The organism is Paenibacillus sp. sgz302191 (genome assembly GCF_057749925.1).
This window is the reverse complement of record NZ_JBYLHY010000001.1, coordinates 461,711-519,381: the sequence shown is the minus strand read 5'-3', so window position 1 is coordinate 519,381 and position 57,671 is coordinate 461,711. Positions and strand designations below refer to the sequence as shown.

General features: G+C 51.8%; 50 protein-coding genes (2 of these 50 running past the window's edge). 5 read left to right on the top strand and 45 right to left on the bottom strand.

Translation table 11 applies throughout. The features are described from left to right. Positions 1–788, top strand: partial view of a DUF1800 domain-containing protein gene (locus tag AC3G2T_RS02270; RefSeq protein ID WP_488434377.1) — the 3' portion only. It extends 517 nt beyond the left edge of the window; only the last 788 of its 1,305 coding nucleotides appear in the window; its start codon lies beyond the left edge, outside the window; the stop codon is at positions 786–788. A gap of 20 nt (positions 789–808) precedes the next feature. Beyond that, complete coding sequence (locus AC3G2T_RS02265) at positions 809–2,044, top strand: DUF1501 domain-containing protein (protein WP_488434376.1); 1,236 nt, start codon at positions 809–811, stop codon at positions 2,042–2,044. 78 nt (positions 2,045–2,122) lie between these two features. Here the strand turns inward: AC3G2T_RS02265 and purU are convergent, their stop codons facing one another. Together purU and AC3G2T_RS02255 are read right to left on the bottom strand one after the other, a co-directional pair. Next, complete coding sequence (gene purU, locus AC3G2T_RS02260; protein ID WP_488434375.1) at positions 2,123–3,022, bottom strand: formyltetrahydrofolate deformylase; 900 nt, start codon at positions 3,020–3,022, stop codon at positions 2,123–2,125. Between the two features lie 53 nt (positions 3,023–3,075). Then, entirely contained in the window at positions 3,076–4,203 is a 1,128-nt protein-coding gene (locus AC3G2T_RS02255) for a deoxyribonuclease IV (RefSeq protein WP_474684041.1), read from the bottom strand. A 136-nt stretch (positions 4,204–4,339) separates the two neighbouring features. On the opposite strand from AC3G2T_RS02255, the gene AC3G2T_RS02250 reads away from it, so the two are divergent. After that, positions 4,340–4,750 (top strand): DUF2621 domain-containing protein, encoded by a 411-nt coding sequence (locus AC3G2T_RS02250; RefSeq protein ID WP_488434424.1) that lies wholly within the window; start codon positions 4,340–4,342, stop codon positions 4,748–4,750. A 503-nt stretch (positions 4,751–5,253) separates the two neighbouring features. Here AC3G2T_RS02250 and AC3G2T_RS02245 read toward each other — a convergent pair. Then, the gene (locus tag AC3G2T_RS02245; RefSeq protein ID WP_488434374.1) at positions 5,254–5,421 is read right to left on the bottom strand and encodes a hypothetical protein; all 168 of its coding nucleotides are present in this window, start codon (positions 5,419–5,421) and stop codon (positions 5,254–5,256) included. A gap of 1,473 nt (positions 5,422–6,894) precedes the next feature. On the opposite strand from AC3G2T_RS02245, the gene AC3G2T_RS02240 reads away from it, so the two are divergent. After that, positions 6,895–8,553, top strand: a complete 1,659-nt coding sequence (locus AC3G2T_RS02240) for a right-handed parallel beta-helix repeat-containing protein (protein WP_474684039.1) — start codon at positions 6,895–6,897, stop codon at positions 8,551–8,553. A 174-nt stretch (positions 8,554–8,727) separates the two neighbouring features. On the opposite strand, the gene AC3G2T_RS02235 is transcribed toward AC3G2T_RS02240, so the two are convergent. From AC3G2T_RS02235 to AC3G2T_RS02130, 22 genes are all read right to left on the bottom strand, one after another. Next, the gene (locus AC3G2T_RS02235; protein WP_474684038.1) at positions 8,728–8,943 is read right to left on the bottom strand and encodes a hypothetical protein; all 216 of its coding nucleotides are present in this window, start codon (positions 8,941–8,943) and stop codon (positions 8,728–8,730) included. Positions 8,944–9,031: 88 nt separating this feature from the next. Next, positions 9,032–9,565 carry a VanZ family protein gene (locus AC3G2T_RS02230; protein ID WP_474684037.1) on the bottom strand — a complete coding sequence of 178 codons (534 nt, stop codon included), beginning with the start codon at positions 9,563–9,565 and terminating at the stop codon, positions 9,032–9,034. A 30-nt stretch (positions 9,566–9,595) separates the two neighbouring features. After that, on the bottom strand, positions 9,596–10,357 hold the full coding sequence (locus AC3G2T_RS02225) for an SGNH/GDSL hydrolase family protein (protein ID WP_474684036.1): 762 nt from the start codon (positions 10,355–10,357) through the stop codon (positions 9,596–9,598). A 96-nt stretch (positions 10,358–10,453) separates the two neighbouring features. Further along, positions 10,454–11,830 (bottom strand): sugar phosphate nucleotidyltransferase, encoded by a 1,377-nt coding sequence (locus AC3G2T_RS02220; RefSeq protein ID WP_474684035.1) that lies wholly within the window; start codon positions 11,828–11,830, stop codon positions 10,454–10,456. Beyond that, the gene (locus tag AC3G2T_RS02215; RefSeq protein ID WP_488434373.1) at positions 11,830–12,942 is read right to left on the bottom strand and encodes a glycosyltransferase; all 1,113 of its coding nucleotides are present in this window, start codon (positions 12,940–12,942) and stop codon (positions 11,830–11,832) included. Before AC3G2T_RS02215 ends, AC3G2T_RS02220 begins: the two co-directional genes overlap by 1 nt. Positions 12,943–12,989: 47 nt before the next feature. Continuing rightward, positions 12,990–14,819, bottom strand: a complete 1,830-nt coding sequence (locus AC3G2T_RS02210) for a right-handed parallel beta-helix repeat-containing protein (RefSeq protein ID WP_488434372.1) — start codon at positions 14,817–14,819, stop codon at positions 12,990–12,992. A gap of 24 nt (positions 14,820–14,843) precedes the next feature. Then, positions 14,844–16,073 carry a glycosyltransferase family 4 protein gene (locus tag AC3G2T_RS02205; protein ID WP_488434371.1) on the bottom strand — a complete coding sequence of 410 codons (1,230 nt, stop codon included), beginning with the start codon at positions 16,071–16,073 and terminating at the stop codon, positions 14,844–14,846. A gap of 3 nt (positions 16,074–16,076) precedes the next feature. Continuing rightward, the gene (locus AC3G2T_RS02200) at positions 16,077–16,637 is read right to left on the bottom strand and encodes a WcaF family extracellular polysaccharide biosynthesis acetyltransferase (RefSeq protein WP_488434370.1); all 561 of its coding nucleotides are present in this window, start codon (positions 16,635–16,637) and stop codon (positions 16,077–16,079) included. Then, positions 16,634–17,767 (bottom strand): glycosyltransferase, encoded by a 1,134-nt coding sequence (locus tag AC3G2T_RS02195; protein WP_488434369.1) that lies wholly within the window; start codon positions 17,765–17,767, stop codon positions 16,634–16,636. The genes AC3G2T_RS02200 and AC3G2T_RS02195 overlap by 4 nt, the downstream gene beginning before the upstream one ends. 61 nt (positions 17,768–17,828) lie before the next feature. Beyond that, the gene (locus AC3G2T_RS02190; RefSeq protein ID WP_488434368.1) at positions 17,829–18,923 is read right to left on the bottom strand and encodes a glycosyltransferase family protein; all 1,095 of its coding nucleotides are present in this window, start codon (positions 18,921–18,923) and stop codon (positions 17,829–17,831) included. A gap of 10 nt (positions 18,924–18,933) precedes the next feature. Then, positions 18,934–20,289, bottom strand: coding sequence for an O-antigen ligase family protein (locus tag AC3G2T_RS02185; RefSeq protein WP_488434367.1), 1,356 nt, complete (start codon positions 20,287–20,289; stop codon positions 18,934–18,936). A gap of 71 nt (positions 20,290–20,360) precedes the next feature. Further along, positions 20,361–21,617: a glycosyltransferase family 4 protein gene (locus AC3G2T_RS02180; RefSeq protein ID WP_488434366.1), complete on the bottom strand. Its 1,257-nt coding sequence runs from the start codon at positions 21,615–21,617 to the stop codon at positions 20,361–20,363. A gap of 36 nt (positions 21,618–21,653) precedes the next feature. Then, the gene (locus tag AC3G2T_RS02175) at positions 21,654–22,643 is read right to left on the bottom strand and encodes a polysaccharide pyruvyl transferase family protein (RefSeq protein WP_488434365.1); all 990 of its coding nucleotides are present in this window, start codon (positions 22,641–22,643) and stop codon (positions 21,654–21,656) included. Between the two features lies 1 nt (position 22,644). After that, positions 22,645–23,967 (bottom strand): flippase, encoded by a 1,323-nt coding sequence (locus tag AC3G2T_RS02170; protein ID WP_488434364.1) that lies wholly within the window; start codon positions 23,965–23,967, stop codon positions 22,645–22,647. A 20-nt stretch (positions 23,968–23,987) separates the two neighbouring features. Further along, complete coding sequence (gene gmd / locus AC3G2T_RS02165) at positions 23,988–24,974, bottom strand: GDP-mannose 4,6-dehydratase (RefSeq protein WP_474684115.1); 987 nt, start codon at positions 24,972–24,974, stop codon at positions 23,988–23,990. Between the two features lie 24 nt (positions 24,975–24,998). Beyond that, positions 24,999–25,940, bottom strand: coding sequence for a GDP-L-fucose synthase (fcl, locus tag AC3G2T_RS02160; protein ID WP_474684024.1), 942 nt, complete (start codon positions 25,938–25,940; stop codon positions 24,999–25,001). A 24-nt stretch (positions 25,941–25,964) separates the two neighbouring features. Further along, positions 25,965–26,654, bottom strand: a complete 690-nt coding sequence (locus AC3G2T_RS02155) for a sugar transferase (protein ID WP_474684023.1) — start codon at positions 26,652–26,654, stop codon at positions 25,965–25,967. 12 nt (positions 26,655–26,666) lie between these two features. Then, positions 26,667–27,557, bottom strand: coding sequence for a UTP--glucose-1-phosphate uridylyltransferase GalU (gene galU / locus AC3G2T_RS02150; RefSeq protein WP_474684022.1), 891 nt, complete (start codon positions 27,555–27,557; stop codon positions 26,667–26,669). A 244-nt stretch (positions 27,558–27,801) separates the two neighbouring features. Next, complete coding sequence (locus AC3G2T_RS02145; RefSeq protein ID WP_474684021.1) at positions 27,802–28,503, bottom strand: CpsD/CapB family tyrosine-protein kinase; 702 nt, start codon at positions 28,501–28,503, stop codon at positions 27,802–27,804. Next, positions 28,484–29,239: a YveK family protein gene (locus AC3G2T_RS02140; protein WP_474684020.1), complete on the bottom strand. Its 756-nt coding sequence runs from the start codon at positions 29,237–29,239 to the stop codon at positions 28,484–28,486. Before AC3G2T_RS02140 ends, AC3G2T_RS02145 begins: the two co-directional genes overlap by 20 nt. A 176-nt stretch (positions 29,240–29,415) precedes the next feature. After that, positions 29,416–30,201, bottom strand: a complete 786-nt coding sequence (locus AC3G2T_RS02135) for a tyrosine-protein phosphatase (protein ID WP_488434363.1) — start codon at positions 30,199–30,201, stop codon at positions 29,416–29,418. A 16-nt stretch (positions 30,202–30,217) separates the two neighbouring features. Then, positions 30,218–30,658 carry a hypothetical protein gene (locus AC3G2T_RS02130; protein ID WP_488434362.1) on the bottom strand — a complete coding sequence of 147 codons (441 nt, stop codon included), beginning with the start codon at positions 30,656–30,658 and terminating at the stop codon, positions 30,218–30,220. Between the two features lie 181 nt (positions 30,659–30,839). Here AC3G2T_RS02130 and AC3G2T_RS02125 point away from each other — a divergent pair, with 181 nt between their 5' ends. Further along, complete coding sequence (locus AC3G2T_RS02125; RefSeq protein WP_488434361.1) at positions 30,840–31,211, top strand: helix-turn-helix domain-containing protein; 372 nt, start codon at positions 30,840–30,842, stop codon at positions 31,209–31,211. A gap of 315 nt (positions 31,212–31,526) precedes the next feature. On the opposite strand, the gene AC3G2T_RS02120 is transcribed toward AC3G2T_RS02125, so the two are convergent. From AC3G2T_RS02120 to AC3G2T_RS02025, 20 genes are all read right to left on the bottom strand, one after another. Next, positions 31,527–32,783, bottom strand: coding sequence for a hypothetical protein (locus tag AC3G2T_RS02120; protein ID WP_488434360.1), 1,257 nt, complete (start codon positions 32,781–32,783; stop codon positions 31,527–31,529). Next, positions 32,780–33,634, bottom strand: a complete 855-nt coding sequence (locus tag AC3G2T_RS02115; protein ID WP_474684015.1) for a glycosyltransferase family 2 protein — start codon at positions 33,632–33,634, stop codon at positions 32,780–32,782. The genes AC3G2T_RS02120 and AC3G2T_RS02115 overlap by 4 nt, the downstream gene beginning before the upstream one ends. Before the next feature lie 33 nt (positions 33,635–33,667). Then, entirely contained in the window at positions 33,668–35,053 is a 1,386-nt protein-coding gene (locus AC3G2T_RS02110; protein WP_488434359.1) for an oligosaccharide flippase family protein, read from the bottom strand. Between the two features lies 1 nt (position 35,054). Next, on the bottom strand, positions 35,055–35,798 hold the full coding sequence (locus AC3G2T_RS02105; protein ID WP_488434358.1) for a YveK family protein: 744 nt from the start codon (positions 35,796–35,798) through the stop codon (positions 35,055–35,057). Between the two features lie 39 nt (positions 35,799–35,837). After that, positions 35,838–36,485 (bottom strand): CpsD/CapB family tyrosine-protein kinase, encoded by a 648-nt coding sequence (locus AC3G2T_RS02100; RefSeq protein WP_488434357.1) that lies wholly within the window; start codon positions 36,483–36,485, stop codon positions 35,838–35,840. 221 nt (positions 36,486–36,706) lie between these two features. Further along, positions 36,707–39,217, bottom strand: a complete 2,511-nt coding sequence (locus tag AC3G2T_RS02095) for a fibronectin type III domain-containing protein (RefSeq protein ID WP_488434356.1) — start codon at positions 39,215–39,217, stop codon at positions 36,707–36,709. Positions 39,218–39,502: 285 nt separating this feature from the next. Further along, complete coding sequence (locus AC3G2T_RS02090; protein WP_488434355.1) at positions 39,503–40,843, bottom strand: hypothetical protein; 1,341 nt, start codon at positions 40,841–40,843, stop codon at positions 39,503–39,505. A gap of 229 nt (positions 40,844–41,072) precedes the next feature. Beyond that, positions 41,073–44,729, bottom strand: a complete 3,657-nt coding sequence (gene cydD, locus AC3G2T_RS02085; protein ID WP_488434354.1) for a thiol reductant ABC exporter subunit CydD — start codon at positions 44,727–44,729, stop codon at positions 41,073–41,075. 1 nt (position 44,730) lies between these two features. Next, complete coding sequence (gene cydB, locus AC3G2T_RS02080; RefSeq protein WP_474684008.1) at positions 44,731–45,741, bottom strand: cytochrome d ubiquinol oxidase subunit II; 1,011 nt, start codon at positions 45,739–45,741, stop codon at positions 44,731–44,733. Positions 45,742–45,790: 49 nt separating this feature from the next. Continuing rightward, positions 45,791–47,185 (bottom strand): cytochrome ubiquinol oxidase subunit I, encoded by a 1,395-nt coding sequence (locus AC3G2T_RS02075; protein ID WP_488434353.1) that lies wholly within the window; start codon positions 47,183–47,185, stop codon positions 45,791–45,793. Between the two features lie 151 nt (positions 47,186–47,336). Continuing rightward, positions 47,337–48,695, bottom strand: a complete 1,359-nt coding sequence (locus AC3G2T_RS02070) for a hypothetical protein (protein WP_488434352.1) — start codon at positions 48,693–48,695, stop codon at positions 47,337–47,339. A 98-nt stretch (positions 48,696–48,793) separates the two neighbouring features. Further along, entirely contained in the window at positions 48,794–49,321 is a 528-nt protein-coding gene (locus AC3G2T_RS02065) for a tyrosine-type recombinase/integrase (RefSeq protein ID WP_474684005.1), read from the bottom strand. Positions 49,322–49,357: 36 nt separating this feature from the next. Next, complete coding sequence (locus AC3G2T_RS02060; protein WP_488434351.1) at positions 49,358–50,329, bottom strand: LCP family protein; 972 nt, start codon at positions 50,327–50,329, stop codon at positions 49,358–49,360. Positions 50,330–50,496: 167 nt separating this feature from the next. Beyond that, entirely contained in the window at positions 50,497–52,089 is a 1,593-nt protein-coding gene (locus AC3G2T_RS02055) for a hypothetical protein (protein ID WP_488434350.1), read from the bottom strand. A 161-nt stretch (positions 52,090–52,250) separates the two neighbouring features. Beyond that, positions 52,251–52,856, bottom strand: coding sequence for a glycoside hydrolase family 73 protein (locus AC3G2T_RS02050; protein WP_488434349.1), 606 nt, complete (start codon positions 52,854–52,856; stop codon positions 52,251–52,253). Next, complete coding sequence (locus AC3G2T_RS02045) at positions 52,853–53,254, bottom strand: phage holin family protein (protein ID WP_488434348.1); 402 nt, start codon at positions 53,252–53,254, stop codon at positions 52,853–52,855. Before AC3G2T_RS02045 ends, AC3G2T_RS02050 begins: the two co-directional genes overlap by 4 nt. A 110-nt stretch (positions 53,255–53,364) precedes the next feature. Continuing rightward, positions 53,365–53,499: a CD1375 family protein gene (locus tag AC3G2T_RS02040; protein WP_488434347.1), complete on the bottom strand. Its 135-nt coding sequence runs from the start codon at positions 53,497–53,499 to the stop codon at positions 53,365–53,367. 1 nt (position 53,500) lies between these two features. Beyond that, positions 53,501–54,016, bottom strand: coding sequence for an XkdW family protein (locus tag AC3G2T_RS02035; protein ID WP_488434346.1), 516 nt, complete (start codon positions 54,014–54,016; stop codon positions 53,501–53,503). Between the two features lie 17 nt (positions 54,017–54,033). Further along, complete coding sequence (locus tag AC3G2T_RS02030; RefSeq protein WP_488434345.1) at positions 54,034–57,258, bottom strand: gp53-like domain-containing protein; 3,225 nt, start codon at positions 57,256–57,258, stop codon at positions 54,034–54,036. Between the two features lie 17 nt (positions 57,259–57,275). Then, a protein-coding gene (locus tag AC3G2T_RS02025; protein WP_488434344.1) for a YmfQ family protein crosses the window boundary here: on the bottom strand, positions 57,276–57,671 show its 3' portion. The gene runs 171 nt beyond the window's last position; 396 of the gene's 567 nt are visible here — the last part of the coding sequence; its start codon lies off the right edge, out of view — the gene reads right to left on this strand; the stop codon is at positions 57,276–57,278.

Below are 57,671 nucleotides of genomic sequence, written 5' to 3'. Positions count from 1 at the left end.
TCGGCAATTATACCGAACAGGACGTTCGCGAAGGAGCCCGCGCTCTTACCGGCTGGAGCTACAATGCCGAAACTTTCAAGGTTGTCTTTGACGCCAAACATTTCGACAGCGGCACGAAAACGTATCTCGGCGAAACCGGCAACCTGGGCCTTGTCGAGGTGATCGACGTTCTGCTGAAACAAAAAGCGTTGTACGCTTTTCTGGCCCGCAAGCTGCTGCAGGCGTTCGCCGTGGAAAATCCTTCGGATGCGTGGGTCCATAAGCTTGCTTCCCACCTGACCAAAGCGAAAAATATCGGAGAAACGATGAAATTTCTGCTGACGTCCGATGAGTTTTACCATGATTCCACAATGATGTCGCTGGTCAAATCCCCTCCCGAATACATGACCTCTATTATCAAAACCCTCTCGCTTTCTACGGATATTCATTTTGCATATGCGATCAAGGAAATGGGGCAGGAATTGTACGCTCCGCCGAATGTAGCCGGATGGCCCGGGCATGCCGAATGGCTGACGACCAACTATTATTTGGCCCGCTTCCAGTTTGCCGAGTATGCCGCGGCTCGCGCTTCCGCGAAATTTTTCGCCCAGTGGGAAGGGCCGGTTCAGGCCGAAACGATGATCAAAGCGTGGTGCCGCCTTTTGGGAATCGGCAAATTGAGCGACGTCTCCTTGAAAGGGCTGCTTCGTTATGCGGGCGAGGCTCCGGATCCCGGCGATTTGAAGGAACATGCCAAACGAAAGCTGCTGCAGTTGCTGCTCATGTGTCCCGAAGCCCAGCTCAAATAGGAAGGGAGGTAGCTTAAAAAATGAAACTGACGAGAAGACAATTTTTGAAAAAAGGGACCGGGCTGCTGGCCACTCTCAGCTTCGGCGGCGCCTTTCTGAGCGCGGATGCCGATTCCATCCTTTATGCGAACTCGGCGGCCTCCAAGCCTGAAGTCAAAAATCCCGTACTGGTCGTGGTCCAGCTCTCGGGGGGTAACGACGGCCTGAATACGCTGATTCCCTACGGGGCGGGCGAATATTACGATACCCGGCCTAAGTTAAGCTTCAAGCAAAGCCAGGTGCTCGCCATCGACAACCAGCTAGGCTTCCATCCGAAGCTGGAGGAGATGCATCGAATGTATCAGGAAGGCAAGCTGGCAATCATTCAGGGCGTAGGCTATCCGAACCCGAACCGCTCGCATTTTCGCTCCATGGACATCTGGCAGACCGCCGAGCCCGCGAAACAGTACATTAGCGGGTGGCTGGGCCGCTATGTGGATTTGTCCAAGCCGTCCGCTCCCCTTCCGGCGATTCAGATCGGGGATAGGGCGAACAAAGCGCTGTACACCCAAAACTACGATGTGCCGGTCGTCCAATCGCTAGGGCAGTTCCGTGCCTTCAATCCGAAGCAGAGTGCCGCGGAGAACGGCAAGCTCGAGCAAATTTTGAAGGACATTTACAATGCTCCCGGCAAGCCGGAATATCTCCGCGTCTCCGCTCAAAGAGGCAGAAGCGCCTTTGAATACGCCGAGGCGATCGAGGCCATGACCAGCAAGTATCAGCCGCTGACGGCTTATCCGGACTCCAAATTCGCCCAGCGCATGCAGTTGATCGCCAAGCTGATTTCCGGCAAATCCGGCACTCGCGTTTACTATGCCGAGCTGGGCGGGTTTGACGATCATGCGAACGAGGCGCAGCAGCATAACCGGACTTTGAGTGATCTGGACGGCACCTTGAGCGCTTTTTACAAAGATCTGCAGCTGCATCAGCTGCAAAACGATGTCGTCGTTATGGTTTTTTCCGAATTCGGACGGCGCCTCAAGGAAAACAGCAGCGGCGGGACGGATCACGGCACGGCGGCTCCCGTATTCGTGCTTGGAGGCAGCGTCAAAGGCGGCTTGTACGGCTCCTATCCGAGCCTCAGCAAGCTTGACAACGGGGACCTTATATACTCCGTGGATTTCCGGTCCATCTACTACACGCTGATCGATTCCTGGCTCAAGGGGGATGCACAGGGCGTTCTTTTCAAATCCTACGAAAAAATCCCCTTCATCTGATCCGTTCGCTGACGGCAAAAAGGCTGACCCCGATTCGCGCCGGGATCAGCCTCTTTTTGTGGCTGGAAAAATAGATATTTAGGAGAACACGACCGTTTTGTTGTTGTGCACGATGATGCGGTCTTCGACATGCCAAGCGACGGCTCTGGCCAAAACGCTGCGCTCGATCTGGCGACCGATTCTTTTCAGATCCTCCACGTTGTCGCGGTGGCTGACGCGCTGGACGTCCTGCTCGATGATCGGTCCGCCATCGAGTTCCTCCGTCACGTAGTGCGCCGTCGCCCCGATGATTTTCACGCCGCGGTTATGCGCGCGATCGTACGGCTTGCCGCCGATAAACGCCGGAAGGAACGAATGGTGAATATTGATGATTCTGTCGGCGTAATGCTGGATAAAGGACGGCGAGATGATCTGCATGTATCTGGCCAAAATAATCGCGTCCACATTGTCGCCAAGTACGGAGAGCTGCTGCTCTTCGGCCTGCTGCTTCGTGTCGGCGGTCACCGGGATGTGGTGGAACGGAATGCCGAACGATTCCACCGTAGCTTTCGTATCCGGGTGGTTGCTGACCACCATCGCAATCTCGACGTCGAGATCACCCGAACGCCAATGCCACAGCAGCTCAAGCAGACAGTGGTCCTCCTTCGAAACGAAAATGGCGATGCGCTTCTTTCTGCTCGCCAAGCTCAAATTCCAATCCATTTGAAACTTGTCGGCCACCACGGCAAAATCCTGCCGAAAGCCGCCGATTTTCCGCTCGATCTCCGGAAGATCGAATTCGATCCGGATAAAGAACAGCCCGCCTTCCGGGTCCATCGTATATTGATCCGATTGCACGATGTTTGCGCCGTGCTCGAACAAAAACTGCGATACCGCAGCCACGATGCCCGGCTGATCCGGACAAGAGATAAGCATCCTGGCCCGATTGTTTTGTTCTGCTGCTGGTTTTGTCAAGGAATTGCCTGTTACCCGTTCCATCTTATCCTCCTCAAGTAAAAGCGGCGCTTGTGCTGTGTTGTTTGCGGCTTGGATTAAGCTTGCTTCAGCGCCTCTTTGCCGGCCAGCCAAACAGTCAGCCTTTGGTTGATTTGTTCTTCGCTGAGTTCAGGGAATAACCCCTCCTCATGAAGCAAATCGTACAAGCGTTCCATCGGCTCGCGGCCGTCCGCTTTTTTCGCTTTGGCATCCGTTTTGAGCAGATCCCATGTTTTTAAAATATAGTCGCGGTGATGAATGTCTTTCTTCGTCAGCAAATGATCGATGCGCTCCACATGATCCAGGAACTCGCCCCCGAAACGCCCGCTCAAATTGCCTGACAGCAGCGCAATCTCGGCTTCGTACATCGGACGCTGCGTTTTGTCTTCCTTCCCGATCCACGGCGTCTCCAGAATCATCGGCCGTGATTTGAGCTTCTCGTGATTTACAACTCTGCTCATGGCCTCATAACCGATCCAGCCCGACCCTACAGGGGCATGGCGGTCTTTCGAAGCGCCGCGCGGATTTTTGCTGTCGTTCAAATGAATAACCGCAATGCGGTCCAGACCGACGGTGCGGTCAAATTGCTCCAAAACCCCGTCCAGATCGTTGATGATATCGTATCCGGCATCGTGCACGTGGCAGGTGTCCAGACATACGGTCAGACGGCCGTTATCCTGCACCTTTTCGATAATTGCGGCAATTTCCTCAAAGCTTCTGCCGATTTCCGAGCCTTTGCCCGCCATCGTCTCCAAAGCGATATTCACTTTCGTCTCTTTGGTCCCTTCAAGAACCATGTTCAACCCTTCCGCGATGCGGTTTATGCCGTATTCGGCATCCTTGTCCGTATAAGCGCCGGGGTGCAGAACGATATTGCGCACTCCCAAATAGTCGGTTCTGCGGATTTCTTCCTGCAGGAAATTCACCGCGAGATCAAAAGTATCTTCTTTATATGATCCCAAATTGATGATGTACGGGGCGTGCACGATGATTTCGTCAATCCCGTGCTTGTCCATCAATGCCTTGCCCTCTTCGATGTATTGCGATTCTATCGGCTTGCGCCGTGTATTTTGCGGTGCACCCGTGTAAATCATAAATGTGGAAGAACCGTAGGTAACGGCTTCCTCAGCGGCATTCAGCAGTCCTTTATCCGAGAACGAAACGTGCGACCCGATTTTCGGCATGTTTCTTGCTCCTTTGCTTTTGGTTAGTTCTTGTCTATTTTACTAAGAAAGTCGCAAGAAATCTAGAAATGATATATAATTTATATAGCTACGACTCGTAACAGAGGTGAAAAGTATCGTGAACAACTCCGCGTTTATGTGGTTTATTATTTTCTGGGTATTCGTTCTGCTGTTTTTCATGTCGGTGGGCGGGTATTTCATGTTCCGCAAGTTTTTGAAGGTGCTGCCCAAAGAAGACGGCAAATCCAAGCTCGACTGGCAAAATCATTACGTCGAATCTTCCCGCCACCTGTGGACCGACGATTCGAAAGCGTTCCTCGACCAACTGGTCTCCCCTGTGCCCACGGCGTTCCGCGATATCGCCAAGCATTCCATCGCCGCCAAGATCGGCGAAGTCGCTTTGGAGGAGCAAGCCAAGGAAGTGACGCGCGACCACTGCATCAAAGGATACATATTGGCAACTCCGCGCAGAGATTACCGGAGTCTAACTAGCTTCCTGGATAAACATCAGATCGACTACAGCGCATACAAGCATCTGTTGAATTAAGCGAAAAAGCTGTTCCCCGTCAAGCCTAGAATCGGCTTCAGGGAGCAGCTTTTTGCGCCGGTACTAGCTGTCCAGGGCCATCTGCAGCTATATTTATAGGGTCGCGTGTAATCAACTCCGCGCTTTCTTAATAACAACTCGGAAAAGTCATGACCAGAGAACATACGACCAAGCCTCCCAAGATGCGGCTTCAGATCAAAGTCACTCACTGTTGCTGTTCTGCTTCCAGCGCCTCCTCATCCGTATCCCGTGTCAACACGCTTAGCAAAGGCAAAAACAAAATGTCCTCTGTATAAGGAAACACAACTGGGCATATTAGATCGAAAGCAGGCCCACTAGCAAAAAACTTTATAAAAACGAAAAAAGCCCCGTTTTCACAGAAGCTTTTCTCAACACGTGATCTCACCTTGCGGTGAATAAACATATATGCAATTGAATCCATTATCCCTATTATTAATACTATATCACGTATGTACTGCATACGCAACATATATCTACATAATCTAGAGCTTTGAAAGATCAACACCAGCTGCTGCGGCTGCTTCTTGAATCATTGCTTCTACTCCACTTTGCTCTGAAAGGCTCTTAAGTAGTTGGATCAGCCTGTCAGCCTGTAAATTTCTACTATAGCTCGGAAACAAATTCAGCACATAGTCCTCTAATTCACTCAAAAGTAAATCCTCGACCGTATTTTTTCGAGCTACAAGGAGCAACTAAAATACTATTAAAATCAATGATGAGCACGACACATGGATGCTCAAACTGAGGTTCATGACCAAAATTTGTAGCGCCAAGATCCGCCATTAAGATTGTACCGGGAGCATAGTAAGTTGTCCTATCCCCATGTGCAAGGCTTTTCAACCATCGTTCATGAAAAAGAATCCAATGGCCTAAATCATGCACCGAAAGATTAGGAACATGATCAATTAGATTCCATATTTTCAACTTATACTGATCAAAAACAAATGCATTATCCTTACCTGTAACGCTTTTTACAATTGAACTCTTAGTTTCACGTTTAATACTTCGATTATCAATTGTAAACAGAAAAACTTACCTCCATACTAATTGCTTGATCAATATCCCCTAGTTAGCATAGCATACAATATTCCTTTTTTTAACTATTCAGGATTTTAGATGGAAAGGAAAGCTTGAAATTTTCATCCCTTCAGCGCAGTTCCGAAAGCTAAGGAGACCCCGCTTTCGTGGCGGGAGGCATCTCTTACGCATAAACCGGTTGTCCACAGAAAGCCTGCGAAAGTGCGGCTTTTTGCTCCTCCCCGATCCGCATGCCTTGAAATGTTCCTGCAAATCTGCAGGCTTCTCCGCTCATGCGCGGGGCCCAGTCGGGCTCAGTTCCATTTGCTCAGGAATTCCTGCACAACAATCACAGGCTTTTCCTCCAACAAGTCGGTTTCCTCGAAACAGCCTGCACTTTCCAGGCTGCTTGAGAAAGTCACACGCCGGAGCCAGCAGCACATCTGCCAGGTAACGCGCAGAAAACCGAGTCAGACTGTTAATACTCTCACGCTGGAAGGTCACACATTTACTTGGAAACGAGTAAAAACCTGCAAAAGTGCAGTTTTTTGCTCGCCGATACGCTGTCAGCGAATAATTCCTGCAATTGTGCAGGCTTTTTACCGGACACACGGCCTCCGATTCATTTTCGTCGAAAATTCCTGCACTTTCGCAGGCTTTTAACCAAAACGGACCATATTAACAGAAAAAGCCTGCACTTTTGCAGGTTTTTCCCCGGCCTGGTCTGCCAAGCAGCCTCGTACCACCTTCTGTACAGCGCCGCAACCCAAGCCGCCTCACGCCCCCGCTGTACAGCGCCGCAACGAGCGACGGGAAAGGACTGCGCCGCCAGCGGAGCGCGCTTCCCGCCCGACAATGCCGCTTCACACGATGATCGGAGCATCAGGCGGCCAGCTGCGGCTTTTTTTCGCGAAAAAAAGCCTTTTATGTCGACAATTCATTCCATTATATTCAAGAATCTGTTAATCTATAAGTAGAAGATTCGCAGATTCATAGACGGTTTTGGCCGATTTCCAATAATTTCCGACGTTTTTGACATACTAACAAGGAGGACTTGAAATTATACAATTTACGGCAGCAAGCATACAGCACAAAGGAGAATGATAATGAAACGTTTCTTCATCCCGCTCACTTGCTTTGCTCTTTTATGGAGCTTAGGACCTCACCCCTCGAACGCAGCAATCCCCGCATCCGCAGAAGAAATCCAATCCACATTCAATGTAAAAGACGCCAAATTCGGAGCAGTCGGCAACGGGGTGGCCGATGACAGTCTCGCTATTCAAAAAGCGCTCGATCTAGCCAAGGACTCCGGCGGCGGCACGGTCTTTTTTCCCAAAGGTACATACAGAACGACCAGAAATCTGTACGTTTACAAAAATACGAATCTCGTCGGGTATTCGGCCAAAATTTCAAAAGCGGACGGCGGGCTCGGGTACACCGTGATCATGATCATGGCGAAGCAAAGCGACATTACTATTGAAGGACTTTGGCTGGAAAATTTGAGCAAGTCGGACAGCATGATGATCGATATTGCGGACGGCTCGTCCAATATTCAGGTGCGCGGCAATTCGTTTACCGGGCCTAATTCGCAGGCCGTCAATATGAACGCCGCGGATATCAAGCAGGTGCTCGTATCGGACAACCGGTTCGAGGAAGTGGCCTACGGGGTTCTGACCAACCGGAACGCCAGCAATTTGCGGGATTTGCGCATCGTCCAAAATGTGTTCGCGAACGTGTACGCCGATGCGATCGAGATCAACCATCCCGGCGGGCCGGAGACGGCGAAAGCCAGCAACATCGTCATCGCCAACAACCATATTTCGGTGCCGCCGGAATATGGGAACGCGCCGACGAGCGGCTTCGGAATCGGCATCGCAGGCGCCTCGGACGTGACCATCAGCGGCAATACCATCGAGAATGTCCGCTATGAAGGCATTCATATCGAGGATAATTCGAAATACATTACGATTACCGGGAATATTATCAACGGCGTGAAGAGCAACCCCGATAACGGGCTCAATTCCGGCATCTACGTCATCGACGGCGACTACATTACGATTACCGGCAACTCGATCAGCGATGCTGCGGACTACGGTATTCATCTGGAGATCGACCCGAACAATACCGCTTCCAACACGACGATTACCGGCAATACGGTAACGAAGAACGGCGCGGGCGGCATGAAAATTGTCGCCGAAGGGAAGGCGAACCTGGTCGTTTCGGAGAATGTGGTGACGGATAATGCGGGGCACGGCATCGTGGTCGGGGGCAAGCAGGATAATTTGCGCATGACGAACAACACAACGAGAAACAATGCAGGATACGGGTTGTACCTGTATTCTTCAGGCAGCGGCTGGATGATTTCCGGCAACTCTTTTTACGATAATAAAACGGGGGATATCGGTTACAGTAATTCCTATACCGTGCCCGTCAACATCAGGGATAACGGAACAATCATCCAGGCCAAAGTGAATTCAGGCTACACGCCCTGGATGAACACATTCACCCTGGGGCTTTCCGCGGAAGGCGTATTGTCCGTCGTCACGCAGTTCAGCGGCATCCGCACGAGCCAGATGTATAAAATCAGCTGGAACGGCTCCGCCCTGACCGCTGTGAAGCTTGGCGGCGAACAGTACGGCAACATTGAAGTGCTGTCCCCGCGCATGAACGGCAAACAGCTTCAGGTGCAGAGCAAGCTGAACGCTCCCGACGGCACGGCGATCCATTTTGACGTTCAATTTGACGGCATGATTCTTTTTAAATAAACAAGCCCGCGGCTGTTTCCCGGCAGTATGCAGTCGACCGACCGCCGTCATGCAGCGCAGCCTCGCGCTCCGGGACTTTGCGAGGTGCGAAAGCAGGTGCCGGAGACGGCCTTGCCGTCCGCTCCCGATGAGAGCGTTTCCATTTCAAAAGTAAAAAAAGCTGATCCATCGCCCTTACGCCAAGAGCGGCAGATCAACTGTATAACCCATGAAGCCGGGTGTCGAATCCATCAGCATGCTTTCTTTCTTGCATTCTTTATGAGCGCATGATTTGCACTGAGCGAGCGGAATTTTCACTTTATAATAACCGGTTTTAAACACACGCTCGGCGTGATATTTAGAAACAATTGTGTTGCACCCCACACAATAGACAGTTTCAAATGCATCCACACCCATTCCCTCCTCGATTTGTTAAATATTGTCGCACATTGTTACATAATGTATTCATCAACCATTATATGTTACAATATGTAACAAATCAAGAGGTTATTCCTTTTTTTGCCCGAAATCTTCTGCGGATCGCTAAAAAAGCAAGCGTCAGCGAGCTGCCGATCAGCGCGCCCACACCATCGATGACGATATCTCCTACCTTCGGGGTCCGGCTGAATACGAACCGCTGATGATATTCGTCGGTGGCCGCGAACGCCAGGCACAGAACCATCGTGACGATAAATACCAATAACGCCCGCCTTTTCAGCAGCAGATTGACAAGCAGACATACCAGGATACCAAAACATGCATATTCTACAATATGCGCCATCTTTCTGATGACGAATTCAACGAGTTCCGTTACCCCGTTCTGCTTCACGTTAATAGTCGTGCCTTCGTAAGTAAACTTGACATCGGCGAAATAATGAGTCCACTCACTAGGGATCCGCGTTTTAAGCCATGGCCTTAAGTTTTGCTGGTCGTAAGACTGCGACGAAAATACAAAGATCGTCCCCATCCATGCCATCATGAAAATGGCAATCAAGAACAATTTTCCTTTGCTCTTTCCGGCGTCCGTTTTCATTGAATCAACCCGCTTTATTCTATAATTTTTTTATTTAGCAGCTTTTTGAATGATCTTTTTCCCCAATTCCTCCTTCATGATTTCAAACCACAGCTTGTAGCCGGCCTCGGTCGGATGCACGCCGTCCTTGTTCAGCACTTCTGTCAGGTCGGCATTGCGGGATTTGAATCCCGTGTAAATATCGATGAATAGCCAGCCTTTCCCGGCGGCCAGCTCCCTCGTCTTGGTCACGTAATTCTCATACGTGAGTCCTTCCGAATTTTGACCCGTATCGGCTCTCGGATTGGGAGACAGCAGAATGATCAGCGCATCCGGCAAATCCTTATGGAGCGCGTCGACGACAGATGAAATATTGTCGAGCGTTCTTTCGATCGGCACCGCTTGTCCGAAGTCGTTAATAAGGCACGTTTCAAAAATGACGACGTCCGGCTTTTGCGAGACGATCGTGTCCACCTTGCTTTTGATCAGGTCGGTGCTGTAGCCGCTAAATCCGTTGTTCGTGAGCGTAACGTTCATTTTGCCGTCCAGGTCTTTCAAATAGTCCCGCAGCATCGAGCTCCAGCTTTTGTCGACATGGCTCACGCCCGCGCCCGCCGTTACGCTGCTGCCGAGCGTGGATATGTTGACGCTGCCTTTCATCACATGAATATCGCGGATGACATCAATCATGGACATCGGCTGCCAATCGTCCACTGCTTTTTTGATTTGATTTTCATGCAAATACCAATTGCTTCCCAACAAGATCGATACGGTTACGATAAACAACAGTCCTGCTGCTTTGAGCTTGATCACAATCTCCTCCTTACGAATCCCCAAAAAGCCCTTAAACGAAAACGGGACCTGCAGACGAGCGCGGTTCAGCGGCTCATCTACAGATCCCGGATTCGTCTATCTGACGACAAATTCAACAATTTCTTCCCAATCGGTGTAAAGCCGAATGTTATCCTCTTCAATCAGTTCGCTGCCCGTCTGCACTTCGATGAATTCCAGATCGGTAATAGCCCGGATCGCGTGCCTGGCCCGCATCGGAATCTGAATCACGTCACCGGCCTTGACGTCGATAAGCTTGTCGTTCAGAATCAGCTCGCCTTCCCCGGCTATGATCGTCCAAGCCTCGTAGCGCTTGTGATGCAGCTGGTAGCTGGAATTTTTACCGGCCTGGATAAAAATTTTCTTCGTCAGCACCTGGCTTCCGTCGTTCAAAATGCCGGAGTCCAGCACCCGGTACCAGCCCCAGCGCCGTTCCTCGTACATCGGACGTTGGTCGGAATTTTTCATTATGTCCTTAATTCGGGGGCTCGACGATTTCTCGGCGACGAGAATGCCGTCCGCGCTCGTAGCCACGACAACGTTGGACAAGCCGATGACAGTCACCGGAATTTCCAGCTCATTCAAAACGTGCGTATTATGGGAGTCGTCGCTAATAATGCCTTTGCCCATCAAATTGCCGCTGACTTCCTCCGTCAACGTGTTCCACGTGCCCAGGTCCTTCCAGTAACCTTCGTAAGGAAGCACGAAAATGCGCTCCGCTTTTTCGACTACCTCGTAGTCGAAGCTGATTTTGTTCAGCTTAGGGTACTGTTTCGCCAATTCCTCGTACCGGATCGGCAATCCCTTCTCAATCAGCAGATTCATCACATAATCCAGCTTGAAAGCAAAAACCCCGCAATTCCAGAGCGCGCCTTGCTCAATGAGCCGCTGCGCCTGATCTTCGCGGGGTTTTTCTCTGAAGTTGCTGACCTGCCTGTAGTCCGCATGACCGGCTGCGCCGGTTGGCTCGGCGGGAACGATGTATCCGTACTTTTCGGACGGATACGTCGGCTTCACACCGATCAGCGCGATATCCGCCGATGCCTCGTGCACGGCTTGCTCCAGATCCTTCAGCCGGACGAAGAAGTCGTCTTCGACGTAAGGATCCACCGGCAGCACAGTAACGACTTCGCTGAGGCTGACGCCGACGATCGAGTACAAATACGTCGCTGCAAGAGCGATCGCCGGGAACGTATCCCTACGTTCCGGCTCGATAATAATCGGCGCGTCCACGCCCAGCTGGCTGTAGATCATATCCAGCTGGCCCTTGCCGGTAGCGACGTGCGCGGAGCCGGATAAGCCGACTTTCGCGACCTGGCTCCAGACGCGCTGAACCATCGATTCCAGGCCGCCCGCTTCACTGCGCAGCACCTTCAAAAATTGCTTGGAACGCGCGTCGTTGGACAGCGGCCAGAGACGTTTTCCCGAACCTCCGGATAACAGCACTAATTGCATTAGCCCACATCCTTTTCCGATTGATTGGCATATATAATTTCCAGTATGGCATCTATGATGCTCGCGGCCGAATCGCCATGCCGGCGAACGCTCGGCAGCCTGCTTGCCATGGCGGCGATCGCCGCGGCGTCCAGCCGCAAATCCGCCAGCTGCTCCCAGCGGATCATTTCGCCCAGCTTTTGTTCCACCACGAATTGCGAAGTGTTGCGATCCTCTTCCAGCGCATTTCTTTCCACAATAAGCAGCGGCTTGCGGTTCATCGCGGCTTCGCCGACCGTGGCCCAACCGGCCTTGGTGATGATCAGGTCGGCGGCCGCGACATAATGCTGCGTTTCCGTGCTGCCGGAAGGGATGACGGCGACGTTGGGATGATCGACCGGATGGCTGCCCGAGACGAGAAAGCTCACTGCCTCGTTATCCCACAGCTTCCAGGAGCGGACCGATTCCAGCCGGGTTTTCATGCCGAAGCCTACGTACACAAGCGGCTTGGCGCTCACGGGCTTTACCGCCGCGGTCACTTTCGCCAGCTCGGCCGCATCGATTTCCCGGCTGACCAGCCCGAAAGTCCGCCTGCCGCGCCGGCCCCATGGCGGCTCATGGCTTGCGGCCAGCTCGAAAAAATAGTCCATTTTGCGGTAAGCTTGCTGCAGGAATGCCAGTTTATCCGGCGGCAGCAAGTTGCGGTAAGCGGTAAGCCACGTAAAATTGGATATCCCGATGCTCGGTATGCCCAGTTGGTCTGCGCTTTCGAACGGCAGCGGGGAAATGTCCGACAGAACAAGGCCGACCCCGGCTTCCCGCAGAAACCGCGTCTCTTCGCGGATCCATTCCGGCGCGTCCTTCACAAACTCGTCGAATTGACCGTTCATTCGGCTAATATCCGGCTCCAGCGAATCCCGCCGCAACATGTAGCCCATGTCGGTCGCTACCCGCCGCAGCCGTACTTGCGGCCAGCTTGCCAGCGACTGCCCGACAAAATCCAGCGCATAAGAGGTGCAGATTACGACGCTGGAGTCGGGAAACCGTTCCAGCCATTTGCGGATGACCGCGATGCTGCGCGATGCGTGGCCGAAGCCGTAATCCGATATGTAATAGGCCATTGTGATCTTCATGCCGGACCGCCTCCTTTCCCTTGGCAAGCTGCGCCTCCCGCACCGGGTTATTTCATTCTCAAATGCTGGTACGTGAACTCCAGACCGGCCTGGCTTTTAATTTTCGCGGCCTTGTCGTTCGCATCGACGGATTCGATGTTGTCGTTTTTATCGACAACGTTATTCGAGCCTGCATTCGTCATCATTTTGGAATTCGTAAAGTTGCCCGTCACGGTATTGTCGCGAACCGACTTTGCCCATATTTGCAGCCAGCTCGGCACATTCATGACGACGTTATCAGTGATCGTAAAATAGGCGCTGCCTTCATCGGGATAAATCGCTCCGCCTTTATGCACCTGTTTGTCGATGAAGTTGCCTTTGATCGTGGAATTGGGCTGCGACCCTTGCGTATAAATCGCCCCGCCGTCATAGAGCGTCTTCATCACGTCGGTGATCAGGTTATTTTCGATTCTGTTGTCCTTGCTGTACGTCGGGTCGACTTTTCCCCAGCCCCAGCCCAGCGATATCGCGGAATAAGGAAGATCGGTCAGCTCATTGTTCCGAATGACCATATTTTGCGTGTAGCTTCCGAAGATCCCTACCGATGAGCGGTAATCTTTGCCGATCGCCCGAATGTAGTTGTTGGACACTTCGATGTCCTTAATGATTTTGCGCGGATCGTCCGGGTTGAAGTTATCCTTGTTGTTCCGGTCCGGCTCTCCGACTTGAATGCCGCTGCCGGAAATGTCGGTGAACACGTTGCCTTTGATGCGCACGCTTTGGCTGCCCTCGGTCAGATTGATGCCGGCGCCGCCCAGCTTTTCGAATCTGCAGTCTTCAATGGCGATATTTTCCGCCATTTGGGCGTCGAAGCTCGCCTGGATCAGCGTTTCCTTGTGGTACTGCAGCCCATCGACTTTCTCTTTAATAATATTGGCCTGTGCGTCCGGGAGACCGGTCAGGCTCGGTTGATACCATGTCGTATAGGTAAAAGTAAGCCCTTCGAAGCCGATGTGATGGACGGGCGCTTCCGGCGTGCCCTTCAAGTCGACCAGCGTCTCCACGACGGGAACGATCGCCTTCGCGGCGCTCATATCTTCGCCGGCCAAGGGCTTATAAAACAAATCGCCGCTCGTGCGGTCCAGGTACCACTCGCCTTCCTGGTTAATCAGCTCATACGCGTTCTCCAGGTACCATGGCACCGACAATTCCGGCAGCCCTTTATTGGTCAAATTGTACCAGCCCGGCTGCTGCATTTTGATAATAGCTTTGCCGTCGACCACTTCAATGGAGTCGATCAGCCCCCGTGAGTTGGTCCACACGTCTAGGAAAACAAGCTCCATGTCCTTGACGTTTTTCCACTCGGCGAGCTTGACAGCGGTGGTGGAGAAGCCGTCGCTCAGCTTCTTCGCCTCTGGCAAGGGGGTCTCGCTGATCGCCCGCTTGGCGCGCGTACCGTTAACGAACAGTTGGCGCGATTTCAGGTCGCCGACGTGAGCCTTGTAAATACTTTTTTGCGGATCGTGCATCGTCCAGCCGGATACCGGCGTGCCGCCGCTGATCGTTACTTTCTCGTCCTGATAAGCCTTGAAGATGACGGAATGACCGTTCGATCCCGAGTCCCTGGAATCGAATTCCAGCGTATTCGCAAGCGTATAGGTGCCTCCACGCAGATAGACGACAATATCGGACTGCATATTCCCGTTTACCTTACGCACGCTTTCCTGCGCTTTTTCTATCGTCTTGAACGGTTTGGACAAAGTGCCTTTATTGTTGTCGTTCCCGTCCGTTGACACATAAAATACGCGCGTGCTGTCGCCGGCTTGAAAATCGCCGCAGCCCGGAAGCACGGTCAATAGGACAGGTAAGAGAATACAACCGTAGAGCTTGCCTTTCATAGTGGACGCTCTCCTTCGTCGTTGTTATACGGTCACAAGCAAAGATTTATATTTGGTTATGGAAATTTCTTTCTTCAAATGCCGTTCCAGATAGCTTCGTCCCTGCAAACCCATCTCGAGCAGCTGCTGCCGCTCCATCTTATGCATCGCTGCGATGGCCTCGATGATGCCGTTGTAATCATTCGGCTCCACAACGATGCCCGAGGAGCTCTCCTCGATCAGCCGCTGCGCTTCGCTTCCCTGCTCCAATACGCCGATCACCGGTTTTCCCGCAGCCATGACACCGTAAATTTTGCTCGGCACCGACACGCCCTTGATGCCCTTTTGATTGACGACCAGGTGGGCGTCAGCCGCATTCAAAGAGTATTTGATAAACTCTTTGGACTGAAAAGGCAGAAAATGCACATTCCCGATGCTGTTGTCCTCGACAAACTGCTGCATGCTCTTTTTGACGGCTCCCTCTCCTATAAAAACAAAGGAAAGCTGCGGCTCATCCTTGAACGCCTCGGTGACCCGGATCATATTCTCAAGATCGTAATATAGGCCGAGATTCCCGGAATACATCACAATGAACTGATTTTGCAGCCGGTGTTCTTCCAGGAAACGCCTGACGTGCGGATGCTCCTTGCCAAGCGGGATAATGTCTTTCTCGTCCGTCCAGTTGTTGATGACGCTGCTTTTCGGCACATTATGCCCGCGGAACCGGCGGGACAGCGTCTCCTGCATATCTTTGCCGACGACGACGATATGATCCGATTTTTTGCAGTTCCAGTTGTCGATCCGCCTCGCGATGTCGAACACCCATTTTTTGTCCGTATAGCTGACGGCCTCGGCCTGCTCGGGATTGAAATCCTGAATGTTGTACACGTGCTTGCTGCGCTTGAACAGCTTGCCGATCGTTCCGATCAGCCCCCCGAGCACCGGCGGCGAAGAGATCGTAAAGATCGTGTCGATCTTCTTGATCCTCAGCAAGGCGATGGTGGAAAGGACGAAATACGCCATAATGAACTTCAGCCGGCTCATCTTGTTCGTCTTGATGACTTCAGGCGTTTTCACGCGGATGATCTTGATGTCTTCCAAATAGTCCTCTTCGAACAGGCGGGTTTTCTTGCCTTTGTTTTGCTCCGGCTGCACGGCCAGAACGACGATTTCAAAATCTTTTTGCAGCTCCAGGCACAGCTCCGTCAACAGCTGCCCCGTCGAGGCAAAGTCCGGATAAAAGTAATTGGCGACGAATACGATTTTTTTCTTCATTACTTACTTCCCCTCTTCAAAGCGAAATTTCAAAAATTTCGCAGGCATCCCCGCATGCACTTCATTGCGGGGTACGTTTCTGGTTACCGTGCTTCGAGCAGCTACCACAGCCTTTTCCTGAATAATAACGCCCGGATAGACGAACACGTCCGTAGCTACCCAGGCGCCGTTCTCGATGTGAATCGGTTTCGTAATGAGTCCGAACTGGGGGTCCTGAATGTCGTGCGAGCCTGTGCACAAATAGCTTTTTTGCGAGATCACGCAGTGCTCGCCGATCTTGATCCGGTCGAGACTGTAAAATTCCACCTGATCCCCGATCCAGGAATAGCTGCCGATCTCGACCTTCCAGGGGTACAGAAATTTGGCGGAAGCTCTGACTCTGACGCCTTGGCCGATTTTCGCGCCGAACAGGGTCAGCAGAAACCGGCGCCAGCTGTACATGTTGTGCAGGGACAGCCGGAATAGCGTACTCTGTACGAACCACCACATCATAACGACAAATTTGCTTCGTCCCCGGGAATACCAATCCTGATTATATTTGTTCAGTTCTACGTTAGTTTTCATGTTCCACCCAGCATCTGATTTGTCTTGGCAATACCGCGGTATTGCTCGATTTGGCTGTCAATAATCTGAATATATTTCATATAATTATCGCTCGGGGCAGCGGCATTGCTTTCGTAGTTCTGCACGGGAGTCCGTATATAACGCTTCTTGACGAAGCTGCTGATGGAACGCATGATGGCCGATTTGCTGCGCGGATCGAAATAGACGGCATTGGAGCCGCAAACCTCTCTGGCATACGGCAAATCCGCGGCAAGAATCGGCAGCCCGGCCTCCTGAGCCTCAAGCAGCGGCAGGCCCAAAGTCTCGGTCAAAGACGGGAAAATCAAGGCGTCCACGCTTTGGTAAGCTTTGAATATGCTTTCGTACGGAATTTTGCCGATATACCGGACATGCTCCGAGCTCTGACCGTCCAGAGTCAAATACAGGACGACTTTGCCCCCGTTCTGGGCGTTCCATTCGCGAATCGCCTCGATGAGAATGTCGTTGTTCTTGTATTTTTCCCGGTTTGTCATATAGAGCAGCTTCGTCCCAGTCCGCTGAAATTCCAGATCCAGTTCGCTGCCGAGCGGATTCGTATTGTTTTCGATGCTCTGGATTGCGGGCCGCACGATATGAATGTCCTTCTGGTAGCTGTATTTGCGCTGAATCGCTTCTTTCATCCAGCTTGTTTGCACGAACACGCCGTCGACATGGGCCAGCTGCTTTTTATAGATGGAATGCAGCATCACTTTATATTTGACAAAATTTTTCAGCTCCAGCTCGTTCGCCCGCAAATCGGAGAAAGGAATCGGCTGATGAATCAGCACGTACTGCGGAATATCCAAATTGGATAATCCGAAATTTTGCAGGGACAAATAAAAATCGAACTTGTTTTCCTTGATAAATGCCGGGAGCAGGCGGTTTTCATAGTTCCATTTGTGCAGCGGACTTTTTTTCGGATACGGCTCATAGATCACTTTGACCTGCCCGGTTTCGAATTTGCAGAGATTTTCTTTGGCCACCAGGGCGGTTAACTCAATCCGGCTCTCGCGCAGCACATCGGATTTGCCTGCAATTTCATACAGAAAATCGTGAATGACTGAATAGCCGCCTCTCGAATCCAACGCTGTGGCATTCGTTAAAATCTTCATCAAGATAACCTCCAGAACGATTCGTCTACTCCGGCTTGCTTGGGTCCCCTGGCGCGGCCTTTCAGATTGCTTGTCTGACCGGTTTATACTGCGGCTGCCCTTTGATGAAAAAGATCAGCTTGTTCTTGCTTTCCTCGTCCAACCGGGCGATGTACGCCCTGATATGCAACTGGTACCCCTCCAGCAAAGCTTCCATGCTGCGGGATTCCATGAACTGCACAAACTCCCTGACGGATTGTCCGTACACGTAACCCAGACCCTCGGACCTGATGAACTGCATGCACGCCACGTCGGAAGCGATCACCGGCTTGTATTTGTAGAGGGAATCGAATACGACCCCGCTCGATGTGGAATTGTAGCTGCTGCGATAAGGCAGAATAACGAATCCGGTGCCGGCCAAAAGCTCGTCGTACCGCTCCTCGCTTATGTAATCGTTGATGATTTCGATGTTGTCCGTCAGCCTCGGCTTGATCGCTTCATACCTGCCGGGATCGACGAACCGTCCGGCGATGCACACTTTGTACGGCGTGCCGATGAAGCTGTCTACGACATCTTCGATATTTTTGTCGTCCCTGATTATGCCCACCGTTACAAAATCGTACTTTCTCCGGGCCGCCGTCTGCGCCGACGATTCGAAGAACAGGTAGTCCGGAATGACGATCCCGTCCTTCCGGTAGGAATTCATCGACTCCTCCAGACCGGAGATGACGCCTTTGACTTTGCGGCTGACGAGGCGGAACATGAACCGCTTCAGCTCGCTTTTATGGCTCAGATTGTCGTAGCGGATCAAATAAATGTCTTTGCCGCCGACATAGAACAGCAGGCATAAGCAGAGAGCAAATATGTCGACAGCCTGGATGATCACCTTGGACGGTTCCGAGTTCAGAATGCGAAACAGATTGGCGAACAGCTTGTATAACCGCTTGATTTTGTTCACGGGCCCTCTCTGATGGTCCAGAATCGCATGTTTGAGCGGCAGCAGCGGATAGCGGCTGAGTTTGCCGACGTAGCTGGTGCTGGCCGTAACCTCTACGTGAAAATGTTCCTTTAACGTCTCTGCATATTGCGCCGCCGTTTTCCAATAATGACCCGAAGGCTGTCCGTTCGCATCGACCAGCTGCAAGCAGTCGGCAATAAGCACCGTTTCTTTTTCCACCCTAATCATCCTATCGATAATGTAATGTTGTTTTGGCCATCACCGGGCTTTTCGCCGGCGACGGGGCTCTCAAAGCCTGCTGCGGCACCGGTTCCCTCAGCTCCAGACCGGCTATGTACGGATGCTGCATAAGAGCCAGCCAAAAATAAATCTGGATCAGCGCGAACGAATCGAACTGAACCTGCGACCATGCCAAAAGGATGAGCACCATTTTTAAATAGCTTTTCTTCGGTTGGTGAATGACGAAATACAAGAGCGGGGCAACCAGTAAAATGCCGAGCAGCCCCATTTCCGAAAGGATTCTCGTATACATGTTGTATTGATGCAGCGTCTTGTCTTTGTCCGCGTCCCGCAGTTCCTTTTGCTTGATGGAGCTCAGGTCGACAATCTCGGAATAATTTTCCCTATAACCGTAGTAATAGTTGCCCAACCCGTAACCCATCAGCGGCTTCTGTTTGAACGAATCCATCGCCACCTTCGAGAACGTGCTGCGGATGGAAAACGATTCGTCCTGGTTGATTTCCGTCGGATTTTTCAGGAATGCGCCGATTCGCCCGAAATGGTCGGCATTGATGCCGAACACGTTGATCACAAACACCAGATACAAGACGGCGTACAGGCCGGCGAGGCTGAATCCCGTAATCAGGCTAAGCTTGACGACCCGCTTCGTATACAGGAATAAAAACACCACCAGCAAAATGATGCTGTCCATGTAGTAGCGCAGCGAGAAGGAGAACAGGGAGACGACGAACAGTCCGATGACGATGCTTTTGATGACCCAGTTGAGCTGATTCGCCCTTTTCAGAGCGATGAACGCCGGGACGAGCAGCAGATTCGTATGCAAGGCGATATAGGAAGGTTCCGAAAAGGTGAAATGGATCCTTGCCGTACTCATATATCCGGTTCTGCTGACGAACAGCCCGATGAACTTGGACAGGAAGCCGGCCGGCAGCACGTAGACATAGATCACTTGCAGCACGCCTATGCCGATCGCAATTCCGTAACCGTAGATCATATACTTGAAAAGCTTGAGATAGGCGCCGGGCTCCTCATGCTTGGCGACAAATATTTTAAAGCTTAAATAAATTACTATTCCCGACATGATCGTCAAAAGCGCATCTACTAAGCCCGTATTTTCGTAGTGATAATAAAGATTTTGGAAAAAGGTGCACAGCACGAACGTGATCATAACAAGCAGTACGTATATCTCCGAAGCTTTGTACTTCGTCCGAAACACCGAAAACAGGTTCACCATCAAATAGAGAGCGATAAAAATAAGGGATACCGGCTTGTAGCCGCCCCCGAACATGAACGGAAAATTATCTAATGGCAGTAAAAAGGCAGCTATGTAAATCAAACGGTTCATTGTAATTCCCCTTCACAGTTCGTTTCTGGGAGTAACTCCGTCGGACGGACTCCTTGTATCCCTTATCTCAATTACGCTCTTCGTTCCTGCATGACTTCCTCGTACAATTGCGCATAACAGCCTGCAACATGAGACAGCTCAAAAGAGCTCACGACTTTCTCCCGCGCATCCTGCGACAGCCGGGACCTGCGGTCTTCGTCCTCCAGCACCCAGGCAATGCCGTGCGCAAGGTCGGACACGTCAAACGCTTTGGCGAGATAGCCGTTGTGGCAATGGTTGATCAAATCGGGCATGCCGCCGATGCGAAAAGCGACGCACGGAACGCCGCAGGCCATCGCTTCCATCACCGTGTTCGGCAAGTTGTCTTCCAGCGACGGCGAGAGAAATACGTCCGCCGCCGAATACAGCAGCGCGAGGCTGATGTCGTCGTTCAGCCGGCCCGTATAATGAACCGGCATGCCCAGCGGCACCGGGTTCGCCGGCGGATCGGAGCCGAATACGACCAATTCCGTATCCGGCAAAACATCCTTGCCCGCAAGCTCCAGCAGCGCCTGCTGTAAATACTGGAACCCTTTGCGCGGATCGCTCGTCGCGCTCATCGCCCCGAACAAAATCAGCCGCTTGTCTTGCGGCAGATTCAGCATCGCCCTGGCCAGCGATTTGTCCAGCGGCTTGAAGCGGTCAAGGTCGATGCCGTTGGGAATGACCTCGACCCGCACGGCTTGGAACAACGTGCTCGCCCGCGCGCAGTCCGCCATCCATTTGCTCGGGGTGACGACGGTCAGATTGAGATCTCCCCAGGCGTTTCTTTTCCATTTGAGCATTCTGCTGCTCAAATCGCCGGCAGAGGTCGACTGCAGCTGGCTGCACGAACCGCAGCCTTGCAAGTAGCCTGTGCAGCTGCCGGAGTAATGGCAGCCTCCGGTAAACGCCCACATGTCGTGCAGCGTCCAAACGATAGGCTTGTTGAATTTGCCGAGCGCATGAATGGGCACGAATCCGTGATTGATCCAATGCAGATGAATAATGTCGGGATTCAGCGCGTGAATGCTTTTCACTATTTTGCTGGGCAGCCACGATATGCTCCAGGGCGACTTCACCCGGTTCCGGTACAAATGCACCGGCAGATTGTCAATCGACGGCTGCAGGCTGCTTCGGATCCGGTCCGTTTTGCTGAGCGGCCCGAATACCGAGTGGTCGCTGCTGCTCTTGCTTTGCACAAGCATCCTGGACGTCAGGCCGATGCCTTGCAGCCCTTTGTGCAGCCGGTAAGCCGCACGCGCAGCCCCGCCTTCTATGTCGGTAGTGTTCACTAGCAGTGCGTTCAATGTACGGCCCTCCTTCTCCGGTCGACAAACGCGGGATTATACCGATGATACGAACTGGCTGGCGGCTGCGGCCTTGCTTTCGCCGGTGAATTGCTCTTTCCAGGCGCGGATTTGTTCCAGCGGCAGGCGGATTTTCGTTGCTTGCGGCTTCGCAATCCACGCCCCGATGCCGGAAATGTCCGCCCGGTCCACGACAGGAAGATCGGTGTCTTTGGAAATTTCCTTGGCCCGGTTGTCGACGGCCAGGATCAGCGATCTTCTTTTGTGCTGCAGCGCCCGGATGCCGCCGTGAAGCCTTGTGCCGATATAATCGCAATCCAGAGTGGCCAGAACATGGTCGAACGCTTGCAGGCTCGGGGGAATGTATTTCACCTTGCTTCCGCCGATGCTTTGCATATATTCGTAGTCAGCAGGCCCCTGCGTCCAGAAGTAGACCGTTTCGTACTCTTTACTAAGCAATTCAAACAGCTTCGCATCGTTCGTTCTGTCCTGATTGTAATCCGTAAACGTTACGACGACTGCCTTCTGTTTGCTCGCCGGAACGTCTTTGCAGTGGTCCTCGGTTAACCTCCACATCGTCGGGCACGCCGTGTTGATGACATTGTGAATGCCGGCCGCCCTCAGCTGCCGCTCCGTGAACGAGTCTCTGACCGAGTGCATCGTCGTGCCGGAGAGCACCCGCTTGTAGAGCATTCTGGAGTACGCGTTGGGCGGGCTCTGATACTGCCACCAGCCGACTCCCATCAAAGTGATGTCCTGGATGAACAAAGAATCGAACAGGTTGATTTTCCACTGGCTGTAAGCATTCATGTTGGAGGATAGCAGGTTCGTTCCCCCGACAAACTTCAAGTCGCTTTTGCGGATGTAGCGGTACGAGTTTTTGGAAATGACGTCATGCGTCTGGATCGGAATGAACAAGGAATCCCGGAACAGCTCGGTCAGATGGCTTTTGACGGCATCCATAATGATCTGATCGCCAAGATTCGAACTGGAAATCGATGTATCGAATAAGGAAATGATTTTCATGTTATACCTTCCTTAAAAATAGTGACTTGAGGATGATCCGAAACAGCCTCCGGTACGGCCTGGAGAACAGCGCGGGGGAGCAAATCACGAACACGTAAGCGAATACGGTGGAGATGGCCGCGCCCTTCACGCCGAAGGAGGGAATCGTGTACAGATTGAGCGCAATGTTGATGCCGGCCCCCGCCAAGTTTCTGAGAAAAGCTTCGAGCCTCTGGTTTTCATTAATAAACCAGGTGGCCGTGGAAAGCTGCAGGAACACGAACACCGCCGACCAAATATGAATCGTCAGCACCGGCCCCGCTTCCTGAAAAGCTTCCCCGTACATGATCCGCACGATCGTATCCGCCAAAAAAGTAATCGGAACGGCCACTGCATAAGCCATTCCGATCAGCAGGACAAACGTTTTATGAAACCGCGCGTAGTACAGCTCCTCGTTCTGCTTCTTCGCCTCGATGATCGAAGGCGCAACGGAACTGACGATCGCCGTCGGCACGAAGTACCACAGCTCCGACAGCTTCGTGGCGGCCGTGTAGATGCCGACTTTCGCCTGGCCGAGCATCTGGCCGATCATGATCTGATCGATCCGCATATAGATCATGACGACGAGGCCGGATAAAATAAGCGGCCAGCTGTCGCCCAGAAGCTGCCTGGCGCGCCGCATGTTCGCCCGCCAGTTGCGGATGCTTGAGCCCTGCATCCGGTAGCTGACGAACAGCCCGGCCGCGCCGATCGCGATTTCCAGCGATCCGACCCAGGCGAAATACAAAAGAGGCGCTTGCGTCAGAATAAGAATCACCTTCATGACGGAGGTGAGCAGAAACGCAATGTTTTTGGCATATACCGTCAGCTTCGACCTCAGCTTCGTCTGGAAGTAGAGGTCGATCGTATCGAACGTCTGGAAGATCGTGCCGACCGCCACGATGCCAACCAGCCAGCGGATGACCGAGTCGTCGTCGATGAGCGAGATGGCCGTCACCGACAGGCCGAGCGTCAGCGCGGCTCCGACGATCCGCATCGTAAAGGCGGTGCCGAGAATTTCTTCCTTTTCCTCGGGCTTGTTGACGATATCTCTCACAACGATGCCGTCCAGGCCGAGCGTAATCAAAGGGCTGAACAGGAATACAAAAGCTTGCGCATAATTATACATGCCGAACTGTTCGGGCCCGAGAAACCGGGCCACCCATACGCCGACGATCAGGCCGACGCCCATTCGCACAATTTTGTCGAGAAACAGCCAGCCGGCGTTAAAGGCGATTTTTTTCAGATCGCCGTGATTTCTGAACTTCGCATAGAGCGCCGGGATTTTTTTGATAATTGCATGCATGTGTCCAGCATCCTTACCGGTCAGACTTGAATGAGCTTCGCCCTTCCTTCGGCCTCTACCTTTTTCAGATCGGAATCGACCATCATATGGATCAATTCTTTGAAGCCGACTTCAAGCTTCCAGCCTAATTTTTCCTTGGCTTTGGAGCAGTCGCCCAGCAGCAGATCGACTTCCGCCGGTCTTACGAAAGCCGGATCGATGACGACATAATCCTCGTAATTCAATCCCGCGTAGGAGAACGCGACTTCGAGCAGCTCTCTGACCGTGTGCATTTCGCCTGTGGAAATGACGTAATCGTCAGGCTCATCCTGCTGCAGCATCAGCCACATCGCTTTGATGTAATCGCCGGCAAAACCCCAATCGCGCAGCGAGTCGAGATTGCCCATGCGCAGCTCCGACTGCAGGCCCAGTTTAATGCGCGCTGCGGCATCCGTCACTTTGCGCGTAACGAATTCCAACCCCCGGCGCGGGGATTCATGGTTGAACAAAATGCCGGAGCAGGCGAACATGTTGAAGCTTTCGCGGTAGTTGACGGTGATCCAGTGCCCGTAAACTTTGGCTACGCCGTAAGGGCTGCGCGGATAAAACGGGGTTGTTTCCGATTGCGGGGTTTCCACCACTTTGCCGAACATCTCGCTGCTGGAGGCTTGATAAAAGCGCGCGTCCGGCTTCATAATCCGCACGGCTTCGAGCATGTTCGTCACGCTGAGCGCCGTGATTTGCCCTGTCGTGAGCGGCTGCGGCCATGAAGCGGCGACATAGGACTGGGCCGCAAGGTTGTAAACCTCGTCAGGCTGGGAAATGCGAACAGCTTCAATCAGGGAAGCCAGGTCGGTCAAATCTCCGGAAATCCAGTTGATTCGATCTTTAATGTGCTCGACGTTCTCATAGTTCGGCGTGCTCGTGCGGCGGCGCAGGCCGTACACTTTGTATCCTTTTTCCAATAAGAACTCCGCCAGGTAAGATCCGTCTTGACCTGTAACGCCGGTAATTAACGCTGTTTTCATCATATATCCTCCAGAGAATGTATTTTATTTGGTTACGGCGAGCTGATTGTCGAGGAACCACCGATAGGCCGAGCGGATTCCGTCTCGCAACGGGATTTGCGCTTTCCAGCCGAGACTGTTGATTCTCGCTACATCCACCAGCTTGCGGGGTGTCCCGTCCGGCTTAGAGGTGTTGTATGCAATGCCGCCCTCAAAGCCGACAATGTCCTTGACCAGCTCCGCCAGCTCTTTAATGGAAATATCCTCTCCCACTCCGATATTGACGATATCGCTGCCTTCGTACTGCTCCATCAAAAAGACGCAGGCGTTCGCCAAATCGTCCGCATGCAAAAATTCGCGTCTCGGCGTGCCCGTTCCCCAAATTTCTACGGCAGGCAGCCCCTGCTCCTTCGCTTCATGAAATTTCCGGATCAACGCCGGAAGCACATGGGATTTTTCCAGATCGAAATTGTCGTTGGGGCCGTACAAATTCGTCGGCATCGCCGATATGTAGCGGGTTCCGTATTGACGGTTGTATGATTGGCACATTTTGATGCCGGCGATTTTGGCGATGGCGTAAGGCTCGTTGGTCGGCTCCAGTTCGCCGGTCAGCAAATATTCTTCCTTGAGCGGCTGGGGAGCCAGCTTCGGATAAATGCAAGTCGAACCGAGGAACAGCAGCTTCTGCACGCTCGTCTGGTACGATACATCGATCACATTGGTCTGAATCAGCAAATTATCGCGAATAAAATCGGCCGGATACTCGTTGTTCGCCACGATGCCCCCGACCTTGGCCGCCGCAAGAAACACATATTCGATTCTTTCTTTCAGGAAAAAGCTCAGCACGTCGTCAAAATTGCGCAAGTCCAGCTCGGCGCTCGTGCGCGTTACCAGATTGGCAAAGCCTTTGGCCTGCAAGCTTCTTAAAATCGCCGAGCCCACCAAACCGCGGTGGCCGGCCACATATATGTTGGCATTTAGTTCCATACGGCACCTCATATCTCTTCCAAATTAAAAAGCGTCTTTGGAGCCAAGCAAAACGGCAAACGTCTTAACGATAATTTTCAGATCGTTCCTTACGCTGCGGTTCATAATGTACTCCAGATCGAGCTCGACCATTTCCTCGAAGCCGATGTTGCTTCTCCCGCTTACCTGCCAGAGGCCCGTGCAGCCCGGCGTAACGAGCAGGCGCAGATTGTCGTAAGCCGTATATTCCGCCACTTCTCTGGGCAGCGGAGGTCTGGGCCCGACCAGGCTCATCTCGCCTTTCAGCACGTTCCACAGTTGGGGAAGCTCGTCGATGCTCGTTTTGCGGATGAATCTGCCGATTCTCGTTACCCGCGGATCGTTTTTCATTTTAAACATAGCTCCGCTCACTTCGTTTTTGGCCAAAAGGTCTGCGAGCAGCTCCTCCGCGTTGCTGACCATGGAGCGAAACTTGAACATATAAAATTCCTTGCCGTCTTTCCCCACCCGAATCTGCTTGAAAAATACAGGGCCCTTGCGGTCCTCGATCTTGATCAACGCGCCGACGAAGAAAAATACCGGGATCAGAAAAATAATTCCCCCCAGCGACAGCACAATATCCGCAGTCCTTTTGACAAACAAGTACAAGGATAAATCTTTCTCGATAGTAATTGTCGAATGAGCAGCTTGATATTGGCTTCTCCGGGCAGCAACATCTACATCAGACAGATTCATAACTCATACCCCTTATCTAGCATAAGTATTGGTTCGATTCACCATTTGCTCCAGAGCGGCCAGAAGCGGCTCCCGCAGCTCGCTGTTCATCAGCGCATAATCCAGAGTAGTCAGGATAAAGCCCAGTTTTTCCCCCACATCATAGCGTGTGCCTTCAAAATTGTAGGCATAGACCTGCTCAAGCTCGTTCAGCCTCTGAATCGCATCGGTCAATTGAATTTCGCCGCCGGCTCCCACCTCTTGTTTATCCAAAAAGTTGAATATTTCCGGCGTCAGGATATATCTGCCCATAATCGCCATATTCGACGGGGCCATCAGCTTGCTCGGCTTTTCGACAAAATTGCTCACTTGATACAGTCTGCTGCCGAGCGATTCGGCAGGATCAATGACGCCATACCGGTGAACTTCTTCGTCCGGCACGCTTTGAACCCCGATCACCGAACGGCCCGTTATTTCATATTGATGAATCAACTGCAGGAGGCACGGTGTTTCAGCTTTTACGATATCGTCGCCGAGGAGCACGGCAAACGGCTCGTTGCCGATAAACTTACGCGCGCACCATACGGCGTGGCCTAAACCGCGGGGCTCTTTTTGCCTGATGTAATGAATGTCCACCATTTTCGCCGATCGCTGTACCTGCTCCAGCAGTTCCAGTTTGTTTTTTTCGAGTAATTTTTGCTCCAGCTCGAAGGCATTGTCGAAGTGGTCTTCAATCGCCCGCTTTCCTTTCCCAGTTACAATGATGATGTCTTCAATCCCCGATTCGACTGCTTCTTCAACAATGTACTGGATCGTCGGTTTATCTACGATAGGCAGCATTTCTTTGGGCATTGCTTTCGTTGCCGGGAGAAATCGTGTACCGAGTCCTGCAGCTGGGATAATTGCCTTCTTCACTTGTTTCATACGGTTACCTCCATTTTCTGAATTCTGCTCCTACGCCTCTTTCTGTCTAAAATAAAAGTGTTAGGTATTCCGTCTTAAGAAGCTATCGTTTCATAAAACAGAATAACTAGCACTTTTACTTGGGGCATTCAACCCTTCCTCACATCACACCACCGACGATATACGTCTAAGGTGCTCGCACACCCACAGCATGATCGAGTGCCTGCAGTGATAAAGGTGCAGCAGACTTTACCTAATCCTTTATTTACTTGTCGGTCGCACCGTAATAATAGTAGTAAGGCGTATCGTCGTTCTTCAGATTCGGCTTGTTGTTCAGCACGACGCCGAGCACGTTCGCTTTCACATTGTCCAACTGCTGCAGCGACCGTCTGGCAAGCTGCCGCTTCACTTTGCCGGATTGAACCACAAGAATGACTCCGTCGCACAATGTGGCGAGTATTTGCGAATCCGTCACCGCAAGCAGCGGAGGGGAATCGAAAAAGATCAGATCGAACTCCGCTTCCAACTGTTGGAGCAGCAGGCTCATTTTTTGGGAAGCGAGCAGCTCCGAAGGATTGGGCGGAACCGGCCCGGAAGGAAAAAAGGACAGATTCGGTATATCCGTTGCCGTGACGACTTCCTCCATCGTGCATTGATTCGCCAAAACATTGGTAAGGCCCATCCGGTTGGATTTGAGAAAATAATGATGAAGTGTCGGTTTACGCAAGTCAGCGTCGATCACGAGAACCTTTTTGCCTTCCTGAGCATAAGCTACAGCGAGATTGGTAATCGTCGTCGATTTTCCTTCTTTCGGCTGGGAGGACGTCACCAGAATTCGACGTATTTCCTTATCTACCGAGGAAAAGGTAATATTGGTGCGAAGCGTACGGTACGCTTCCGAGATGTACGACTTCGGATTCGTATTGGTAATAAGCGGGATGCCCTTTTTATTGGTTGACGTTGACATACTTTGCATCCCCCACTACTCTTTGTTTTTTGGCCGAATAGCCTTTGACTACATCTTTGGGCTTGATTTTCGTAATAACGCCAAGCGTCGGAATGCCAAGATAATTCTCAACATCTTTTTCCGTCTTAATGGTATCGTCCATATATTCCAGCAAAAAGGCGATTCCAATGGAAACCAGCAAAGAGATCAGGAAACTGATGGCGATATTGGTAGTCGGATTCGGGCTTACGGGGGCGGTCCGGTCGGATTCTTTGGCACGATTCAGAATCGTAACGTTATCGACCTTCATAATGGAGGAAATTTCGCTTTGGAAGACCTCCGATATTGCATTGACAATGCGCACGGCTTGCTTCTGAGATTGGTCCTGCACGGAGATGGTCATCACTTGCGTTTCGTTCACGGAGCTGACTTTCACTTTGTTGATCAAAGCTTCCGATGACAGCTTGATTTCGGGGTATCTTTCCACGACTCTATCCATAATTGCGGGCGTTTTTATGATTTCCTTATAAGTGTTCACCAGCTTGATGTCGACGCTTACGGTCCCATAATCAAACGCTTCTTTTCCTTTGCTGTCCTCGGACTTGTTGACGATCAGCTTGGCGCTTGCCGAATACACCGGTTGCATGAAGTAGTAGCTTATGATTCCTGCGATCAGCGTGCTGGCCAGCACGATGCTGAAAATAATCCACAGCCTTTTGCGAAATATTCTTACATACTCTTTCAGTTCTAGTTCCATCTGGACCTCCAGCCTAAACGATTTTCTACATCAGCTGCATTTTCTATGTTACATTTTGTATCTATGACTCTACTTTAAGATACGTTTTGTATAGTGTCAAGTGATTTTCAAAAATTTTCATTTGTTTACAAGCCAATTAGTCAAAATAACAAGATACATTTTGTATCTGAATTATTTTAAAAATGGCTCGAATGCGGCCGTAAAAAGCGCAGCCAATCTCTCTTTATCCGCCCTGCGGAAAAGATCCGTATCGTTTCATCGCGGATCAGCAGGCCGGCATTTTCCACAAGATGCCCGACGTGTTTTTCGCCCAGGCTGGAATTTAAATAAGCATATGCCCTGGCAAGGGTGCACGGTCTCGATCCCATATTGTGGGCATCGGAAGCAATGACATGCGCGACCTGCTCCTTGCATAGGTCAAATGCAAATCTTTGAATCTTCTTGCCGAACAAACCTGACAACGATTGGGAAGTGACCTGGCATAGAACTCCCTGGCTCACCAGCGAGCCCAGCTCCCGCGGCTGTTTCAAAAAAACCGCGTTGCGTTCCGGGTGCGCGATCACCGGCGTAATCTCCATCAGCTGCAGCTCAAACAGCATCTCCTGAAAATAGGCGGGCACGCTCTGCGAAGGGAATTCGATTAACAAATACCGCGACCCGTTCAATGTGCGGATAAGGCCGGCGGATAAATCGTTCAACAATCCCGGATAGACCCGGACTTCCTGGCCGGCGAGTATATTCACCGCTATGCCTCTGAGCTGGAGTTCCCGATTGAGCGCATCTACTGCATGATCGATATCTACCGCCGCATTATCATATTTGCCGTTCGCATGGTGGGGGGTTGCTACAATCGTATGTATGCCCTGCCGCTGCGCCTCCCTGGCCATCTCAATGGCGTCATCCGTCTGATCGGCGCCGTCGTCAAGCCCCGGCAAAATGTGACAATGGGTGTCGATAAGCATAAAGTTCCCCCTTTCGCTAACCTAGTAAATTGATCGTATGACGCTGGGCGTCGGGAGAATCCTGGTTAACATAGCTGCGCATCGCTTGAAACAAAATGTATTGCAGCTTCCCGTAAACGAACAGAGATTCCAGCAGCGAACTCCGCGCTTTTTCGCCGTCCAGCCAGGCGGCTTCATACTCATAACCGCCCGCTTCGCCGGCTGCGGCGACCAATACGCCCTCTGCCGAATGGCGGTTGTCACCATGAAATTGGAACCGCCATACGACTTGCCCGCCGACAGGCAGCTTAAGGTCCGAGCGGAATCTGATGCCATCGGCATCTGCGGACAACAGCTCGATCGGAGCTATTTTGGAATCCATCCGCCGCCCGTTGAGACTGGCGATTTGCATAACCCCTTGCATGCGGGGGGCGAACCCGATTCTATAATTTTGCGCGGTGCTTCTTGCCATGGACATTTTTCATCTTCCTTTCATAAACAGGCAAAAGTGAACTAAACATAGATACGATATGTATCATGCAATATATACAAAATCAATATTTTAGGTTTTCCTAACTTACATACACTGGTATAATAGGTCTTACACAATGGTAATAATGGTTACTATTATTCTTATCGAAATGTGAGGAACTTACATTATGACAAAGTATGGGGACAGGATTGCCTTTTTGCGCGAGAAAAATGCGCTTACCCAAGAAGAATTGGCCCATAAATTGGGGATCTCCAGAGCGGCCCTATCTCACTACGAGACTTCTCGAAGAGAACCGGATTACGATACGATCGATAAAATCGCATCTTTCTTTCACGTCTCTATAGATTATTTGTTAGGAAGAACGAATAAATCGGACAGTGTGCTTGATCAGGATGTGCGGGAATTTGTCGACCAGCTGGAGTTATCGGACGATGCGATTCTTGAGAAGTTTTCGCTAACCGTGGACGGAAATAAATTGACACCCGAGGAAGCAAAGCGATTTATTGCTTTTGTGAGGGCTGAGCGTTCTCTAAGGTAACGAGTTTATCGTCCTCGCTGCTTATAAACGCTTCTTCTTTCAAACCAAGCTGCGCTAACACCTTCAATATGTCAAGCGTGATGGGAGTTTCTTCTTTCATGTAAGAACCTCTTTTCCAACCGTTTTTAGAATCATATTATGTGCAGCACTTTTCTCTTATGTACCTAATTTATGATACATCTTGTATCGTGTCAAGAACATTTTCGAAGATATATTTCCCTTTTTCTGGCAAATACTACGCCATCAGGGTCGGTTTTCTTTTTTTCTTTTTGTTTCGACAGATACAATATGTATCATATTTTCGATACATCTTCGTCAGCTGCTTGCTTTTGCCAACATGCGGATGCGCCCCCGCTTCTGCGGTTCCCGTTCCCTCACCTGTTCGCGCTGGGAAAGTGTGCATAATACCGTTAGAATAACCCCGTAAGACAAGCATTTATAGCTGGGTTGAAAAAACATGCCGATGCTTACCGGTACGATGGACGCCAGAATGACCGGCAGGCGGCTCATGGACAAAGACCTTGCCGTATGACGCAAAATCCACGCCATATACAAAATGAATGTTATAAGTCCAATGACCCCCGATTTGAGCATATAGTAGGTAATGACGGAATGGGTATAGGACACTTTATCCATGTAGATCGGATCAAAAAACAGCCCTCCCCAGCCTCTCCCCAGGAAAAATGCGGAGGGGTCTCTTACGACTTCCGAAAAAATCGTGAACATTTCATCCGTTTTTCCGTTGGCGCCGTATTCGCTTTGCTTCGCTTGCAGCAGCTCCAGGGAGCTTGTAATCTGGTCGTGCGCGATGACGTACACGGCGGCGAACACGATTACGACCAGAACGAATTTGGCCAAGGATTGCCGCGCCATGCCGAGTGAATAGAGAATAAAGCAGACTGCGGCAAGACCGATCGGCGCACGTTGGGCCACCGCCAATAATGAGCCCAGGGCCAGGACTCCTCCCGCAATCATCGCAATGCTGCCGAGCATGCGGGCCGGGCTGGACATTTTCCACATTTGAATCGCCGTCAGCGGCAGGAAAATACCGGCAAAGATGACGCTGGGATCGTACGGGAAGTAAAGGAGATAGTCGGAAAAGTACATCCGGCCGATGTCCAGCAGGCTGACTCCTGCTTTTATATAGAAGCGAATTGCGAAAATCACGCCTGTCATCGAAATGAGCCACGGCAGAATCGCTCCGAAATTGTGTTTCGACTTGTTTATAACCGGAAGCAGGAACAACGGCATATACAAATAAACGAACGGAATCAGATCGCGAATGATATCTCTTAAACCGTTGCCCTTCAGCACGGCTCCGTTAAACAGCTCCCACCACAGCAGGAAGAAGAAAAGAATGTGCAGCCACGCCGGGAAGCTCCTGTACGGCTCCATCCCGCGAAAGGAACCGGCGGCGATCAGCGTACCGACCGGAATGCGGACAAACAGCAGCAGGAACAAGGCGATGACGGCTTCAAACAAGCCGGGATTTTTCGGAAACGGGGAGCTGAGCGTCGCGTAGATCACAAGTGCAAGAGCTATGTACAAGCCGCTTTTGACGGATGCGGTCATAGCGCTTTGTCCTTATTGGCGCTGTTCATGCTGTACATTTTGATGCCCACCTGCCAGTAATACATCGACCGCGCCAGCGCGTAGTGGAACCCCGCTTTTCCGTCAAGCACGCCCAGCTTCAGACAGTAGGAATGCAGGAAGGCGAACACCCACTTCATCGGCATCTTGTTGAAAATCTTTTTTTGCAGCCTGCGGATTGCGATCTGGGATTCGTTCAGGTTCGAGAAGAGGCCTTTGTTGCGGACAACCGCTTCCCAATCGGAATACCGGTTGTGCTTGGCAAAGTAATCGAACAAAGAATCATGGTCAAAGTGGATCAGATGCTTGCTCAGCACTTCCGTCCTGCCGTTGATCTGCGGCTGATAATGCCCTTCCACCTCCCACATATTCGATGCGTCCAAATCGTCGTAATCCAGAAATCTGCCCTTGTTGCGGTTGAAAAGAATCAATTTGTACATGCGATGTCCGAACTTCAGCACTTTATCCATAAAAATATAGTCGTAGCCGGCAAAATAGCCGTCGCTCTGCGGCTGGTTGAGGAACAACCTGCGAATTTCCTCCTCGGCTTCGGGAGTGACGATTTCATCCGCGTCCACATAGATGACCCAATCGTGCTTGAAGGGCAGGTTCTCCAGGCACCACTGTTTTTTCTTCGGATATTTGCCGTCCCAAGTGAAGTTGACGAGGATGGCCCCCATTTCGTTTACGATCTCCGCCGTTCGGTCCGTACTGTTGGAATCCACAACAAATACTTCTTCAAACGCTTTGACACCTTCCAAACATCGGCGGATTCGTTTTTCCTCGTTCTTGGTCATAATGATGACGGAGACCGGTATGGCTTCTCTCTTCATATACTGCTGCTCCTCTAAACACAATTTTATGTTTCAGTTCGCGTTTGTCGCGCTGCGCGTTCTTCTTTGGTCCCAATAAGACCTCGCTTCGCTAAGCAGCAGCGGAAAATCCGGATGAATCACGATTCCCAGCTTCTTTCTCGTCCAAACCCACATCAATACGTTTTGCACGCCGAGCCCGGCAAACATGACCGCCGCCAAACCGACCGCACCCGAATATGCGGCGGCGGCGACGCTGGCGATGACAGTCGCGATGCTCGTTATCAGCGTAATGTTCATCAGCGTCTTCTGATGGCCGGCCAGTGTCAGCAGCAGCCCGTTCGCTCCGCCGCATACATTCGCGACTCGGCCGAGACTGAGCAGAATCAGAATCCAGTATCCCTTCTCATAGAAGGAGCCGAAGATGACGCCCAGAATCCACGACCCCAGCAGTAAAAACAGGATCATGATCGCAGCGGCCGGCAGCAGCGAGATGGCGGTAACGATCCGGCCGAGCTTCTGCAATTGTGGAAGCGTTTCCTTCGTATTCATGGTGACGATGAGCGAGGGCAAAACCGAATTGCTTACGATTTCACAGAGCGCGACCAGCGCAATCAGCCGGGTGGCGGCGCCATACACCGCAACTTCGTCGGCACCCCGAAAAACGCCCAAAATCCAAATATCCGACGAAGTGAGAAAAAACAGGGTGACCGCCGATACCATGATGGGAAGCGAAATCGCAAACATCCGGCGCGCTTCCGCGGCAAGCGGGGCGGACGAACGCTGCCCCTGATCCGCCCGCAGGCGGCGGAGCTTCTTGAATAAAGCCGCCGCAGACACGGCGATGCTCAGCGCAATCGAGAGGTTGACCAGCAGGAGAACATCCGAGAGATTCGGCCGTCCGGTAACAAAAAATACGGATAAAGCGGCAACCAGCAGCAGATTGGACAGCAGGCCGCCGAAAACCGTGGCGAGCCGGATGTCGTCCAGCCCCCGGAAGCTTTCCGCCAGCAGCTGCTGGAACATGTTGCACAAAATCCACAATGCAACGAGGACATTCATCTGTTCCAAAAGCGGAGAATGGAACAAATTGAGATTAAAGAAGTGCTGAAAGCTTATGTACAGGACGAATACGGCCGCACCGCTCAGCAGCGCGATGCCGATCGCCAGTTGAACCGCCCGCCGCATGTCCCGGTACCGCGCAAGCCGGTTATTTTCGGCCAAAAACCTGACAATGCTCTGGTTCAGGCCGAGCATCCCGACGATGCTTCCGAAAAAAGCGATATTGAAAGCAATAAAATACGTTCCCAGCTCTTGCGGCCCGAGCAGCCTGGACAGCATCGCATTGATCAGCAGGCTCGCCGCAGCGAACACCAGCTTGCCCGCCAGCGCCCAACCTCCGCCCGACAGTACTTTATTCACCAGCGTCTTCTTGTCCATATCAAGAACCTGCCGCCACAGTCGGCTTATTGGGCTTGCTTTGTCCCGGTTTGAACGAATCCCGGTTCCGGTCTTTCCTGCTGAATTTTGGAATCAGTACGGCGCCCGAGACCCCGAACACCTTGAGCACGTCTTCTTCCGATTTGATCGTCGTATCGAAGTATTCGACCGCATTCACCGCGCCGATCAGCAAGACGAGGGAGGCAAACCAGGCCACAAGCGCAGCCGCCAGAGGATTCAGGCTGACTGGACCCGCATTGTCCGAATCAGCGGCGGTATTCAGAATGACGACATTATCCACCTTCATGATCGACGGCACTTCCGCTACAAACACTTTCGATACGGCATTGACGATGTGGGCCGCTTTTTCATAAGAGGTGTCCCGGTAGGCGACGGTAATGATCTGCGTGTTATCCTCCGATGTCACCGAAAGACGCTTGCCTAATTCGGTCTGCGACATTCCGATATCGGGATACTGCTCAAGAACTTTGCCCAAAATCGCAGGGTTCAAAATAATTCTTTTGTACGTTGCAATAAGCCCCTTGTTTGCCATAATCAAATCGTATGAAACCAATCCGCCCGCCGCTTCGTTCGTTTTATTCACGACCAGATCGCTCTTGGCTTCGAACTTGGGCGGCATGTAGTTAAAGGAATAAAAGGCGGCTGCTCCCGTAATTAAAAGATTGAAGGCGATGATGATCCATAGCCTCTTTTTGATGACCCGAAAAAAATCCTTTAATTCCATACAAATCCCTCCGCAATTCCGCTGCGCTGTCTAACTGAACTATTTTTTATTGATTTTATTGATGGCTACTCCGACGATTTGTATGTTTAACCGGTCGAACGTCTCTTTCAATTGTTCCATAACTTCGGCTTTCACTTTTCCATGCTCGATGACAAGCAGGACTCCGTCGCTTTTGGCGGCGATCATCATAGTTTCGGGCATAACATAAGCTGACGATGTGTCGATTATAATTTTGTCGTACAGTTCTCTGTAGCTGTGGATGATTGAGGTGTAGGAGTTGCTGGAGAGTAAATCGGAGGGATTGTTCTGAGCAAACCCTGCGGTAAGTACGAACAGATTCGGAATATGAGTGCTTTGCGCCGGATCCTGGACGTCGTCCTTCGCGGATAAAAGTCCGCTCAGGCCCGTGTGATTTTGCGCCAGAAAAATGTCCTGCAGCGAAGGGTTGCGAAATGCCGCATCGATAAGCAGCACCCTCTGTTCCGCCTGCGCAAAGGCAACTGCAAGATTGACAGCCGTCGTCGTCTTCCCTTCCCCAGGATACGAAGAGGTGACTGAGATCACCTTAAGCTTTTCCGGTTCATCATACAAATCGATGTTCGTGCGGAGCGTGCGGTAAGCTTCTGAAATTCGTGACCTTGGACTCACATCGATCATGATAGGCTGCTTATTTGTTTTTTGCGCCATGCAAACACCTCTCAACAGTTTAGATACGATTTGTATCTTCGTTCCATAGGTCTAATTTATGATACAAAATGGATCTTGTCAAGGTTTTAGTTTGTGAAAATAGGAAAATCCGATACAAATCGTCTCGAAACTATATAGGTACATGGTTGGATATTTTTTACATTAAATAGGACTTTTCCTTATAAAGTGAAAAGCCCTATTCCTTTCGTTTGTTGGGACGCTTACCCTTTTGCCGCCTTCATGGCCACATATTGAATATCTTTGCTGTCGATCACGCCGTCCGGCTTCAAATCGAACTGCTCGTCAAATCCGGGCTGGCCTCTCTTCAAGCCGTTCTTTTGCGAAATCAGGAACAAATCGTTCAGCGTCACCTTTCCGTCATGATCGAAATCCCCTCCGCCAACCGTCAAAAGGAACGAGGAGGCGGCGACGTTTTGCCGGCGGCCCCGGCTGTCCGCGAACTCGGAGTCAGGCTGCAGGACGATCGGCGTTTGACCATTTTTGAGCGCTATGAAGCTCAGTGTAATCAAGCCGACATTGCCGTTCTTGCCCGGCACTGCGCCGAGCTGCACACCCGTCAGCTTCACCAGGCCTGCGGTCGAAGTGTCTTTGCCGAACACCGCGCTGACGTTCTCACTGCCGAATTCGCCGCTGTATTCGATCTTCGTCAGCTTCAGCTGAGCCGTATCGTACTGCAGTTTCAGCAGGAACGCGTACAAATCTTTGGCATCGCTCGCACGCAGCTGGATGCTGAACGTCGAACCGACCTCGGCGATATCCGAAGCCGAAGCAAAAGCGACCGCAGCCGAGGAAGGCGGCACATTGGCGGAAGTCGTCACACTTTTGCCCGGATTGCCGACGCTGGCGTTGCCCGCCGCATCCCTTGCAGTCACCGAGAACGTATACGTTGTTTGCGGAGCCAAACCTGCCGCCGTATAGCTGTAGACGGAACCTGACACCGAGTCGATCATTTGGCCGTCGCGATAAATGTCGTACCGGCTCACGCCGACGTTGTCCTGCGCCTGCGGCCATTGCAGCCTGGCGCTGTTATAAGTCACGTCAGTGACTGTGAGCTGCGCCCCTGCCGGCCATACCGGAGGTGCGGCATCGCTATCGGCGAGCTTGATTTGCAGCACGGAATTGCCCATTGTTTTGTACCATTTGCCGTTTACAATTTTCGTCTTTCCTTTGGACGAGCCCGCGAAATAAGAAGTAGTGTCGCCTGCAGGCTTGATATACAATTTGTCGGCATGCGTAAATGTAAAGGTGCCGTCCGAACCCAACTTGTCAACCAGCGGGTTGCTGGAAAAATAATAAGTCGCCTGCGTCACCGAACCGTCCGGAGACTGCAAATAAATTTGCTGCGCTCCCCCGGCCGGCTGCTTCGTGAAAGCGATCCAGCCCTGATTGACCTCGTAGCTGACAGGCGACGAATAGCTGCTGAGCTCCTGGGAAGCGCCGCCGCGGTCTTTTTTATAAATGCCGTTGGTGCTTCCCCGGGTGTATACGACCGTATTTCCGTCCCATTTTGGGGCGCGGCTGTCGTAGTTCGGCTCCTGCGCAACCGTTTCGATTAAACCGTCCGCATAGTAGCGGTATATGTTGGTCCGGCTGGAGCCGTTCAGCGTGCCGGTGAAAACGAATTCGCCGTTGGGCGCCAGCACGGAATTGCGGTCTATGAGCGCATTTTGCAGGACCTCGCCGGTAGCCAAATTGATCCGGCCCGTAGGCACGAGGGCGTAATTGCCGGATATTTGTATATAATTGGTGTAACTCTCACAGCAGTAATTGCGGAATTTAATGCCCGTATCCTTCAGCACGTTGTTCGTCCACATGTAAATACGCGCCTCCGGAACGGAAGAATCGTTCAGCCACAAAATAGCACCGCCGGGAATAAGTTTTGCTTCCTGCAAAGATACGAGGCTCTGATATGCCCGAACTAGCGTATTTCCGCCGGTTGAGCGATTTTTGACATACAGGCCCATATCGGAACCTGTGTACAGCAGCCGGCTTTCGTCAAAATCGATAACCCGGCCCTCCGCCTCATCGGCTACGGCCAGCCTGTCGCTCGACTCCACATACAACATGCTCGTTGAGCTGACTCTGACAACCGGGCGTCCCTCGGAGTAAAATCCATCGGAGACGTCGACCATCAGCCGAAGAGACTTGCCCGCATAGCTAGAAACATCGACCGTCTGATCGAGAACTCCCGCTCCCGTACCTGTCCAAATCGTTTTGAAATCCCCTTCGCTGACCAGACTCGCCTTGATATCAGGAATCGAACGATCATCGACCGTTGTCACCAAAATGCGGGCAGAATTGGCTGTAATGACGAACTGATCGGCAGGTTTGACGGACACCTCCGGTTTAGAGTCATAAACGAACTCGATGCTTGCCTGTCCAGTCTGATTCATTTGGTCGGTCGCCGTGACGGTCAGAGTTTGATTTCCTTTTTCAAGACCTTCCACGGAAAGAACGCCTTTCCAGGTGCAGTCCCTGTACTGGCACACTTTTTGCAAAGCAGCCTCCCTGTCCTTCACTTTGGCAATGACGGTTTTCATTTCATATTCCGACGTCACCCTTACGGAAACATCCAAAAATTTGTCGTAAGGATACCCTGCTGCCGACGGATATTCGAACGACACGCTAACTCCCCCTGCGGCATGGGCATATCCCGCTAAGCAGACCACCGCCGCCAACATCAGCAACAAACCAAGCAAACTCTTCTTCATCCTGCTTTCACCCCTTCTTTCCCGGATAAAATTTGAACGGTTTCATAAGTGCGCAGCAGTTCTCTCCCCTTCGTACGACGGCTTTTTCTTTAGTGAAACGTCCTTGGGGTGCGATTGTAGTTCTAAAATGATACATTTCGTATCGTTTTAGACGCAATTCTTCTCACCTTACATCCTTTTCGATATCATTCGCGAAAATCCTTCCGGAATACAGGAAATTTAAACATAATTTGTAACAAATAAAGCTCACAACAAGGTAATAACTACCGTGTTGTGAGCTTTATTTTATCTTTGAGGATGATTCGTGTTCTGCTCATTAATAAACGTATTTATATTTTCATTAGCGATGCCTTCCTGGTCTAGCAATTCCTTTAAACGCTGCCTATGAAGCTCGCCGAGACCGTATAACAGGTACCCTTCATTTTTCGCCTTTTTAATATGCTGGAACATCGAGAAATCTCTTGCCTTCTCAGCCTTCATCATCGGTGATTCCCCGTCCGTACTGTAATCCTTACTCGCAAGATGCCATTTTTCTTTGAAGGAAGCTTTGTCTTTCTCAGGCGCAGACTCCTGCTCTTGCTGTATTTTCTCTTCAACATAGGCTGTCAGATCTCGATAAAAAGATTGGAACAAAGCACTGCTGCCTTCTTTCCTCATCTCTGCCGTGACTGCGGCATCCGCGCTTTCCCGCGACGAAATAGCTGCAGCGGTTTGATCCCACATCTCTTTATGGAGCATATAAGTTTGAAAGAGATCGGATTCTTCGTCTGCACTTGAAGCAAAATGAATAGCCATTACCAAATAAGTTAATTCCGTAGTCGTTCCTAGAAGCTGATAGTTTTTTTCATCCACACTAACTCCACTTACTACCCTTAATATTTTCGGATAAAAGCTTTCGGCCCTGTGACTTCTCTCTCCTTCGGCCCCTTTAAACTTTTCATTGATTACTTCGTCCCGTCCTCGCATATCATTCGTTAAGTCGGGGTTGCTTCCAGCCTCGGCCGGATATTCGGTGAAGCCTTCATGCATATATTTATCGGTACCTACTGCTGCTGTTATATCTGAAAGATTAAGTGCCGCATGCTCTTCGCCAAGCACAAGCAGCTTATTAGGGAGACGAATCCAAGTGCCTTTCTTACTAACATAACCTATCTTATCAGTTGATTTACCCGCATACTGTTTCATCTCATCTTTACTATTAAAATATCGGGATGGAAAATCTTTCAGCATGTTACTAACATTTCGCTCACCCTCACCCAAACGACCGTGACTGGTTTTCGTTTTGTGTCTGAAACCACTGAAGACTCTATTTTTGATGTACACTTTTCTTTGTACAGAAGGAGTTGAAGCTGATTGATTTACTGGCTGCTGTATCGGTGTCTCCGATTTCTCAGCAGACCTGCCGGCATTTTGCTTGAAAAGCTCACCAACAGCGCGATTGCCAATCGTACGCTGCAGCTGTAACAATTGACGTGAATTCATCGAATTCACGTTCATCGGTCGTTGTACCATTACATCAGCAGATAATTGAAGACCGCGCGACTGCATCTCAACCGTTTCCGGCGCGTTCGCATTAGCAGTTTTAGTGGAACCGTCAGGTCTCCTGGCTTGATGATTAATCTGCATATGTACCTCTTTCAATTGAATTGATGATGTTCATAAGAACCAAACAGAATACGCTCCGGAAACACCGATCTTAATAGCTTCATTGTAAAACAGTTCATATGACTAGACAAGAACTTTCCCTCTTCCTCCATGCGGCCCGCTCCTCGAAATGAAAACAAAAAGAACGGCTGCTTTGTCAGCCGTTCTAAAGGGGAATTGTCCCATAAGTTTTTTAACACTCAAAATTGTGTCATGTCCCGGTACGCTGCTGAAATAGCGCGTGCTCCCAGTCTTTTTCCCTTTCCAGCTGCCACAACCGCCAATAATAGCCTTTGCGCTTCAGCAGTTCCTGGTGAGTGCCTCTTTCGCACGCCGAGCCGTCCTGCAGCACGATGATTTCATCCATGCGTTCAACCAGACCGGACAATTTATGCGTGATCCACAAAACCGCTTTATCTTTCAGCAAAGCGTCCATGTTGTCGACGAACGCTTTTTCGGTCAGCGCGTCCAGCCCTGCGGCCGGTTCGTCGAACAGCACGGCCGGAGCCTGCCGCAGCAAAGCCCGCGCGAGAGCGAGACGCTGACGCTCGCCGCCGGACAAGCGGTCTCCCAGCTCGCCGATGACCGTATCGTAGCCGTCCGGCAGCGCCGCAAGCGTCTCGTCGATTAACGCAAGCCGCGCCGCGGCCCGCATCTCCTCCTCCGACGCCTCCGGCCGGCCGAGCTTCAAATTCGCGGCGGCGGACGCGTTGAACAGCTGCACCTTTTGCGAAACAACCGCAAATTCGCAGCGGACTGCCTCCTCCGGCAAACCTCTCAGCTCTTGCCCGTTGATCGTTACGGATCCTTCCGTATACGGACGCATCCGCAGCAGCACTTGCAGCAGCGTGCTTTTGCCCGCTCCGCTCTCGCCGACAACCGCGACGCTTTTGCCCTGCCGCAGCGTCAAAGACAAGCCGCGAACCGCATAAGGCTCCCGCGGGCCGTAGCGGAATGAGAGATCGCGGATGCGCGCCTCCCAGCCGCCGGCCGACCGCTCCGGCCCGGTCCCCGCAGCCGCGGGCGCGGCCGCAGGCTCGGCCTGGCGGCACTCGTCCGCCAGGCGGAACAGCCTGTCGGCCGACGACATCGTCTGGCCGATGTGCTGGAACGCCGCAGGCAGCGCCATGACCGGCTCGAAGCAGGCCAGCGCCATCATCGCGAGCGCCGGAATGGCGAGCCCTTCAAGCCGCCCCGCGCCGGCGAGATAAACCGCGGCCAGCAGGACCAGCCACATCCCAAGATGCGCAGCCCCAAGCATGGTTCCGGCGGCATAAGCGCCCAGCCTGTTCTGGGCCGCCTGAAAGGCGTTCGACCGCTCCTGAATGTCGCCGATCCGGGCCAGCCGGTCGCTCATCCGGCCGAACAACGTCAATTCCTTCATGCCGGCGATCAAATCCGCCATTTCCGCATTCATACCGGCCCGCGCCTGCACGACGCCTTCCCCGTGCCGCCTTCCGAGGCGGGCGCAAATCCAAGGGATGCCAATTCCGGCCGCAACCATCATCCCGCCCAAGATGCAGGCCAGCCTCAGATCGTGAGCGGCCATCACCGCAAAGCCGAGCAGCCCTGTCAGCGAAGCGACAAGCGGCGGAGCGAGCACGCGCAAATATAAATTTTGCAGCTGCTCCACATCGCCGGTAATCGCGTTCAGCACATCGCCGCTGCGCCGGCTTTCCAGCAGCGCCGCTCCCCGCGGCTCCAGGCTTTCATACAGCCAGACGCGGACGCGGTGCAAAACCCTGAAAGTGAGATCGTGGGAAACGAGTCGCTCCAAATACCGCAGCACTCCCCTGGCGATGCCGAAAAACCGGACGCCTACGATCAGCGTCCAAAGCATCAGCACCGATTCGGGGCGAAGCGCCGACCGGGCGATCAAATAGCCGGACGTCCCCATCAGCCCGATGTTAGCCGCCACCGTCGCAAAGCCGAGCAGCGCCGCCAGCGCCGTCCGTCCTTTATACGGACGGACAAACGCCAGCATGCGGCGGAAGGTGCCCCTGCGGGCCCCGGCCCCGGCAGCGCCGCTGCCCTGTCCGTCCGGCGCTGCCGCCTCAGCGGCGCCGGCCCATCGACCGGGTGCCGCGCCAGGCGCCGCAGCCTCCGGCCCGGCGTCCCCGCCATCGGCAGCGCCGCCAGTGCTGCCGCCACCCGCGCCCGCATGAATCATGCGGGCGTACAGCCCGCCGGCGGCCAGCAGCTCGGTCGGCCGGCCCATCTCCGCGATGCGCCCGCCGTCAAGCACGATGATGCGGTCCGCACCCTGCACCGTGTCCAGCCGGTGCGCCACCGTAACGGACATGCGGCCCTGCAGCAATGCATCGAGCCCCTTCCTGACGGCGGCTTCATGAACAAGGCCGACGCCCGACGTCGGCTCATCCAAAAGCAGCAGCGGCGCGCGTTTCAGCAGCGCGCGCGCAATCGCAAGGCGCTGCACCTGTCCGCCGGACAGGCGGACGGAATCGCCGACCGCCGTCTCCAGCCCTTGCGGGAGGCGGTCTATAAAATCAACGCCTGCCGCGCGGAGCGCCGCGGCAATCTCGGCATCCCCAGCCCCGGGGCTGCCCAAAGTCACGTTGTCCCCGAGTGTGCCGTGGTACAACCGGGGGTTCTGAGCGACGCCGGACAGCCGGCTGCGCCACCAATCCATCGACAGCTCCGCCATGTCGATGCCGTCGATCAAAATGCGCCCCGACGTCGGCCGGACGAAGCCCTGCAGCAAATCGAGCAGGGTGCTTTTGCCCGCTCCCGTCGGCCCGACAACCGCAATCCGTTCACCCGGCTCCAGCGTGAACGTAATATTCGCAAGCGCCGGCTCCGCGGCATCCGGATACGACACGCCGACCGCTTGAAACTCGATCCGGTGCCCCCGCGGATTCTCGGTGCCCCGCTTCGCCCCCGGACGCTCGACAAAACCCGGCGGCTCCGTCTCCAAAATGTCCATGATGCGCGCCGCAGCGGACATTCCGTTCGTGCTGGCATGGAACTGGGTTCCCAGCGTCCGAACCGGCGCATAAAACTCCGGCGTCAACAGCAGCACCAGAAAAGCATGCTCAAAGCCGATTTCCCCGGCAATAAGCCGCAAGCCCAGGAAAACGGCAACGACAGCCGTACTGAGCGTGGCGAACAACTCCATGACGAATGCCGACAAAAAGGCCAGCCGCAGCGTGCCCATCGTCGTCTGGCGGTAATCTTCGCTGATGCGGGCGATAATTTCGATTTGCGCCCGGCTGCGGTTGAACATTTTTAACGTAGGCAGGCCGCGCAGCACATCCAGAAAATGCCCGCTGAGCAGGCCAAGCGTCTTGAACTGCTTGCGGGCCTTCGATTTGGCGGTCAGGCCGACCAAAATCATAAACAGCACAAGCAGCGGAAGCGTAACGGCCAGCACGATGGCCGAGATCCAGTCCAGCCCCGCCACGACGCAAAATACCGCGGCCGGAATCAGCATGGACAAGGCGACCTGCGGCAAATAACGGGCCAGATACGCTTCAAGCTGCTCGACGCCTTCATATGCCGTCCCGATCAGCTCGCCGCTGCGCTCGCCTTTGGCGTAGTTCGGCCCCAGCTCCGAGAGCTTGCGCAGCAGCCGCCCGCGCAGGTCGCTTTTGATCCGCAGCGCCATGCGGGCGGATACTTGCTCGCCCGCCGCCTGGACGACCGCTCTGAGCGCGATCAGGCCGAGCAGAATGCCGAATGCGGGAAGCAGCCCCTGAAGGCCGAGCCCGCCGAGAAAAGCTCTGTCCGCAATCCGGGCGATACCCGCCGCCTCCAAAATAATGAGCATCCCGCCCGCCACGCCGAGCGCGATACAGACCGCGAACAGCGCGCGGGTTCCCTGCACTTTGGCAAACAACCGGCTCATCATGTCAGTACTCCAAATGGTCCTTGACGCTGACCCGCTTGCGGAATACCCAGTACGTCCACGCCTGATAGGCGATGACGATCGGAACCGTCGTAAGCGCGATAATCGTCATTACTTTTAGCGTGTACTCGTTGGAGGCCGTATTGTAAATCGTCAGCGTCCATTCCGGGTTGAGCGAGGAAATCATCACCCTTGGGAACAGCGACATGAACACAGTCACGGTAGATAGGGCGATCGTGAGGCCGGTCATAATGAACGCCCAGCCGTCGCGGCCCGCCTTCAGGAAGAAATGAACGGACAGCAGCGCCATGCCGGCGGTCAGCGGCACCATGCCCGGGATGATCCCGTCGCGCGTGAACATATCCGTCTCCACGTAGCTGAGCACAACGAACAGCAGAAGCGCCGCACTCGTCCAGGCGCCGACCCGGTTCGCAAAACGTCGGGCGCGATCGCGCAGCTCCCCTTCCGTTTTGAGCGACAGAAACAGCGCTCCGTGCAGCAAAAACAACAGCACGATGCTGACACCGGCCATTACCGAATACAGCGAAATCAAATCCCAGAACGAACCTACGAAATTCGTATTGGCATCGATCGGCACGCCTTTCATCAAATTGGCCAGCGCGACGCCCCACAGCAGCGGAGGCAGCAAACTGCCGCCGAAAAGGATCCAGTCCCACATCGTTCTCCACTTCGGATTTTCCAGTTTGCTGCGAAACTCGAACGCCACTCCTCTTCCGATCAGCGCCAGCAGCATCAAAAACAAAGCCATATAAAATCCGCTGAACAAGCTCGCGTACCAGCCCGGAAACGCCGCGAACATCGCGCCGCCGGCCGTGATCAGCCACACCTCGTTGCCGTCCCAGACCGGGCCGATCGTATTGATCAGAACGCGCCGCTCCACATCGGACTTGCCGAGGAAAGGCGTCAGCATGCCGACGCCGAAATCAAAACCTTCCAAGAAGAAAAACCCGACAAACAGCACGGCGATTAAAACAAACCATAAAATTTCCAGCATATGTTGACGTTCGCCTCACTTTCCTTTTTTCACTGCGCCTCCGCCAATTCTAGAGATAAGAGACGGCTCCCTTTTTCGGGCTAACCTGCTTATGCTTAAGCTGCGACTCGTCGTCGGCGCCCTTGCGCACGAAATGAACGACAAGATACACGAACGCCGCAGCCAAAAGTCCGTACACGAGCGTAAAACCGATCAGCGAAGTCGCTACCATGCCTGTGGAAACGAGCGGCGATACGCCGTCCTCCGTTTTTTGCAAGCCGAAGACGAGCCATGGCTGGCGCCCTACCTCGGTCATGATCCAGCCTGCCGAATTGGCGATATAGGGCAGCGAAATGGCGGGTATCATCCATTTCAGGTAGATGGCGCTTCCGGCCAGCCGATTGCGCAGCGCCGCATAAGTGCCGAACATGCTGAGCAAAATCATCAGCACCCCGGCGGCAACCATGATACGGAAGCTCCAGAAGGTCGTTCTGACCGGCGGGATGTAGTTGCCCGGGCCGTACTGGGCTTCATATTTTTTTTGCAGCTCGTTCATGCCGGGCACGCTTCCGTGCAGTTTATTATAGGAAAGAATGCTCAGCGCATAAGGAATTTCAAGCTGATACTTGTTTTCCTTTTTGGCAGGGTCGATGAAGGCGAAAACCGTCCACGGAGCGCTGTCTCCCGTCGTTTCCCACAATGCTTCCGAAGCGGCCATCTTCATCGGCTGGGATTTCATCAGATGCTGCGCCTGCTCGTGCCCTGCGACGGCCGTCAAAAAGCTGGCTATAAGCGCAACCACGATTCCGATCGTAAAAGAAGATTGAAACAGCTCCGTTTGATGCTTGCGCAGTATTTTGTATGCGCTGATGCCGGTCACGAACAATGCCCCGGTCGCAAGCGCCCCGTAAACAACGTGCGGGAACTCGACCCACAACTGCGGATTGCCCAACAGCGCAAAGAAATCCGTCATCTCCGCGCGCCCGTTCCGAATCGCATAGCCGACCGGCTCCTGCATGAACGAGTTGGCGCTTAGAATCCAAAGCGCGGACAGCGTCGTGCCGATGGCGACAAGCCAAATGGAAGCCAGGTGCACTTTTTTGGGCAGCCGGTCCCAGCCGAAAATCCAGATGCCGAGAAATGTCGATTCGAGGAAAAACGATACGAGAGCCTCCACTGCGAGCGGCCCGCCAAAAACGGCCCCGACAAACCGGGAATAATCCGCCCAGTTCATGCCGAACTGAAATTCCTGCATAATCCCCGTCACGACGCCGACCGCGAAATTGAGGAGAAACAATTTGCCCCAAAATTTGGCCATCATTTTGTATTTGTCATCATGTTTCACTACGTACAGCGTCTGCATAAAAGCGATCAAAAACGCGAGCCCGATCGATAGCGGGACGAAAAAAAAGTGATAAACCGTCGTTATTGCAAACTGCCATCTGCTCCAATCCAAAGCGTCCAAAATAACGCCCCCCTTTCTTATGATCATGATTATAGGGAGGATTCGGACGCATTCATGTGACGAAAATCACAATATAAAGCCGATTTATGGCAAAAAAGGCACATCCCTAGCACAAAAACAAAAAAGACCCCATGGACCTAGATCCATGGAGTCATTCTGCTGCGTCCGTATTCATTTTGAACAGCGTACCGCCCACTGCTTTGTACCACGAGCCGTGCAGCCATTTGGTCATTCCGCCGCCGTAGCCCAAATCGATCGATGCCGCTTGACCTGGCGCAATCAGAAACAATTGCTTGTCGAACGTGTAGGTTAGCGTGCCGTCAGGAGCCAGCTTGTCGATCTTCGGTCGGTCCACGTCCACTGGCAGGTAAGTTGCCTGCGTCACTGAGCCTGAAGGCGACTGCACATAAATTTGCCGGGTCCCATCCCCCGACTGCTTCGTAAAAGCGATCCAGCCCTGCGCGATTTCGTAATCGGCGCGGGGATAGACGTACGTGCCTTGCGGCGCAGCCGGCCCAAGCTCGGTGATGACGCCGTCCCGCTTCTTCAGCAGCTTGCCGCCTTCCCCGATGAAGACGATCGTGCGCCCGTCCCATACCGGATTATAGCTGGCACGCTCCCGGTGCGGAATGATGAGGCTGCTTTGCCCCTGCGCATGGCGGTAAATCTGCGTCAGTTCGTCTCCCCGGGCCGTTCCCGAGTAAACGAACTCGCCGTTTATGTTCAAGCTGGCGCCGTAGGCGGACGTGCCTTGAAGGGGATATTTCCACGCTTCGCCGGTCGCTGAATCGATCCAGTCAACCCGGTGCGTACCCGGCCGCAGCACATAGCTGCCCGCGACCTGGAGCCTGTCGCCGCCGTCGCAGCACGTTTCAAAATAGTTCAGCCCCGTGTCCGCCGCCGAGCCGTCTTTCCAGAGCAGCGTATGAGCGTAGCCGTCCCCGTACAGTCCCGCGGTGAACACGGCGCCTGACGGAGTAAGCTTTGCGCCTATTTTATCGGGCTTCGCGTATACAACCGTATCGGGACCGCCCTCGCCATCCAGCAAATGGAGCCTTTTATCATAAGCTGTATACAGGATCCGGTTTTCGTCGAAATCGTCGATGACGCCCGGAACTTGCCGCAGCTTGACCAGCCGCAGGCCATTGTCCGCATACAAAGTATGATAAAGGGTTCTAACTCCGCCGCCCGCCGCATCCGATACCTCGGCTTGCAAATAAACGATCCGGTTCCGATAAGCGGAGATATCGAAATCGCGTTCTACACGCCCCTGCCCCTCCGCTTCCGCAAAAAGATGATTGTTCTCATCCAGCAGCATCAGCTTCACTTGCGCGCCGGCCTCGCCGGGAGGCGCCGCTGCAGCGGCATGCAGCAAATCGGCGGTGATGACCGATTGGTCCGCAGGCTCCAAATAGACGTCCGTCCGGGGAACATCCGCGGAGAACGTGGTTAAAGGAAACAGCATCAGCCATGCCAAACTCCATAGTACCGTAATCCTTCGCTTTTTCATCAGCGGTTGGACACCTGCCTATCGAATATGATACATTTTGTATCATATCATACATGATGTGTGAAGTCACACGAATGTAAGCGGCATCATTTGGCTAATCAGCCTCTCGCCGTTTGCTGCTCGTTCCCGATTCCGATATATTTCAACGTGACCGAAGGCGCAGAGTGATTGAACAGATCGCGGAGAACGGATATGTTCTTCGTCTTTTGATAGTAGTGATAGCCGAACGTTTTGCGCAAAGTGTGTGTGCCGATATCGTCCAGCCCCGCCTGCTTCGCCGCTTCGTTCAAAATTCGGTATACGCGAATGCGTTTAATCGGCCTTCCCGTTCGCTGGGACGGAAAGAGAAAATCCTCGTCGCTCATATAAGCGATGTACTCGTTGATCTTCTCGGAAAGCTGCTGCTGGATGACGAACGTTTTTTCCTTGCGGGTTTTCTCTTCCCGGATCGTTACTCTGCTCTTGCCCTTCAAGTCCTTGACCTTCAAAGTCAGCAGGTCGTTCAGATGCAGGCCCGAATTAATGCCTATAGTGAACAACAACCAATCGCGCATCGACTGTCTTTTCAAAATTTCTTGAATCTCTTCAATCTTCTCGTGATCTCGTATAGGTTGAACGATTTGCATATCAGCTTCACTCCTTTGCTTTAGTTAACCGCGGTCTCAGGAAAACAGCTTTTCAACGATTTCCTTGACCTTTGCCATGTCGGGCAGCCAGTAATACAATTGGGCATGGACCAACGGGTCTTCATTGTATCCGCTTTGGCCGGGAATTTGCGCGTATTGAAAGTCGGACTCTTTCATGCCTTCCAGCATCCATGCCAAGCTTATGATATCGCTGTCATGAAAATTGGTGTCAATGATATCTTTTTTCATGGACGTGACAAGTTCGACTGTCTTTTTCATATTTTGGGGGGCAAGCGCTTCGGCTGCGATATTGCGCAGCACTTGATACTGTTCGTTTTGTCGTCCGAAGTCTCCGTCGGGGAAAGCCCAACGCTCTCTGACCAGGCTGAGCGCCATAGCGCCGTCCAATCTTTGTTTGCCTGCCGGCAAATCCTTTTGGGTACTGCGCAAATGCAGCTGCTTTGGCAAATCCACATCAACGCCGCCGACCGCATCGATAAAATGCTCGAATCCCTGAAAATTCGTTTTCACATAGTAATTAATCGGTATTTTCAAAAAATCGCTAACGGCCTGCATCGCCTCTTCCGTTCCTTGATGATTCCCCCCTTTCGCTTCGCCGACAGCGTGGGCATGATTGATTTTGGTATACCCCACATCGCGCAAATAGACCCGCGTGTCTCTAGGAAGCGACAGGACGTTCGCTTTCTTCTCGGAAGGCACGACATGTATAACCATAATGACATCCGTCCGCGAAATCTCGCTGCCCCTGGCATCGATGCCAAGCAGCAGGACATTGAATGCCGAAGCTTGCGGGGATGCGGGGTTCTGGCGATTATCCGTAGGGACCGCTTCCGCAGCGTCTCCCGCTGTTCCCACGGGTGTCGAAAGAACCGGCACTTCACTTTTCTGAAAATGGCGACCGGGCTCAAGCTCCCAGTATGCGCAGCTGCCCAACAACAAGGTACTGGCAATAGCAGAACTTAACGCGATAATCTTCCAGCGTTTCACATGCTGCACATCCTTGTTAGGTTTTGATACAAATTGTATCATTTGATTTGCGCAATTACAAGTTCCCGGGCTACGAAATTGTGTGAAAACTCACATTTTTAACTAAATACCTTAGTAACAACAAAAGACTGCCTTCTGCGGCAGCCCTGCGAATCTCAATATAAGCATTAATAGGTCGTTTGCGCGAGTAACACAAATCCGTAAAACAAGTACCAGATTTGCGCCGAAGGCCCCGAACCGTTGATGAACACCAGTCCCTGGCTGTTGACCGTCGCGGTAAAGCTCGGGATGAACGGGGCGTCCCCTTTTTTGATCGTGTTTCCGAGCTTCTGCACATCGGCAAAATCGTACGTTTTATCGTCATAGCTAACGATATAGTAAGCCGTGCTGCCGTGGTTCAAATCATTTCTCATCACCGTGACCGACAGCAAATACGTGCCTGGCGTCGGGAGGGTGATGAACGTATTGATCGTCTGCGAAAACGGGAGCTCGAACTTGTCTCTTTTGGTAATGATATTGTCCAGGAAATTGTCCGTAATCATCTGAAAACTTCTCTGCTTGATCGAGCGATTTTTCTGGTTCGGTTGCGGGGAATCGTTCATAAAATCGAGAATGCGGACACGGTTCTGCGCATCGTTAATAATCGGATTCACGCTGCTGTCGCTCGAATCGCACTTGTACACGAGTCCTTCGATGTTCACATTGTCGTTCGGCCCGGTCACCATCGCGACAGACTCCTTGCGGTTGTAGCACCACGCATACAGGCCGTATACATTGACGTTTTTGGCAGCCCCCGCCGGATCGAAATAAATACCCGTATTCCAGTTTCCTTCCAGATACAAATTTTCCAGCGTTATATTGGAGTTGAAGCCCTGGAACTCAAGCATCATCTGCTTGACGGAAGTCGTATTCGAACCCTCGATGGCGACATCGCGGAACGAGCAGTTCTTGCCGTCTTTGATGACAATGACCGACCCGTCGTATCGCATCTGGGAAATGAATGTCTGCTTCACGTTCAGCGTATGGTAATCCAGCACATAGATGGCTTGGCCCTGGTAACCGCCCAACGACGCATCCCGCCAAAATCGGGAACGTGAAATTTCAATCATATACACGCCGTATCCGGATTGAAACTGTCCGTCCATGTAAATGCCCCATTTTCCGGAAGCGCAACCATTTTGGAAAAATCCGTCAAAATAAAGCTGTCCCCCCTGCGGAAGCCGGATACCCCCGCCCGTAGTCGTATCGATCTGGATATTGACGACCGACAAGGCGTCTACCAGATTTTGATTCACCGTAAAATCGAAACAGTAATCTGTACCCGTGTATTTGATGACCGAAGTGTACATATTGTCGCCCATAATGGTGAACCCGCCTAAGCGCGCGACATTGGGAATCGTTTGAACCTTGGGCGCTATCGTTGACTGCACCGTATAAATGCCGCTCGGCACATAGAGGGTGCCTTCCGTACCAAGGAAATTGAACGCCCTCTGGAATCTGGCGTCATCTGTCGTCTCCCCGGTCAGCCTTGGGAAATTGGCCAGACTTACCTTGCCTTTTGCCATGTCGGCTTGCATTTGACTGTACAGCAGCGTCCACATTTCCTCCCGTGTGACGTAATCTTGAGGGCGGCTGCCGTCCGCGATGCCTTCCTGCACAAAATAATTTGTCGCCGTTTGCGCCAATGATGAACTGTTTGAACTATTTGAATTGCCTGAACTGCTTGAACCGCCTGAACTGTTCGAACTGTTGTCCGCCATACAACTCCAACTCCTTTCTCAGCCTGATGAGTTAAACGTATGAGTCCGCCTGGCATAAGCAACCTCCCGCTAGATTCAGCGGCAGGCTCCTATCTGACCTCTCCTACTTTTTCTCTTAAGATAGTTTATGTTGGAGTTGTACAATCGGACACAGCATAAGCTTATTCCGCCGCTTGCCCCGACACCTTGCGCAGCTCATTGGCAAGCCGATGGAACTCGCCCCTGGCTTCCTGATTGTCCGTGCTCTGCCACGCGGCTGATAAAAAGCCGATCACTTTGTTAGCGTCCTCAGCGCTCATCATAATCTCAGTTTCCCCCTTCGTATCGTCCTCCGGACATGTATCGTAGCCGGTAAGCCCGTTCGTGTCGATAATCGCCATCAGCTTGGCGGCATATTGCGGGTCCGTCGCATACCCCGCGCTCTGCAGCGCCTGGCAAGCCGCCTTGTAATCCCGCTCCTGGAGAACGGCGCGGTACCTGGCATTGCCGGCCAAAAGCAAAGAATGATCGCGAATGCTGTCAGCCCAACTCGCATACACGCGAAACCCGTCCACGATCTGCACCCACTTGCCGTTGATGTATTCCTGGGTCGTCAGCTGCTGCCCGCTTCCCTTGATGCCGAACAAATTGTTGCCTGGGGCCGACTGCCCCCAGCCGCTTTCCAAAATCGCCTGCGCAATCGTCACACTGGCAAGAATGCCGTACTCCCGCATATCCGCCTGCGCCGCCCCGGCAATTTGCGAAATAAACGCTTCTTTATTATTCATTCGCGACCTTCCCCCCTATTTCTGAGCACTTGAATAATTTGCTTCACTTGTTCAGGCAGCGGCAGCCCCATTCGTCCATAATTTTCAGTAATCGAAATGAATTCATTGGCCAAATAAAAATAAATCGCCCCCGTCATCAGCAAATCGCCGCCAATGATCAAATCTAGGCGGTGCGCCAGCATGATAACAAGCAGCATCAGCCCTTTGCGGGTAAGGCCCCAAAAGCCAACCTGGCTGTTGAGGCCCTTGTGCTCTTTCATCGACGCGACAATCCCCGTCGCATAATCGATCACAATCGCGGTAACAAACAAGCCGAGAAGCTCATTCCAACCGCCAAAAGCATACGTAATGAGCGTCCCGACCACCGCCGAGACGAAGTTAAACACGGCTTGGTTCATCGTTTTTTCTCCTTTCTGTTTCGGCATGCGTGCGCTATGCCGTTGAATGGGAAACAGGCTCCTGTTGTTGGGAGCCTGTTTTTTGGTGGGGCGGCGGGAATTTTCAAAGGCTAGTCGCCCTTTTTCGCAGCCGCCGAATCTTGATCTGCGTCGAGCAGAGCCTGCACATCCGCTCTGTGCCGTTCCGGCACCTGATCCATCGTGCGCCGACCTTCCTTGACGAGCATGTAGTATAACTGAACCAAACTATTTCCCTCCTTGCAGCTTAAGCAGCATCTCGTAAACCTCTGCCACAGCTTCCATGGTTGCGACGTTATCGTTTTTCAGCTTGGCATTTTCAGCCTGCAGCGCCGATATTTGCTGCTCTGCGGTCAGCACAACCGGCGTGGAAGCTTCCGCTGCTTGATACGCTTCCCATGCCGCCTGGAGTTCTTCTTCCGTCGGCTGCGCTGCGTCCAGGTTCCATTGCGCGATGTATGGACCTTTACCGTCGCTGTCGTCTTGGACGATATAGTCAACCATACGAACAGCAGTAGGGTAAAGGTGTTCAATCGCATTCCATTTCTTTTTTTGTTCTTCGGTTGTTTGAACCAATTTTCCGCTTTGAATAACGTACTTATCTTGATTAGCAATTGCGTCATGCCATTGTTCCTCTGAGATCAGAATTGCAGTCGTCGGAATTTTACTAACATCCCATATATCACCGTTATAAAAGGCAATAATATTTCCAATTATGTCATAGTCTGCATAATGTTGCACCATAGTGTTCCCCCCTCTTATTAGTACCCAATAGCAAAGTAATGAACAGTTTTTGTACCTGTTCCATTAATCCAGACAGTACATCCAGAATTAGTATAGCTTCCGGCAGAGGCTGTATCCGTTGGTATTCCACTTTCGACAGTTGTATACACATTCATACAAAAGTTAGGAAACGTAATTGGGAACGTAACAGCCGAACTCGAACCACCAGTCACTGTAACTATTCCCCATTCGAGAATAATTCCACTAGGAATCTTTTGATAGCCGTTTAATGTTTTACTGACTGCGCTGTTGTTATCTCCCCAAGGGTTAAGAACGCCTTGAAGATTAATCATGCCACCAAAATCAACATATTCGGGAATGGTGCCATTGGGTTGCGTGCCTCTTTTTGCTATTTTTCCACCATGATATGCGTATAGACCGACCGAATTGTTTGCACCTAAATTGGTATCGCTATAAATATTTGAATTATAATCACATAGGATTGCTTGTGCTTTATTTGAAATAACACTATTCGAAATGATTGCGTTACAACTGACAGTATACAATCCATTTCCTGCCCAAGAACCTGTAGAATTGCAATAATTAAGAAATACGTAAGAAGAACGAGCTACAACATACGAGTCGATCGATGTTGATGTTGCATTAAAACCTCTTACATTCACAGGGCAAACACAATTATAAACACCTATAGTACTTACAGAGTAATTTGAGGAAACAGCCGTATCTCCATTCAAGGATAATTGACCGGAACCACTATATCCTTGAATAACGACATTTTCATTGTAAGTACCTGCAGCGACACTGATATTGTAAACATGATTCAAAATTTGCGGAACGCTATTTATTGCTTTCATGATCGTTTTGAAAGGCTTTCCTGCGCTTCCGTCATTGTTATCTGCTCCGTTTGTCGCATCGACGTATAGCGTAGTGGCTTGCCTAGTTTGTCTGGGCACTTGGTAGACCTGTCTCGCCAAGTTCTCTGTAGTACTTATCCGCGCCTCTGCATCTGCTTGATTTGCAGCTAGTGCATCGACAACAGTTTTTAGGTTGCCTACGTACTCTCCGTTGATTTGTATCAAAGGAGCAGATATAAAGTACTGATCGATAGTGAGATAAGTCACTTCGTAAGTGGCGGTTGAATCGTAATTAGCAGTAGCGATACGGGCTTGAGCATATCCATATGGCGTTCCTGAAGGATATGACCATTGCGGGTCTACTCGCCCATTTTTAAATACACTAATAATTTTTAATGTCCTATAGCGTAACTGTGACATGGGAAATGCGGTGTTATTTATCAAGTACTCATTATTAGTTGGGTAATAAACTGGATTCGCCTTCTCCCGCACAATCATACCCGTTCCAACTTCAATCTGATTCATTCCTTCGTGAAGCGAAATGCTGCCTTCTACAGCGATTTCTTCGAATGTTGGAGTAGCAAGTTGGTATGTGAGTTTGTAAGGAGTGTACCCTGCATAGGATACGGTCTGTAGTGTCGTTGTAGGCGCGTTTCCATCCATTTTAACCCATGCCTTTGTACCGCTTCCGTTGTATCCTGCTGTAAAACTCGTGCCATTCCATACACCCATTCTCCAACCATAAAAATATGCCTGTATCTCGGGTGTCGAAGGCGTGTAATTATCTCCCCAGCCTGAATCTGTATTTGGAATAGTAATATTTATACCAGCACCGTTCAGAATGCTTTGATCGGCTGCTGACAAATAAGTCGCTGCATCCATAGTTGAACGCACTATTTTCCCATCGTATTTGACAACAGATTCAGTAAATTGTTTGTACCCTCCTAGTCCTGTCCCGGAAAAAAACACTGCTTTATACCCAGTTTTACTTTGATCAAACAACCACGATAAACTGCCATCTAGCACAACATCTCTCGCAAAACGATTCTCGCGCCAATACTTGCCATCACGCTTGAATAGCGTGTCATATACAGTTCCGTCTAAACTGGAGGCAAGCTGGACGTTCGGAATGTATAGATAATCGTCATTACGCGGTTTGAATGGTTTGGCTATTGATCCAAGGTTGAGCATAGGGCTTGAGAACGTAATCGTTCCGCTTACCGCTGAATCTACGGCTAAGGAAATCCTCAACTTCACAGCATTAGAAGGTATTGTAACCGTTTTGTTTATTACTGTAGTTCCATTAGTGGTAACGTATGGGGATGAGCCCAAATCAGTCAATAGGTTACCATAGGAATCAATTGGCTGTAAATTGTAATACGCCCCATATATAGTGGTTCCATTAATACCAGAGACATTAACAGTAGTGGTAAATGTGTACGATTGATTGGGTATAACAGATATTTCGACGTAATTACCACTAAAATTACCTGCTGTTTTCACAAGATTTAAAGTATAAGGTTCGACTAAATATTTTGTACCTGAAGTGATGAAATCTACCCACTCATTAAATTGCGGCAACAGGTTTTCCCCATACCTATAGACATATGGTGCTGTAATGTGCTTCACATCGTCTACGTAGGGGTATTTGGTGGTGATTTGTGAAATAGTTTGATTGTTAAAATTTACATACTCCGCTGAACTTATTTCATATAGCCGTAAACCATCGATATAACCCGTTGCAGTCCCAGTCGTAAGACCAAAAACTAACGAACATAAACCGCCTGTAAAAGAAGCGCCGGAGAATACAGTAACCACAGTTTGCCACTGGTTAAGCTTCGTATTATCAAAGGAAAAAATAGAAGATGATGCAATAACTGTCCCGATATTGTTTTGCTGTACGTTAACAACAAAATTAGTACCACCAGAAGTAGAAGTAAGATAAGCATCCATCGCCACCATATAAAATTTACCTGTAGTAACAGGGATATTGTTTTTATAGATGTATGCTGTTGTATTAGATTCAACAAGTTTAATCGAAGTTGTCCCATATTTTGAGACAGTTGAATCTACTGTAACTGTACCTGAACCACTTACCACAAACGGAGTAAGACTAGTACAATTCCCATCCCGCCCCAGCAGGTTCACCAACGTGCCGCCCTGGATGCTCGTCAGATTAAACGGCGAAGTTCTCGCGGCGTTCACGACCTGAAGCCCGTTTGACAAGTTCACCGGCGTCGCCCCAGGATTTGCTGCGACCTGAGCGCCTAGCTGGGCATCAATTTTGTCCCAGTTGTCGTTGAGCATCGTATTGATGTCGAAGGTGTCATTTCCATCTGTTGCCGGATTTTTTTTGTAGAGGCCCAAATTCGTTGTCGTGCTTGGCATTTATTGTTCCCTCCATCTTAGAGAGGCATGAACGGAGCGAAATCCGTCAATTTCCTCGTTTGAATTTGGTTGATCGTCATCGTTTGATGAACTTGATTCAGTAATAAATATTTGTACTGATACACCACCTGCAAATGTGCAGGCTTGATCTCCTCAATCGCCGCCTTCAAGTCGGCGAGGTTGGGCGGCGCGCCCAGCGTGTCCACGAATCTTACCGTGAACTGGTAAGCGGACGCCTGCTGGGTGACGTCCACCTCTCCGCGATCGTAGGCTTCCGCTACGTTCCGGATCAGGTCGACGGTGACGGTGCCTACGCCCCGCAGCTTCGAATTGATGACCGCTCTCCGCTGGTCATCGGGTTTTCCCGGATCGGAGCTGATGCCCAGCTCCGCTTCCCAGGCATCGAGCCCCCA

Coding starts and splice junctions, on each gene's coding strand:
- AC3G2T_RS02175 (WP_488434365.1), bottom strand. CDS start 22,643: ATGAAAATCATTTCCTTATTCGATACATCGATTTCCAGTTCGAATCTT.
- AC3G2T_RS02065 (WP_474684005.1), bottom strand. CDS start 49,321: ATGCAAATCGTTCAACCTATACGAGATCACGAGAAGATTGAAGAGATT.
- AC3G2T_RS02090 (WP_488434355.1), bottom strand. CDS start 40,843: ATGCAGATTAATCATCAAGCCAGGAGACCTGACGGTTCCACTAAAACT.
- AC3G2T_RS02155 (WP_474684023.1), bottom strand. CDS start 26,654: ATGAATCTGTCTGATGTAGATGTTGCTGCCCGGAGAAGCCAATATCAA.
- AC3G2T_RS02055 (WP_488434350.1), bottom strand. CDS start 52,089: ATGGCGGACAACAGTTCGAACAGTTCAGGCGGTTCAAGCAGTTCAGGC.
- gmd (WP_474684115.1), bottom strand. CDS start 24,974: ATGAAAACAGCGTTAATTACCGGCGTTACAGGTCAAGACGGATCTTAC.
- purU (WP_488434375.1), bottom strand. CDS start 3,022: ATGGAACGGGTAACAGGCAATTCCTTGACAAAACCAGCAGCAGAACAA.
- AC3G2T_RS02035 (WP_488434346.1), bottom strand. CDS start 54,016: ATGGTGCAACATTATGCAGACTATGACATAATTGGAAATATTATTGCC.
- AC3G2T_RS02240 (WP_474684039.1), top strand. CDS start 6,895: ATGAAACGTTTCTTCATCCCGCTCACTTGCTTTGCTCTTTTATGGAGC.
- AC3G2T_RS02135 (WP_488434363.1), bottom strand. CDS start 30,201: ATGCTTATCGACACCCATTGTCACATTTTGCCGGGGCTTGACGACGGC.
- AC3G2T_RS02250 (WP_488434424.1), top strand. CDS start 4,340: ATGTGGTTTATTATTTTCTGGGTATTCGTTCTGCTGTTTTTCATGTCG.
- AC3G2T_RS02195 (WP_488434369.1), bottom strand. CDS start 17,767: ATGAAGATTTTAACGAATGCCACAGCGTTGGATTCGAGAGGCGGCTAT.
- AC3G2T_RS02105 (WP_488434358.1), bottom strand. CDS start 35,798: ATGGAATTAAAGGATTTTTTTCGGGTCATCAAAAAGAGGCTATGGATC.
- AC3G2T_RS02185 (WP_488434367.1), bottom strand. CDS start 20,289: ATGAACCGTTTGATTTACATAGCTGCCTTTTTACTGCCATTAGATAAT.
- AC3G2T_RS02115 (WP_474684015.1), bottom strand. CDS start 33,634: ATGAAGAGAGAAGCCATACCGGTCTCCGTCATCATTATGACCAAGAAC.
- AC3G2T_RS02120 (WP_488434360.1), bottom strand. CDS start 32,783: ATGACCGCATCCGTCAAAAGCGGCTTGTACATAGCTCTTGCACTTGTG.
- galU (WP_474684022.1), bottom strand. CDS start 27,557: ATGAAACAAGTGAAGAAGGCAATTATCCCAGCTGCAGGACTCGGTACA.
- AC3G2T_RS02170 (WP_488434364.1), bottom strand. CDS start 23,967: ATGCATGCAATTATCAAAAAAATCCCGGCGCTCTATGCGAAGTTCAGA.
- cydB (WP_474684008.1), bottom strand. CDS start 45,741: ATGCTGGAAATTTTATGGTTTGTTTTAATCGCCGTGCTGTTTGTCGGG.
- AC3G2T_RS02125 (WP_488434361.1), top strand. CDS start 30,840: ATGACAAAGTATGGGGACAGGATTGCCTTTTTGCGCGAGAAAAATGCG.
- AC3G2T_RS02045 (WP_488434348.1), bottom strand. CDS start 53,254: ATGAACCAAGCCGTGTTTAACTTCGTCTCGGCGGTGGTCGGGACGCTC.
- AC3G2T_RS02205 (WP_488434371.1), bottom strand. CDS start 16,073: ATGAAGAAAAAAATCGTATTCGTCGCCAATTACTTTTATCCGGACTTT.
- AC3G2T_RS02200 (WP_488434370.1), bottom strand. CDS start 16,637: ATGAAAACTAACGTAGAACTGAACAAATATAATCAGGATTGGTATTCC.
- AC3G2T_RS02255 (WP_474684041.1), bottom strand. CDS start 4,203: ATGCCGAAAATCGGGTCGCACGTTTCGTTCTCGGATAAAGGACTGCTG.
- AC3G2T_RS02265 (WP_488434376.1), top strand. CDS start 809: ATGAAACTGACGAGAAGACAATTTTTGAAAAAAGGGACCGGGCTGCTG.
- AC3G2T_RS02230 (WP_474684037.1), bottom strand. CDS start 9,565: ATGAAAACGGACGCCGGAAAGAGCAAAGGAAAATTGTTCTTGATTGCC.
- AC3G2T_RS02070 (WP_488434352.1), bottom strand. CDS start 48,695: ATGAAAAAGCGAAGGATTACGGTACTATGGAGTTTGGCATGGCTGATG.
- AC3G2T_RS02100 (WP_488434357.1), bottom strand. CDS start 36,485: ATGGCGCAAAAAACAAATAAGCAGCCTATCATGATCGATGTGAGTCCA.
- AC3G2T_RS02210 (WP_488434372.1), bottom strand. CDS start 14,819: ATGAAAGGCAAGCTCTACGGTTGTATTCTCTTACCTGTCCTATTGACC.
- AC3G2T_RS02110 (WP_488434359.1), bottom strand. CDS start 35,053: ATGGACAAGAAGACGCTGGTGAATAAAGTACTGTCGGGCGGAGGTTGG.
- AC3G2T_RS02130 (WP_488434362.1), bottom strand. CDS start 30,658: ATGTCCATGGCAAGAAGCACCGCGCAAAATTATAGAATCGGGTTCGCC.
- cydD (WP_488434354.1), bottom strand. CDS start 44,729: ATGATGAGCCGGTTGTTTGCCAAAGTGCAGGGAACCCGCGCGCTGTTC.
- AC3G2T_RS02215 (WP_488434373.1), bottom strand. CDS start 12,942: ATGAAGATCACAATGGCCTATTACATATCGGATTACGGCTTCGGCCAC.
- AC3G2T_RS02030 (WP_488434345.1), bottom strand. CDS start 57,258: ATGCCAAGCACGACAACGAATTTGGGCCTCTACAAAAAAAATCCGGCA.
- AC3G2T_RS02140 (WP_474684020.1), bottom strand. CDS start 29,239: ATGGAACTAGAACTGAAAGAGTATGTAAGAATATTTCGCAAAAGGCTG.
- AC3G2T_RS02145 (WP_474684021.1), bottom strand. CDS start 28,503: ATGTCAACGTCAACCAATAAAAAGGGCATCCCGCTTATTACCAATACG.
- AC3G2T_RS02220 (WP_474684035.1), bottom strand. CDS start 11,830: ATGCAATTAGTGCTGTTATCCGGAGGTTCGGGAAAACGTCTCTGGCCG.
- AC3G2T_RS02095 (WP_488434356.1), bottom strand. CDS start 39,217: ATGAAGAAGAGTTTGCTTGGTTTGTTGCTGATGTTGGCGGCGGTGGTC.
- fcl (WP_474684024.1), bottom strand. CDS start 25,940: ATGGAACTAAATGCCAACATATATGTGGCCGGCCACCGCGGTTTGGTG.
- AC3G2T_RS02050 (WP_488434349.1), bottom strand. CDS start 52,856: ATGAATAATAAAGAAGCGTTTATTTCGCAAATTGCCGGGGCGGCGCAG.